Here is a 57,671-nt window from a genome sequence, read left to right as displayed (position 1 = left end):
GTTGTATCATCACCTACACTAATGTCGCTATTCACAACAGTCGCATTAGCGATAAAACCAAAGCCATTTTCAAACATGTGAGTAACACCCACTTCGAAGCCGGTTACAGTTGCAGACTCACCATTTTGAGGACGGCTTACAGTGTAAACTTCTGAGCTACCAATAAGTTCGTCATCTGTTTGGTCTGTACATGTAGTACACGCAAAATCAGGACCTGAACGGTCAGACATTTCGTATGTTTCTGCACCCGTTAACGTAACAATAAAGTCGTCAACTTCTTTACTAAATACTGCAAAGCTAAATAAGTTAGCATCGTTGTAGTACCACTCGTAAGAGATATCCCAGTTTTCTGATTGGAATGGTTTAAGTGCTGGATTGCCACCACTTGCCGTTAAGTTTTGACGACGTGGTTCGTTAAAGTTTGTCGCAGGAGATAACTGAGACATAGTTGGACGAGTAATACTATCGTACGCGGCAAAACGTAAAATCATATTATCTTGTAGCTCAAGCTTAACGTTGAAAGACGGTAGTAAGTTTGAGTAGCTAGTACCTTGTTCAATATTAGTCGCAGGACCAAATACGTTAGCAAACAATGTCGCATCTGACGTTGGAACTACATCGCTAATAAAGCTTTGTATAGCAGCAACTTCAATATCGGTTTCAGAGTAACGAGCACCCATATTAACGGTTACCGGCATATCAGCTAAATCAAAACCAAGCGTAAAGTCCATGTATAAACTAGTGATGTCTTCGTTAATTGTGTAACGGTTATTTTGTAGCGTTGGCTCTACTGGAAAACCTTGATCGGCTAAGTAATCAAGCATTTTATCGCCATCGTAGCTATAAAATGTATCGATCAAACCAGGGAAGTAATTACTCGCTGTGTATGCTTCAAAATCAATTTCATCAAGCGGTGCTTGTGTACCGTAACCACAAAATTGACATTGGCTACCAAAAATTTGGAAGCTAGATTTTTCACGCTCTTGGCGATAAGCACCAAAGTTAATACGCTCTACTGGGCCTTTATCTGGCACGTATTCAAAATCGGCTTTTACTTCAGTGATTTCATCTTCATCAGTAAATTGATTACCAATTTCGTTGTAGTGAAGACGCGCTAGGCTTGGATCTGGCAATGAACCATTTTCAAAGCCATCATGCTGTACGGTAGGAATGCTGCCTGTACCGTCAAAAGTATAGCTGTTAATAATACCCACTACGTTAAAACGATCATTACCTGCACGGTCGTTTTCAGCTGTTGAGCGAGATACATCAAATTTTGCTTTTAGTGACTCGTTTACTTGCCAATCTACATTAATACCAAATGCTTTATTAGTTACGTCACGTGAGTTACGTGTATGTGATACAAAGTCGCTTGCAGGGTCGCCACTTGGTGCGCCTAAGCCAACTTCTTGAGAGAAAGTTAAAAGCGTACCCGTTTCAGCATCAATTGTTGCGCTGCCTACACGGTCTGGTTCGAACCAAGATGCTAAATCACGCACCGACGAATCAACTTCAAATTTTGAAATCATTCCATCAACCGTAATCGTAACATCGTCAGATGGTGCGTATTGAAGTACTAAACTTGCATTTGTACGCTCGCGGTCTTGCTCATCAACTACTTGGTCCCAGTTACGTGGAATGTAGGCATTTTCAAACAATACACCATCAGTTGGGTTAGATATTGTTTGGCCACCGCGCCAACCTGCCGTTAAAATTTGGTTATTTTGAAGTTTACGTTGTTGATTAGTGATGGCAAAAAGCACACCTAGCTTGTCATCGTTAAACGTATTACTTATTAAGAATGATGTTGATGGAGATACTTCTTCAGAAAGGCTTTCGTACATACCTTTAACTGAACCTAAAATATGTAAACCACCAAAATCAAAAGGGCGTGCTGTAGTTACGTTAACCGTACCACCAATGCCGCCTTCTTGAAGCGTTGCAGTATTACTTTTATAAATATCAGCACCGGTGATTTGATCTGCTGCTAATACATCAAAATTAAATTCACGACCTGCACTGTCTGTCGCAATTTGACGACCATTAACAAGTACAGTATTAAATTGTGGACCAAAACCACGAATAGTTACCGCTTGGCCTTCACCACCACTACGGTCAATTGCTACACCTGTAATACGTTGCAGAGACTCTGCTACATTTAAATCAGGAAATTTACCAAGATCTTCTGCTTTAATCCCGTCTGTAACAACATTAGATGCTTTTTTATCTAACATTGATGAACGTAAGCTGCTGCGGATACCCGTTACTGCGATAACTTCAACATCTTCATTTACTACTGTAGGCGTATTGCCTTCAGCGCCTTGAGCTGCAACGCTTCCGCTTGCCAATATACCAGTGATAGCAATACTGAGCGCGGTTTTCTTGTTGAACGATAACTTATTGTTAATTACCATTTTTTAAAAACTCCTGATTGTGTGTAGTCGTTGTGTCGTTGTGGTAGTGCGTATAGTTTCAAATACTATTTATATTATAAATACTTTAAACCGGCAAAAAGTGCAACCTTTTCCTTAATTATGGATAGCATTCAATTACCGTATATTTTCTTTTGGTTTTCTTTTAATTAACATTAAAGAACTGTATTCACTCAGAAAAAGCGTAAATAATAACCTGTTCGTATTTCTCTGCTGGCAATAAATTAGCCTTTGGAAAATTTTCACGATTTGGCGCATCTGGCCAATTTTGCGCTTCAAAACACAAAGCTTGCCGTGCTTTAAAAGGCGAACCAACAAAGTTTGCGGTATAAAGCTGCATGCCTGGCTGCGTACTTTTAAGGGTTAAACTAACGTTCGTGTGTGGCGAAGTTAATGTAGCCATCGTCTTTAAACTGCTGTCATCATTAAAAATATAGCAGTGATCAAAGCCATTTCCAGCTTCTAGCTGAGGATGAACGGCGCTTAAGGCCTCACCAACTTGAGCTGGCTTAGTAAAGTCAAAGCAGGTACCGCAAACTAAAGCGGCTTCATTAAGTGGAATACTAGTTGTATCAATAGGAAGGTAACGATCGGTATTAATTTGAACAAGATGCTCATTAATTGATGAGCTGCCATCAAGATTAAAGTAGCAATGGTTAGTAAAGTTAACGAGCGTTTCTTTATTGGTTAGCGCTTTAAAGTGCAGAGTAAGCTCGCCGTTTTTAGCGCTAATAGTTTGCCAAACCTGCAACTCACCGGGGAAACCTTGTTCGCCGTCGGGCGAGCAATAATAAAGCTCAACTTCACTTTCAGTTTGTTTGGTTACTTGCCAAAGTACTTTATTAAAACCTTTAACACCGCCATGTAGGCTATTAGGACCGTTATTTGCCTCTAATTGATACTGCGTACCAGATAAGCTAAAACGCCCCTTTGCAATACGATTAGCGTATCGACCTACTGTAGCGCCTAAGTAAAATGGGTTTTCAAGATAGTATTGAGGGTCATCGACGCTAAGCGTCATTTCTTGTTTTTTAAATTTAATGCTTTTTATTATTGCGCCAAACGGTAAAATTTCAGCTGTTAAATTCTCACCATCACTGAGCTGAATAACTTGTAAAGGCTGGTTACTGGCAATAGATGTCACACGCATACTCCAATCAAATTACCGAATTAACATTTCCTGTTATAACGGCGCAACAATATATAATATAAATAGTATATAATTGGAGCCTGCAACTCAATCTAAATACGTTAAAATTTCTCGACAAAAATTTATACCTCTTCACTTAATTAAGTGATCTATTTTGAGGAAAAAAAATCGTGTTGATAACAAGGCAAAAATTTCGTTATTTAGTTGTTCTATATCAGAAATTTTTAACGCAGTTATCGTCAGATTTAATCCCTCAAATTGATTAAGTCTTATTGAGGATAGGTATTACAGCTGCCATTATTTATTTACACTAATCCAGCTCAGCATGAGCTTATATAAAATATAAGCTTTGTAAGGTTAACTCCCTTGGTAAATATGCTCGTTAAGCGCCGCTTTTTCGTCAATGCTAAGCGCTTGCTTTGATTTAGCAATAAAATCGTACCTCACCATCACAGCTTTTCCTATTGCGCAGCATTTATCGTGTTGCCATGCTTCTTGCCTAAGTGTAAAAGAGCTAGTGCCTATATGCTCTACAGAGGTTTTTACGGTCACTTCGTGGCCATAAAATAATTCGCCCACAAACGACACTTCAACTTTGGCGATAATCAATTTCCAATCATGTGGATTTAAGTCCGGTGTAAAAAACTTAAAAATAGGTCCACGCGCGACTTCAAACCATACAGGGAGTACGGTATTGTTGATGTGTCCGAGTGCATCTGTTTCGCTAAAGCGCGGCATCACTTTTTCAATAAACATAAAAATCCAATAATAATTATATAAAGGTAAACCATGACGGACTTTATACGCGTTATTAATAACGCATTAAGCGATGAGTTTTGCGATGAATTTATTTCCACATTCGCGCAAAGCCCGCATGTAAGACAAGGGGTAACATCGGGCGGTGTCGACTTAAAGAAAAAAGACAGCCACGACCTACACTTAAATAATCACCCCGAATATGCACAACAATTAAAACATATACAACAAACGACTGCACAGCATGTTTTTAAGTATGTTGAAGAGCATATTTTTATGATGATTGGGGCATTTGGCTTAAAGGTTTATCATCCAAAAACAGGCGAAGTAGTCGATTTAACCCAAGAGAATTTTGAAGAAGTGGGTAAACCGCAATTACCCGTTTTAGTTCAGCAAATTTTTAGACTCGGTAAAATTCAAGCGCAAAAATACGAAGTAAACAAAGGTGGCTACCCTTACTGGCACAGTGAAGTTTATCCGCAGCTACAGCACAATGAAGCTTTGCATCGCGTGTTGTTATTTATGTTTTACTTAAACGATGTAGAAGAAGGTGGTGAAACAGAGTTTTATTATCAAAACCGTAAAATCGCCCCTCAAAAAGGCACTATGGTAATAGCACCTGGCTACTTTACACATACTCATAGAGGCAATAAGCCAGTATCAAACAATAAGTATATTTTAACCTCGTGGGTATTGTTTAACCGTGCAGAACAAATATATGGTGCGCCTAAGAGTTAGCGCACCAAAATCAGTATTATTTAACCGAGCAGTGCATCAAATAAATTAAACAACTGATCTAGCTCTTCAATGGTGTTGTAGTGCATACAACCAATGCGCACTACGCCGCCTTTATCAAGCACATCTAATTGCTTGCACAACCCTTGCGCGTAAAAATTACCATCCCACACACAAATATGCTGCTTACCTAGAAATTCTGAAACGGCGCGTGGCTCAAGCCCTTCAAAAATTAAAGCAAAAGTAGGTGTACGCTCATTAAGGCGATCAAAATCATCAATACCAAATAACTTAATACGTGGATAATTAACTAAGCGCGTTAAAAAGTGTTCGCTAAGCGCCATTTCGTGCTGCTTAGTTTTAGCAAAAGCAACGCTTAACTTTTCGCGGCGTGAATGGCTATCGTCAAGTTCGCTAATCGCCGCAATGTAATCAACAGCTGCGATAAAACCAGCCATTGCTTCAAAGCTTTGCGTGCCGGTTTCCCAGCGACCTGGTGCTACGTCTTTAGCTGGCTCAACCTTGTAAGGCGTAAACCCGTCTAAATGTTCTTTTTTACCGTAAACCATACCTAAATGCGGGCCAAAAAACTTATACGCAGAGCACGCTAAGAAGTCGCAATCAAGTGCTTGCACGTCAACAAGTTCGTGCGGTGCATAATGTACGGCATCAACATAAACAAGTGCACCTACAGCGTGAGCAAGCTCAACAATACGTTTAATATTATTAATTGAACCTGTGGTATTTGAAGCGTAAGTGACCGCTACAAGCTTAGTGTTGCTGTTTAATAAGCTTTCAAATTGCGCCATATCTAAGCTGCAATCAGCTTCGTTAATTAAAGCCGTATTAACTTTAACGTCTTTATCTTCTGCAGCTTGTTGCCACGACGATACATTCGAGAAGTGATCGGCATTGGTTACAATTATTTCATCGCCAGCCTGCCAGTCGCGTGAAATTGCACGGCTAAAACTAAACGTAAGGCTGGTCATGTTTGGACCAAACACAATTTGTTGTGAGCTAGGTGCATTAAGTAAGTCTGCGGCGGCTTGGCGCGCATTCGCCATCAACTCAACCGTTTTATCACTTGAAAAAAACGCGCCACCTAAGTTCGAATTATAATGACCTAAATAAGCTGTCATCGCAGTAAGCACCGATGTTGGTACCTGCGAGCCACCTGGTCCGTCTAAAAATATTGGCGATTTACCATCAACGTTCTGCATTAATGCTGGAAACTGCTCACGTAATTGCGTTATGTTCATGCCTAACTTCCTTAAGACGTTAATACAAAACAATCCAGGTAACCTGGTTTGCTAGCATCAATTTTGTTCATAGGTGTTGCGTTATGCCACACTTGACGGTCGTTTATTAATGCAAACATGCCGTCTTTTATTTCCATTTTAAAACAAGGCTCAGCTTGCTTGTTTTCGTATACAAGCAGTTCGCCACCTTCTAAGTTCTCGTGAGAAACACCGCATATACATACATGGTCAAAACCATCTTGATGCACGCCTTCTGGCGCTGCAGGTGTATCGCTATCAATGGCAAGCATGCGGAACTGATGAATTTCAATATCACGCTGCTCATCAATACCGGTAAGTTGGCGAAACTCATTTACAATGCTTTTCATGCCCTCTGACTCAAGTAAACTTTGCTCTAAATTTTCGTAAGTACGCTCTACATTGCCTTGAAAAGTATTAATTGAATCATCTTGAACAAATGCTTTGGCTTGCTGTAGCTTTATTTCACCATTTTGCATTTTTACTACTGAATAACGACGTTTACGAAAGGCACCATCTGCATAAAGGTTTGCAGGAAGGTTATCAAAAGAAGGTTTAACCAAATCAATATTTGCTTGGTTAACAAAACGTAGTTGCAATAAATTCTGGTTGTTTAATGCTGTCATAAAATCTCGCCTAAAATAATGAGAATATTGATAAGGATTTTAATGCATTTTGATAGGAATTTTTGCGCGATTAATTACTTTAAAAGCAATTTAAGACTAGAGTTAATACAATAATACAAAAAAAGAAGCATGAACTATCTAATATTTGTTTTAGCCAATAAAAAACCCGCCGAAGCGGGTTTTTAAACAAACTCTAAAAGTTATACAGCTTGTTGAATAATCACATTGTCTGCTTTTTTAGTGTAAGCAGGCATACGGTGGAAGTTTAAGTAACGGTAAGTATCTGCAGCCGTTGCATTAATCTTCGCTGCGTATTCTTGGTACTCAGCTGGAGTAGGTAGTTTACCTAAAATAGCCGCTACTGCAGCAAGTTCTGCTGAAGCTAAGAATACGTTCGCGCCATTACCTAAACGGTTAGGGAAGTTACGTGTAGAGGTAGACACAACCGTTGCTTTGTCTGCAACACGTGCTTGGTTACCCATACATAGTGAACAACCTGGAGTTTCGATACGTGCACCTACACGACCAAAGATACCGTAGTAACCTTCGTCTGTAAGCTGATCTTTATCCATCTTAGTTGGCGGGGCAACCCAAAGCTGAGTTGGGATACGACCTTTAAAGCCATCTAGTAACTTACCTGCTGCGCGGAAGTGACCGATGTTAGTCATACAAGAACCGATGAATACTTCGTCGATTTTCTCGCCAGTAACATCAGATAATAAACGTGCATCATCTGGGTCATTTGGAGCACAAAGGATTGGCTCTTTAATATCTGCTAAATCGATTTCAAGTACATGTTTGTACTCTGCATCAGCGTCAGCTTCCATTAGTTCTGGGTTAGCTAACCAATCTTGCATTGCAGTAATACGACGCTCAATAGTACGTACATCGCCGTAACCTTCAGAGATCATCCATTTAAGCATAACAATGTTTGATTCTAGGTATTCTGCGATAGACTCTTTAGAAAGTTTAACCGCACAACCTGCTGCAGAACGCTCTGCAGATGCATCTGATAGTTCGAACGCTTGCTCAACAGTTAGGTGTTCAACGCCTTCAATTTCTAGTACACGACCAGAGAATTCGTTAATTTTACCTTTTTTCTCAACTGTTAATAAACCTTCTTTAATACCGAAGTAAGGGATTGCATGTACAAGGTCACGTAAAGTGATACCTGGTTGCATTTCACCTTTAAAGCGAACCAAAATTGACTCAGGCATATCAAGAGGCATAACACCTGTAGCTGCTGCGAATGCTACTGCACCCGAACCTGCTGGGAATGAAATACCTAATGGGAAACGTGTATGTGAATCACCACCAGTACCTACAGTATCTGGTAATAACATACGGTTTAACCATGAGTGAATTACACCATCACCTGGGCGAAGTGACACACCGCCACGGTTCATGATGAAATCAGGAAGCGTATGGTGAGTGTTTACATCGATTGGTTTAGGGTAAGCCGACGTATGACAGAAAGACTGCATTGTTAAATCTGCAGAAAAACCTAAACATGCTAAGTCTTTAAGTTCGTCACGTGTCATAGGACCTGTTGTATCTTGCGAGCCAACAGTTGTCATTTTAGGTTCACAGTATTGGCCTGGGCGAATACCTGGAACGTTACACGCTTTACCAACCATTTTTTGCGCTAGTGTGAAGCCTTTTTCAGACACTTCTGTCACTGTTGGTACTTTAAATACATCAGTTGGACCTAGGCCAAGTGATGTACGTGCTTTATCAGTTAAACCACGACCAATGATAAGTGGTATACGACCACCAGCACGAACTTCATCTAAAATTACATCAGATTTAAGTTCAAAAGTTGAGATTACTTTGTCAGTACCGTGGCTCTTAACAACACCTTCGTACGGGTAAATATCGATTTGCTCACCCATGTTAAGCTCATCAACATTTAATTCGATTGGTAATGCACCTGAATCTTCCATTGTATTGAAGAAGATTGGAGCAATTTTATTACCTAGACATACACCGCCAACACGCTTATTTGGTACGAATGGGATATCATCGCCCATGAACCAAAGTACAGAGTTAGTTGCAGACTTACGAGAAGAACCAGTACCAACAACATCACCTACATATGCAAGTGGTAAGCCTTTAGTTTTTAATTCTTCAAGCTGAGAGATTGGACCTACTTCGCCTGGCTTGTCTGGTGTAATTCCATCACGTTCAATTTTTAGCATTGCTAAAGCATGAAGTGGGATATCTGGACGAGACCATGCATCTGGTGCTGGTGATAAGTCATCAGTATTTGTCTCGCCAGTTACTTTAAATACAGTAACTGAGATCTTTTCAGCAACAGCTGGCTTATTAGTAAACCATTCTGCATTTGCCCAAGACTCAATAATTTGCTTAGCGAATGTATTACCCGCTTTTGCTTTTTCTTCAACATCGTAGAACGCATCAAACATAAGTAATGTATTTGAAAGGCCTTTAACTACGATTGGTGCAAGTGTTTCGTCATCAAGTAGGTCAATCATTGGCGCGATATTGTAACCGCCCAGCATTGTACCTAATAATTCTGCCGCTTTTTCTTTAGAAACAAGTGGAGAATTAGCTTCACCTTTAGCTACAGCTGCTAAAAATCCCGCTTTAATATAAGCAGCATCATCAACACCAGCTGGTATACGCTGAATGAACAAATCTAAAATGAATTCTTCTTCACCTGCAGGTGGGGTTTTTATTAATTCAATAAGATCAGCAGTTTGCTGAGCATCTAATGGCGCTGGTACGATACCTAACGCGGCACGTTCTTCTACGTGTTTACGATATTCTTGTAGCACAATATTGCCCTCTTGGTGACGTGAAAGTATCCGGTAGCGCTTTGGGCGCAAATAAGTTACCCAATACTTATAGTATTCTAACGCGTAATTATAAAGCTTTTATGGATAGATGAAAATCCATCCAGTTGCGCAACTGATTATACCGATTATAAATACTATGAATAGTGGTTGTAGTAAAAACTATTTTCATGAATACTTATTAAGTAAGAATCATTACCATTAACTAATATTAATTTATTACAGGCATAAAAAAACCCAGCACTTGGCTGGGTTTTTATTACAAACTATTTAATTAACGTAAAACTTTAACGTTTTTGATAGTTTTGATATGCGCTTCTACACGACGGTTTTCTGCGTTTGCAGCTTTAGTGTTTGCATCATTTTTAAGACGCTCTTCACCTAAACCAACTGTAGTAATACGGTCTTCAGCAATACCATCAGCAACAAGTTGCTTAGCTACAGCATCAGCACGTTTTTTAGATAACCATTTGTTGTAAGTTGCTTTACCTACAGCAGAAGTGTGACCTTCTAATAGTACTGTTGTATCTGGGTACTCTTTTAAGAATGCAGATACTTTTTCAATATCATTTAAGTATTGAGTAGATACTGCAGAAGCATTGTTAGGGAAAGTCACTAATAAGCTTACTGTTACTTCTTTATCTTCATATAAAGTACAACCAGTACCATCCACAGCATCAGTCATTGGTGTGTTAGCACACTTATCATCTGCATCAGGAATGTTATCGTTATCGCTGTCTACAGGAGCTACAGCTACTTCAACTACTTTAGGCTCTGGAGCTGGTTTTACTGGCTCTACAGGAGCAGAGTTTTGGCCAAATAAGTAGTTAATACCAATTTTAGCACCAACATCTGTGTAACCACGGTCAAGACCTTGGTATACAGCTGTTTCAGCATTTACAAATAAGCCATCTGTAATGAAATGTTGGTAACCAACACCTGCATTTAAGAATGTGTTGTCATCAACTACGTCAATTTCTTTAATACCGAAAAGACCATAGAAAGGACCGCCGTCTAAATGGTAAAGAGCATCAATACCGTAACGCTCGCCATCAATATTGTTACGGTTGCCAGCAACTTTATCAAAAGCATTAAAATCCATGTCTGCATATTCAAGACGTGCGCTCCAGTAATCACTGAAACGGTAACCAGCTTCAACACCCCAGCCAGTTGATTCGTTTACGTCAAGACCGGCTTGGTCACGCATGTTTTTCCAAGATGCGTCATAGTAGTCGCCAAATGCGCCAATGTAGAAACCTTCTTCTTTATCAGCAGCGAATGTAGATGCGCTAGTTGCAGCCAACGCGATTGCAATTGTAAGTGATTTTAATTTCATTGTTTTCTTCCCATTTGAACAATTTTAAATTGTAGCTAATCGATACTAGCTCAATCAGTTTTATATAGACTAACTGAGCCTTTGTTAATCAATACTTAACGAAAAATAAAGTTTATAACTTTTTTCTATGCCTTGTCGCAACACACATCCACTTACTATAGGCGAAATTAAAACTTTATTGAAAAATAAATATAGTAGTTTATTGTAAATTAGTACTTAGCAAGGAATGTAAGAGCAATTAAATTAAATGCACTTATAAATGCAAAGAAATATTGCTTGGTTTTAATTGTGCGCATAATACCACCAGAATTAGCATTCCCCTAGGTATATGCGCATGTTTGATTAAAAAATGACTCTTTTTAATCATGCGGTTATATTTAAAGTTAAGTATTAAGTACCACAAAAAGTCTGGTAGTCATTATCATTCGTCGGTGGAGAGCAAAATTCTGATAACTCTTCACTGTTAGAATATGGATTGCTGGCTATTTTTATAAAGCGCTGTAGCAACTCGCTGGATCCTGTAGCGTTATATTGTGCAATTATTTCTTCGATCACATGATTACGCGGTATTACACGAGGATTTGCCGCTCTCATTACTTCATAACTATTATCGTCAGTTAAACTTACCCACTTAGCTCTCCATTCAATTAGCGACTCAGGTACGCTTTTTTCTCCTTTTAAGGATTCAGTAAGCGCATCAAAGGCATTGGTGTAGTCGAGCTGATTATCTTTTAATAGCGTTAACAACTCTGCTATTAACTCGCCACTACTATCGCTAGATTCATTTAAACCCAGTTTTTGTGCCCACATAGCCGTAAACTCAGTATTAAACTGCTCAGCAAAACTATTAATAAATGGCGTCATTAATGAAACCGCTTGCTCGTCATCATCGCTAATAAGCGGTATTAAACTCTCAGCTAAGCGTGCGCAGTTCCAGTTAGCTATATTAGGTTGATTACCGAATGCATAGCGGCCTTGTTTGTCTATAGAGCTAAATACGGTATCAAAATCAAAGCTATTCATCATGGCACACGGACCGTAATCAATGGTCTCTCCGCTAACTAGCGTATTATCTGTATTCATTACTCCGTGAATAAAGCCAACACGCATCCAGCTCACAACTAGCTTAACTTGGTTTTTAATCACAGCGCCTAAAAATGCTAAATATCGCTGCGAACCTGTATCGGTTATTTCTGGGTAGTGTCGCTCTATAGCTAAATCGGCTAAATTTTTAAGCCCTTCAACATCGCCTTGCGTCGCTAAATATTGAAACGAGCCAACACGAATATGACTAGTTGCTACACGCGTAACGATAGCCCCTGCTTGTGGCGGATTACGATAAACCGTTTCACCACTACCAACAACCGCTAAGCAGCGTGTGGTTTTAACTCCCAGCGCATGCATTGCCTCGCTCATTACGTATTCACGAATAGCAGGACCAAGTGCGCAACGCCCATCCCCTCCTCTTGAGTAAGGAGTAGCACCAGAGCCTTTTAATTGAATATCCCATAACTGGTTTTTATCATCACTAATAGCGCCCAGTAAGTGCGCTCGTCCATCGCCTAAGCGTGGTGAAAAATGTCCAAATTGGTGCCCAGAGTAACCAAGTGCTACTGCAGGAATCGCCTGTTTTTCGTTACCGCTAAAAGTGCTGGCACGCAAATCAACCGCAACGTTAATATTAAACTCTTTTGCTAAGCTCTCATTCCACAGTAATAACTGAGGAGAGGCGACACTTGCAGGGAAATCTTCTATTGCGAAGTTTTCCGCAATATCTGTGTATCTTGGCACTAATTTCATTGTAATTCCTATTGTTGCTGACTTATACCAACACGGTTGTCACCTACGCCATAAGCAACAATTAAGCTTAATTCTTGCATACTTAAGCCGCTTTGCTTTTGCATTTCGTTAAAAAAAGCTTGGGCTGCATTTAGTGACTTTTTAGTTTGTAAGCCGCCGTCTATAATTTTATGGGCACGCAAATAATTCTCTACATCGCGTGATAGTAAAAATGTATCTTTACCAAGTGCTCGCAGCGCATAAGGCCCTGTATTTCCGCCTAAACGCGAACCATGTTTTTTTAAATACGCCCACAAACCAATAATATCGTCTGTCGGCCAATTAGCGATAAACTGACTAAAACTGCCATGTTCCCCTGCTATTTCGTGGATCATGTAAGCATTTTCGGTAATTGTTTTTACTTTTTTATAGTTACGAACAATTCGCTCATCCGTTGCTTTTTGTTCCAGCATATCAGGTGGCATCATTAATAACTTATCAACGCTAAAATCCCAAAAAACCTCTCTAAAGCCTGCCCACTTATTATTTATGACTGACCAATAAAAGCCGCTTTGAAATACTTTTCGAGTAAATTCTTCAAGCCAATCGTCGTCACTTAACGTGCTTAGTTGTTTTTTAGATAGCGGTTTTGCAAGTAATAACTTAAGCATTTTTTCAGAGCCTTTTCGCTCTACCGCTCGCTTATAAATATCGCTAAATTTTTCCATACTAATTAAATACCTCACTACTTATATTGCTAGTGTACGAGAAAAGCACCTAATACGTAACCACCCCTCTTTTCGATGAATTAATCTGTATTTAGTCGCTTGACACCTAGACGGCTAAAATGCTTTAATCGCCGTAATTACCCTATTTAAATTGCACAGGTTTGTAAGTTTTACTCTACAAACAGGTGCAAAGGGCTAGAAGAGGTGCGTTATTCAGGTAGCGTATGTTAGGAGCGCAAACTCCAGCAAGCATACGTGAGGGGAATTAACGCCGAGAAGTAACCACTTTTGCGAGGTGTTTATTTCGGGCGACTAGGTTGAACCCTAGCGACTGTCACCAATAGCTGCTTATAAAAAGCAGCTTGTTAGTTTGGTGGAGAGCTTCTGGTCTTAAATATTAAGGCCGTGCGCCCTATTATTTTAAGCCCATTCGCTCTTCGAATTATTAGTTCGAACGACGTTAATGCGGCTCCTTCCATAAAGCTTTTTAACTCTTCGAATAATACCAATTGCATTAAATTAGTTATCGCTAAAATGATCACGTTTTTAATAAAATTGGTACAAATTATAAGTTCGTGAGAGATGATCAACAACTTCAATTTAAACGACTACTCACTGTGGACCGCGCTCGTTACGCCATTTGATCAACACGGCGATGTTGACTACAACACGTTAACTAAGCTGGTTAGTGATCAAGAAGCGGCACATAACGGTATTTTGCTACTTGGCAGTACGGGCGAAGGTTTAGCACTAACGCTAAAAGAACAACAAGCCATTGTTGAGCACGTATGCCAGCTAAAACCAACAGTACCACTCATGGTAGCTGTGGGCGGTAGTAACTTAAAGCAACAAATTGAGTGGGTTAACTACTGTAATACACTCCCAATTCATAGCTTTTTACTTGGCTCACCGCTTTATGCAAAGCCTGGCGCTATAGGTCAAACTCATTGGTTTGAAAGCCTACTAAATGCAAGCGCTCATCCATGTATGCTTTATAACGTACCCGGTCGAAGCGCTGTTAGCATCCCAGCGGCAACAATTCAAAACTTACAAAACAATAAAAATTTATGGGCGTTAAAAGAAGCGAGCGGCAGTATTGCTCAGTTTGAAGCTTACCGCCAAGCGGCGCCTAATTTAGCTATTTTTAGTGGCGACGATGCGCTAATGCCTTATTTTGCTCAAGCTGGCGCAAAAGGTTTGGTGTCGGTAGCTGCAAACGCATGGCCTGAACAAACTCACGAGTTTGTTAAGCGCAGTTTAAGTGGTCAACACCCTAATTTATTTGCCCAGTGGTCAAGCGCTATTAATAGCCTATTTGCTGTCGCAAACCCTATTCCCGTAAAGGTACTGATGCATTTGCAAGGCCGCTTAAGCAGCCCGCAACTTCGTCCACCTTTAACACATCTTGAGTTAACTCAAACCGATTGCATTACAACTGCAAACAACACCATTTTATCTTGGCATTAAATACAGGTTTTTATAATGAGCTGGTTAGAACTATTAAATAATTTAGAATCGGGCGCAGTACGCGCTGCATCACAAAACGAAAGCGGCCAATGGCAAGCTAACGTAGAAGTAAAGCAAGGCATTTTAGAAGCCTTTAAAAATGGCACTAATACTGAATTTGCAGGCGGCTTTGTTGATAAACATAACCTAGCTCCGCAAGAATTTAGTACTGATGATGGCGTCCGTATGGTACCAGGTGGCTCAAGTGTTCGCCGTGGTGCTTATGTTGCTAAAGGCACGATTATTATGCCACCAGCGTATGTAAACATTGGCGCATATATCGACGAAGGCACAATGGTAGATAGCCACGCATTGGTGGGTTCTTGTGCACAAGTAGGTAAAAACGTACATTTAAGTGCTGCAGTTCAGCTTGGTGGTGTACTTGAGCCAATTGGTGCAAGCCCAGTAGTGGTTGAAGATGACGCATTTATTGGTGCAGGCTGTATTATTGTTGAAGGCGTAGTCATTAAAAAAGGCGCAGTACTTGCCCCTGGCGTGCGTTTATCAGCAACTATTCCAGTATACGACTGCGTAAACGAGCGCCAACTAGATAAAGGCGAGCCAATCCCAGAGTACGCGATTGTAATACCGGGCTCTCGCCCTGCATCAAACGAATGGGCGCGCGAGCAAGGCCTAAGCATGTCGTGTGCGTTAATAGTTAAATACCGCGACGAGAAAAGCGATGCATCGTTATTGCTTGAAGAGGTTTTACGATAATGAGCTTTTTGAGCACGCCTATCAAAACCGCTGTAAATACTATTACACAACAACTTGATACACCTTTTTTTGTTTACGACCTAGATCAACTAAACACGCATCTTGCGCGTTTAGTTGCGCAAACCGATGTAAAGCTGTGGTACGCGGTAAAAGCAAACCCACTGTCTAAAATTATTCAAAGCTTAGACAGTGCTGGCTTTAATTTTGACGTAGCAAGTAAAGGTGAGCTTGAGCAAGTACTAGCACAAGGTATTAGCTCGCAGCGCGTGCTCAACACAGGGCCTGCAAAAAGCCCTAAACAAATAAAACACTTTATTGAGCGCGGCGTGCGTATATTCGTAGCAGAAAGCCTCAATCAAGTACGTTGGTTAAACCAACAAGCGCAACTACAAAATACGCAGTTACAAGTATTACTGCGTGTACAATTACGCTGGCCTGAAGGTGAAAAAAACCCACTGGGCGGCGACAGCCTTACGCCGTTTGGTTTGGGTTGTAATGAGTGGCAAGCACTCAATGTAGCTGACTACCCTGCGCTTAAATTTGACGGCCTGCATATTTTTCAGTGGGGCAACATGCTTAGCACTCAAAAACTAAGCGACTTGTGGTCACAAATGATTGCACCTCTTAGCCAACTTGCCAGCGATTTAAATATTAGCCTTAAAATTCTCGATTTAGGCGGCGGTTTAGGTATTCCTTATACACAAAACGAAGCAACACTTGATTGGGATGACTTAATTGCTGCGCTAGCTAAAATTAAAAATGATGCGGGTGTAGAAGAATTATGGATGGAACTTGGTCGCTATGCCGTTGGCGAATGCGGTCATTACGCAAACCCAGTAGTAGAGCGCAAACAAAACTACAATCAAGAACAAGTAATTTTAAGCGGCGGTATAAATCACTTATTACGCCCTGCTGTTACCAGCCAGGACTTTCCTGCTGCATTACTGCGTGAATCCAGTGCTAAAACTCAAGCGGTCACTTTATATGGCCCACTTTGTACAGCGCTTGATTGCTTGGGTGAACATAACTTACCAAGCGATTTAAATGAGCACGACTGGCTAGTGTTTAGCCAATGCGGTGCTTACGGCTTTACCGAAAGTATGCCGTATTTTTTATGCCATGAGCTAGCTGCTGAGTACACCTTGCAAAACGGTACACTTACCTGTGTTCGCCAAGCCGAAAATGCCAGCCATTATTTAAGGTAACAAGTATGAGTAATACAACACACATTAGCCAAGAGAACATTGTAGTAGGGGAAGTTGCAAACGGCTTACCACTTACAATTCCTGTGTATCGTTTAAAAGGTGATGGCACAGGGCCAAGTGTTTACATTCAGGCCAATATGCATGGCGCTGAAGTGCAAGGTAACGCAGTTATTTTTCAGCTGCTTGAGCAATTAAAACACCTTAACCTTAGTGGCGATATTACCCTTGTACCTTATGCAAATCCGATTGGCTGTAATCAAAAATCTGGCGAGTTTACCCTTGGCAGGTTCGATCCGATTACGGGCACTAATTGGAATCGCATGTATCACTACAATAAAAATTTAGTGGCACAGTTTGCACAAAATCATACTCAGTATGACGACGCTACATTAAAAAGTAACTTCAAACAGGCACTTATTGACGAAGTAGATAGCAAACTTAACGGCCCTGCTTATTTACTCAATACGGGTAAACGCATTGCGCTTAACTTACAAAAGCTCGCTCATCAGGCTGATATAGTACTCGATTTACACACAGGCCCTATTTCAAGCAAGCATCTGTACTGCCCAACCTATGCAACCGACAGCGCACGTTACTTTAATATTGAACATGTATTGCTTATTCCTAGTGATTTTGACGGCGCTATGGATGAAGCTAACTTTTGCCCATGGTGGCATTTAAGTGATGCGCTTAGCGGACAAGGTCGCGAATTATCAATAGCTGTAGAAGCATTTACTGTAGAGCTAGGCAGCCAAGAAAAAATAGACTTAAAAGAAGCATTAAACGATGCAAACAGCATTTTAAGTTACTTAAATCACAAAGGCGTATTACAAAACGCACCGCATACGCCAGTTAATATGACTCGTTATGCATGTAATTTAGATGACTACTTTGCCTATTACGCCCCTATTGGCGGCATGGTTGAATACTTAGCCCCACTTGGCGGGCACATTAAAGCCGGTGAGCCTATTGCCAATATTTTACGCATGGAGCGCTACTTAAGTGAGCAACCATTGCAAACACTTACTCTTGATTGCGATGCAATTGCTATTTTGCACTTTGCCTCAGCGAGTGTTAATCAAGGTACCGAGCTTTATAAGTTTTTTACTAACATATTTGAGCTTTAGCTCACCCTTCTCATTGCGTGAGAGTAATACCAATTGCATTAAATTAGTGATCTATTATAGCGATAAGGAAATAGCTTAATAACAAGGCTAAAATTATGGTACATAGTTGTTCTATATAAATAATTTTTAACGTAGTTAGTGAGTTATTTAATACGCTAGAATGATCATGTTTTTAACAAAATTGGTATAAATTAACTAAAGTAGTTAATTTGCATTAGAAAAGCGGCTTAGGCCGCTTTTCTTTTGATCTATATTTACTTTGTATACGTATGGACCTTGTTATGAATACAAATTCAGTAAAAGTTCACCGTTACATATGTAAAAAGACGTTATAATTAAATTAACGCATACAACAACCCAAACTCACAAGGAATTACAATGAGCTGGCGCCACTGGATAACTCTTTCTGCTTTAATTAGTACCGCTACCTTCGCACAAGAAGAAGAAGTTGCTACAAACGAGCAAGACAACGACATCGAGCTTGTAAAACAGTGTATTTTAAATGAGGTAATTGGCGGAGATGGTAAACAGACATTAGACGACCTTCGTAAAAAGTGTTCAGCTCTTGAAGAAAATAAACAACTTACCGCGCTTGATAAACGCCAAGCCCGTGAAGAAGTAGGTAAAAAAAATAGAAATGTAATTACGCCACATAAGCGTAACTATATTTTACCGCTTTCGTACGTATCACACCCAAACGATCGCCCTTTTGATGGTTTTGATGCACTAACAGATGATAGCGACGGCGAACCGCTCGACAATCTAGAAGCCAAATATCAGCTATCGATAAAAGTGCCTCTTTACGATGATTTTTCGGATAAAGACCAAGCCATATTTTTTGGCTTTACACTGCAATCATATTGGCAGATTTATAACTCAGAAATTTCGTCTCCATTTCGTGAAACAAACTACGAACCAGAGATATTTTGGATAAATTACCTCGACCCAGAAAACGTATTATGGGGCGACGAAATGGCAATCGCATTAGGTATTTCGCACCAATCAAACGGTCGAAGCCAACCAAACTCGCGTTCGTGGAACCGTATTTACGCAGACTTTATTTGGGAAAATAGGGGCTTTGTTTTTAGCTTTAAACCTTGGTATCGCATAGCTGAGGACGAAAAAGAAGATATTTTAGAAGCCAATGGCGACGACAACCCAGACATATACAAATACATGGGTTACTTTGAATTTAGCGGCGCGTATCGTTTTCATGACCATGAATTTAGCTTTATGACGCGTAACAATTTAAATTCAGATAATCGCGGTGCAATTCAACTCGACTGGTCGTTTCCTTTATGGGGTCGCGTTCGTGGTTATGCACAATACTTTAACGGTTATGGCGAAAGCTTAATTGATTACAATGCGGATGTAGAACGTATTGGTGTCGGTATATTATTAACCGATTTGCTGTAATACTTCCCTAAGTTTTACGCACAAAAAAGCCAAGCATTGCTTGGCTTTTTTGTGTTTTGAACAGCTAAACAGTTATTTTTTTACTACAAACTGCCCTTCAAATTCTGCAACCACGTTATCACCATCGTAAATAGTTACTGGCACTACGTAACTTGCTTTACCGTCGGTTTCTAAATCGCTTAACTTGCCCTTACAGGTTTGTATATCAACACAACCACGTGGGTCGGTAGTAAGCGGTTTTAAGTACTTAATGTTAGCATCGGCTAATACAATATTACCTTCAAGCCCAGCTTCTTTAAGTGCTAAGTACGTAGCGCCCCAACCTGTTAGCGTGGCCAAGCTATAAATAGAACCTGCAAACATTGTGTTATGTAGGTTTAAGTTAGCGTCTAGGTCGGCGCTGGTTGTAAATTGCCAATCGGTATAGCTTTCTACCTTAATACCCATCGCGTCACTAATTGGAATAGACTCACGCCACGTATTTTGTAGTACTTGCGTCCAATTAGGGTGACGAAACCAACCTGGCTCAGACGGTTTTTGCTTTACCATTTTAAAGTGTTGAACATCGCCATACGCTAAGTGCGCTTTTTCTTTTAATTCGTAACCGTGGCGTTTATAAAACTCAAGCGCTCGTTCGCGTGCAAACAATACAAGCTCGCCTGCGTTTTGAACCCATGCAATTTTTTCAAGCTCGTGCAGTAAGCGACTACCAATATGCTGGTTACGATTACCCTCTGCAACCGCCATATAGCGCACTTGTGCTTGCTCATGATTGTTAAAGTGCAAACGTGCTACACCTAGCACTTCGCCTTCTTTATTTTTTATAAAGCGGTGCTCAGAGTCTTGTTCCATATCGTCTTGTTCAGAGCCACGAGGCTCGCCCCAAGGCGCGCGTAATACTTGCCAACGCAATTGATAATACGCTTGCCAATCTTCGCTACTTTGTGGGGTGCTTACCTGAAACATACATACTCCTGTTGTTATATAAGCCGTAAATAAAAGTCAAAAAAGGCTACGGCGCTATACTAATAGTATTGATTATCTACCAAACTAAAAAGCTTAAATAATTAAGTCCGTTGGTATTATTTATGGCAAATACCATACTCCATCTTAAAAAAACTGCAAATACGACTTTGGTGATGGCTGTAAAATAACGTAAAAAATAATGGCAAAGGCCATTGCGCTTTAACGTTGCTAGTTTATGCTGAGAATATGATGGAAAAAATCAATTATATAAATTCACTGACGGGTTTGCTGGGCGATCAATTTATTGAAAATAGCCACAGCATTGGTCAGTTAATCTATTGGCATAAATGCAGTGGCGATCACATTCAAGTACGTGAGCACGAGCCGTTACGCTGGTTACTGATTAACGACACTCTTCAATCTGTTATTGATTTAAATAACCCGGATTTATTACTTTTTCCACATTTATTATGCCTAGGTAAGCATTGGCAGGCTCTTAAGCCGCCACAAAAAGTGTTAGAACTAGGCCTCGGCGGCGGAGCAATTCGTAATTATTTACAATACAAATACCCTAAAGCACAAATAACATCGGTTGAAAAAAACGCTGATATTATTGATTGCTATACCCAATTTTTTTCGTCAAATAAAAATGAGCAACTGCTTTGCGCCGATGCGCAACAGATTTTAAAAAGTGCGCAAAATATTGATTGGATTATTTTAGATTTGTTTAGCCAGATAGATGCACCTCGATTTTTATTTGAAGAGGCATTTTATAAAAAAATTTACTCGGCTTTAAATAACAACGGTGTGCTATTTATTAACTTTTTATCGCAGCATGAGTCGCAATTAAAGCAACTTCAGCAGCTATTACTCGATGTATTTGGTTGTAATGTTAGCCCGCAAAAAATTACGGGCTATGTAAATCATATTGTCGTGGTAACCAAAAACTTAAACAGATAAGTTAAACGTAACGGGCCCATCGTTACACAAGCTTACTTGCATATCGGCACCAAACTCACCGGTGGCTATTGTAAGCCCCAACTCTTTAGCTTGAGCAACAAAGTACTCGTAAAGCTCATTAGCTTGGCTTGGCGTTGCCGCAGATGAAAAGCTAGGGCGCATACCCTTTTTAGTATCAGCCGCTAGCGTAAATTGCGAAACCACCAGTAACTCACCTTTAATATCTTTAAGGCTTAAGTTCATTTTGTCGTTTTCGTCAGTAAAAATACGATAATTACTTACCTTGTGTAAAAGCTTATCGGCCGTTTGCGTATCGTCGTGTTTTTCAACGCCCAGCAACAACAATATACCTTGGCTAATTTCACCTACTACTTGGTTGTTAATTTCTACTTTGGCATGCTTTACGCGTTGTATTAAACCTTGCATTTAAACTGTGTCCTTTACTGCTGGTTCATCATCTTCTAGTTCAAGTTCTGGTGTTTCTGGAATATCATTTGGGCTAATACACGCAGTAAATTCAGCGCCAAGCAAAACAACGACCCACGATAAATACACCCATACAAACAAAATAGGAATGGTTGCTACTGCGCCGTAAATAACTTCGTACGAAGGAAAATGGCTAATATAAAGTGCAAACCCTTTTTTAGTCAGCTCAAATAAAAGTGCCGCAAAAAAAGCGCCAGGTATTGCCGCTCTGAACGATACACGCGTATTAGGCACTAAGGTGTAGAGCATAATAAAGCCCACCATCGAAATCCCATACGGCAATAACTTTAACAAAAACCCGCTAAACCCAGGAATACCCTGATCAGCAAACGATACCAAAGATACAATATAAGAGGTAACACCAATACTCGCTCCGAGTAATACAGGCCCTAAGCTCAAAACCATCCAGTACACAGCAAATGAGATCATCATTGGGCGTTTTTTCTTAATTCGCCAAATTCGATTTAGTGTGGCATCTACATTACGTATTAACAGCAAGGCTATTGCAGCTAAAAAGCCAATACCTACCGCCGTCATTTGATTAGCGTTACCGGCAAAGGAGCTAATGTGCTCTCTAATAACATCGGTAGAGGTAGGGACAAAGTTGGTAAACAAAAAGCTCTCAATTTCCATGCGAGTAGATTCAAAGCCCGGAAAAGCTGAAAATATAGCAACACCCACCGCAATTAAAGGCACTAAAGAAAGAAGGGTTACGTAAGCAAGGTAACCTGCATTAACCGTTATTTGATCGTCTATACACCGATTAAAATACTGCATCCACCAACCAGGCTGCTGGCGTATAAAGGACTTAACTTGCTGTTTGTAATGTGAGAGCTTATCATTCATACAATTGACTTGTGCTTATATAGTTTTGATTATAATAACAATCAGCGCCATAATTTACAGCACTAACGCTCGTAAACAGGAATTCAAATGAAAAAACAAACATTACTCAGTGTTTCAATGCTTGTCGTAGCACTTACTTTAACTGGCTGCCAATCAGCTTATTATTCTGCGATGGAAAAAGTGGGTGTTCACAAACGCGATATTCTTATTGACCGCGTAGAAGAAACCAAAGACTCGCAACAAGAGTCACAAGAAGAATTTAAATCGGCACTAGAGCGCTTAACTACTCTAATCGATTTTAATGGTGGCGAACTACAAGACACTTACAATCAATTAAACGACGATTACGAGTCGAGCTTAAATGCCGCTAACGAAGTATCAACTAACATCAACAAAGTAGAAGACGTGGCAGAAGCTCTGTTTGATGAGTGGAGCGATGAGTTAGAGCAATACAAAAGCGCGTCACTTAAGCGTGAAAGCAGCAAAAAGCTAACCGCGACTAAGCGTCAATTTGATCAGCTATTACGCTCAATGCGCAGCGCAGAGAGTAAAATGGAGCCAGTATTAACCTCGCTTCATGATAACGTTTTATACTTAAAGCATAACTTAAATGCACAAGCGGTATCGGCTATTAAAGGTGAATTCACTAACCTTAAGCGCGATATTCAATTGTTGATGAACGACATGAACAAATCGATTGCCGATTCAAATAAATTTATTGAACAAATGAATAGCGCTGGCTAATCATTTGTTACTTTAACAAGCCTGCTTAATTGCAGGCTTTTTTATGTTAAAGGGAATGCTAAAAGGGATTTACAATGAAACGCTTTTTAATCGCAGCAATACTCTTATGTATATTAACGGCCTGCGGTGCACCTAATAATATTAATCGTATTACCAGCTCTGACTCAGTTGTTGTTATTAATGATAAGAACGGTCGTTATAAAAATTTATACACAGGTGAAAAAACATATCCCACTACCTGTACTGAAAACTGCTACCCAGCTCACCCAGACTTACTATGCAAAACCGGCAGCGAAAACTGCCAGTACCAAGGCCAGCAAACTAAACCACAACTTAGCACTGGCTATACCGTACGCTGGCTTGGTCACGCTAGTTTTGTTATTAACACTCCAAATGGTCAAAGTGTGCTGTTTGATCCGGTAAAAAATCAGTTTGATTCTCCAGTGGCACTTGGCTTTAAACTCGGCGGTGGCATTTATCGTAAAGCAGGCGCTTGGCCTAGTGAGCAAGAACTCGAAAATATTGATGCGGTAATGTATTCGCATATTCATTACGATCATTTTAATAAAGCCGATATACAAAGCATTGGCAATAAACCTCGCTATTTAACACCACTCGGGATGGCCGACAACTTCCCTACCGGCGGTTTTAACATTAGCGAAATGCCGTGGTACTCAACAACCAACATTGACGACTTAGTTATTAACGCCGTGCCAGCTCATCATTTTAGCGCTCGCGTATTAGTGCCCTTTATTTACGAAGATAACAATAAAGACTTATGGAATGGCTGGCTGCTTGAACAAAACGGTAGCACCTTATTTTTTGCAGGCGATACAGGCTACTCAAAACATTTTAAAGACATACAGCAAAAATATGGCGATATAGATGTATGCTTAATCCCAATCGCTTCTTACTACAGTAAAGAAAGTGGTAAATTTTATCGTTACGTTCACACCACACCAGAAGACGCGCTCAACGCAGCACAAGAGCTTAACTGCAAAGTAATGATACCGTGGGGATACGGTAACTCAAGTTGGAAAATGGGCGACCACAGCAGTCATTCAGCCCTGCTGCGCTTATTGCATATGTACAATAAAATGGATTCAAAAGTACCGCTGTATATTTTAAACGAAGGCGAAAGTATTTCACTGTAACTATTTACTTAGCTGTTTTAAGATTGTTATTACATTAAGACGAATCGACAATAAAATTGAGAGATTAATGAAGAAATTAGCACTCGCCTTAAGCTTTTTATTAAGCACGCCAGCAATGGCTATTGATGTTGAACATACATCAACTCCAATTACTATTGATGGCGTATCAGAAAGCGTATGGGATAAAGCCGCTTGGCACGACATGCCTTATCTAATGGATGGCACACTGCCATCAAACGATGCCGACTTTAAAGGGCGTTATCGTTTATTGTGGGATCAAAACTATTTATACCTACAAGCCGATATTGTGGATGATGTTCTAATAGATACACACGCAGATCCAACCTATAAATATTGGGATGACGATGCGCTTGAAGTATTTATTGATAGCGATGCATCGGGTGGTAATCATCAATTTAATCACACCGCATTGGCGTACCATATTGGCCTTGATAACCAAGCTGCCGATTACGGACCTGATAAAAAAGCCCATTTGTATACCGACCACCTAGTTAGTAACTGGAAGCGCAACACCACCGCGCCCTTTAACATCACCTGGGAAGTAGCGATAAAGCTCTACCCAAATGATTATAAAGAAGGTGCTAATAACACCCCAATTACACTTAGCGAAAAGCAAGTAATCGGGTTTATGTTAGCGTATTGCGATAACGATGGCAGTGACGTGCGCGAGCACTTTATGGGCTCACACGAAGTACAACCAGTAAATGGCGACAGAAATCGTGGTTTTATAGATGCCGACGTATTTGGCAAAATAACCCTACTTCCTAAAAAGTAAGTTACTACCAATAAAATAATTGAACATGTATGTTGGGTTGAGCGAAGTGAGACCCAACGACCCCCCCACCAAAAAACACAGATACTTTGCATTATCGGCTGTTTCAGCTCTCTCTCTTTCTTCTCCTTGTGCAAAAGATCTTTAAGTAAATTATTCACAAAGAGGTTAAGAGGCGCTGCGCTTTTAGAGGTAAATATATTATGGAAATTTCATCTCAAAACAGTAGTCATATAATTTTTAACTAAATACTTTCAACTGACGACTATAGCTAACAGCTCTTATTTTCATCCACAAAAAAGCCGCTGTATTTTGCAATACAGCGGCTTTTAAAATCATTATTCTAAATTAATAGATTATGACTTAGGTGCACGACCCGCACGTTTACGTTCGTTTTCTGTAAGGTGTTTCTTACGGATACGAATGTTTAGTGGAGTAACTTCAACTAGCTCGTCATCATCGATGAACTCAAGCGCTTGCTCAAGTGAGTAGTTAAGGTGTGGAGAAAGCGTTTGCGCTTCATCAGTACCAGATGCACGTACGTTAGTTAACTGCTTGCCTTTAAGGGCGTTAACTGTAAGGTCGTTATCACGGTTATGAATACCGATAACCATACCTTCGTATACTTCAACACCGTGACCGATGAATAAACGGCCGCGCTCTTGTAAGTTGAATAATGCGTTAGTAAGTGCTTTACCAGTTGCGTTTGCAATCATTACGCCGTTCTTACGAACGCCGATAGCGCCACCTTTATGAGGACCATAATGATCGAACGTATGGTACATCAGACCAGAACCCGAAGTAAGCGTCATGAAATCAGTTTGGAAACCAATTAAACCACGGCTTGGGATCATGAAGTCTAAACGCATACGGCCTTTGCCATCTGGAGTCATGTTAGTAAGTTCACCTTTACGTAGGCCAACTTGTTCCATAACAGAACCTTGATGCTCTTCTTGACAGTCAATAGTCACTGTTTCAAACGGTTCTTCTAGAACGCCATCTACAGTACGTAAGATAACTTCTGGACGAGAAACTGAAAGCTCGTAACCTTCACGACGCATGTTTTCGATTAAGATACCTAGGTGTAATTCACCACGACCAGAAACACGGAAGCTATCTGGGCTTGCAGTATCTTCAACGCGAAGTGCTACGTTGTGTACTAATTCTTTGTCTAAACGCTCACGGATATTACGTGACGTTACAAACTTACCTTCTTTACCACAGAAAGGTGAGTTATTTACAGAGAATGTCATTGTTACAGTTGGCTCATCAACACTTAGTGGTGGTAATGCTTCAACGTTTCCTGGGAAACAAACTGTGTCAGAAATCTTAAGCTCACCAATACCTGTTACAGTTACGATGTTACCAGCGTAAGCTCTATCAGTTTCGATACGCTCAAGACCTAGGTAGCTTTGTACTGCACCAATTTTACCATTACGTGTAGTGCCATCAGCACTGATAATAGTAACTTGTTGGTTAGGAGCAACAGAACCACGTTTAATACGACCAATACCAACTACACCAACATAAGAGTTGTAATCTAGTTGAGAAATTTGCATTTGGAAGTCACCTTCAGGATCTGCATCCGGTGGTGATACTTCTTCAACGATCATCTTGAACATAGGTTCCATGTTGTCTGATGGTTCGTCTAAATCTAGTGTTGCCCAACCGTTGATTGCTGAAGCGTAGATTACTTTAAAGTCTAACTGTTCGTCAGTCGCGCCAAGGTTGTCGAATAAATCAAAGATTTGATCCATAACCCAATCTGGACGAGCGCCTGGCTTATCAATTTTATTGATAACGACGATTGGCTTTAAGCCTTGCGCGAATGCTTTTTGCGTAACGAAACGCGTTTGCGGCATTGGACCTTCTTGAGCATCAACAAGTAATAATACTGAGTCAGCCATCGAAAGTACGCGTTCAACTTCACCACCGAAATCGGCGTGTCCCGGGGTATCTACGATATTGATATGGTAGTCATTCCAAGAAATGGCTGTGTTTTTAGCCAAAATGGTAATACCACGTTCTTTCTCAATGTCGTTTGAGTCCATCACGCGCTCTTCGTTACCGCCGCGTGTTTCTAATGTACCTGATTGCTCAAGTAGTTTGTCAACCAGTGTTGTTTTACCATGGTCAACGTGCGCGATAATCGCTATATTTCTTAACTGTTCGATGCTCATATATTTACTCAGAGAAATTAAATTCTCATTGATCCTGCAAGATCTACGCACTCATCCACGCTTTCGCGAGATGTCCCAGCATAGGATTTAAAAGGGCGCATATTATCCCTCATTAATGACATGGATGAAAGTTTATCCAATATAAATTTCAAAACTTTCTCAATACTTTTACTAAGTATCTGTTTTATATATGACAATTATATGAATTAAATTTCAAATTTTTTTTGTAAAACAGCCTTTTTGGCTATTTTGCTGATCTTTTTGGTACTCTTTTGCATTTAGGTTATGCTATTTTCGAGCGATTAAATTAGCAGCAAATTGTGCCCTGTAAATTTTGCACCAAAAAGGAAAATTTACGCACCAATATAGTGCGTTTGTACATTCCATTTTGATGCAACGATATTTTTTTAATTTATAAACAGCTAGTTATAAAAATGGCACAAAATCAGCTTAGTAAATCCCAAAGCAATTATGCAGCAATAACAAAACCCAATAGTTGGAGGACACATGTCACAATCGGTTTTAGATTTTATTAAAGAAAATGACGTTAAGTTCATTGATTTACGCTTTACTGACACTAAGGGTAAAGAACAACATGTATCTATTCCTCATCACCAAGTTGATGAAGACTTTTTTGAAGACGGTAAAATGTTTGACGGTTCTTCAATTGCAGGCTGGAAAGGCATAAACGAATCAGACATGGTATTAATGCCAGTTGCTGAATCAATCAAACTAGACCCTTTCACTGAAGAATCAACATTAATCGTACGTTGTGACGTAGTAGAGCCTTCTACGCTTCAAGGTTATGAGCGCGACCCGCGTTCTGTTGCTAAGCGTGCTGAAGATTACATGCGCTCTACAGGTATTGCAGATACAGTTTTATTTGGCCCTGAGCCAGAGTTTTTCGTATTTGACGACGTTAAATACAAATCAGATATGTCTGGTTCTATGTACAAAATTGACTCTAAGCAAGCTGCTTGGAACTCAGATAAAGAATATGCAGATGGCAACACAGGTCACCGTCCAGGTATTAAAGGCGGTTACTTCCCAGTTGCTCCTGTTGATGACTTCCAAGATTGGCGTTCAGCTACGTGTCTAGTTCTAGAAGAAATGGGCCAAGTAGTAGAAGCACATCACCACGAAGTTGCAACAGCAGGTCAAAACGAGATTGCTACTCGCTTTAATACAATGGTATTAAAAGCGGATGAAATTCAAGAAATGAAATATGTTATCCATAACATGGCTCACTTATACGGTAAAACAGCAACGTTTATGCCTAAGCCAGTTGTTGGTGATAACGGTTCTGGTATGCATTGTCACCAGTCACTTGCTAAAGATGGTGTAAACCTTTTTGCTGGTGATAAGTACGGCGGCCTTTCTGAAGATGCGCTTTACTACATTGGTGGTATCATCAAGCATGCTAAAGCAATTAACGCTTTTGCAAATGCCTCTACTAACTCGTACAAACGTTTAGTACCAGGTTTTGAAGCACCAGTTATGCTTGCATACTCTGCACGTAACCGTTCTGCATCAATCCGTATCCCAGTGGTTCCATCTGAAAAAGGTCGTCGTATTGAAGTACGCTTCCCTGATCCAACTGCTAACCCATACCTTGCTTTCTCAGCAATGCTTATGGCTGGCCTTGATGGTATCAAAAACAAGATCCACCCTGGCGATGCTATGGATAAAGATTTATATGACCTACCAGCTGAAGAAGCAGCAGAAATCCCAACTGTTGCAGCATCACTTGACGAAGCACTATCTGCACTTAGCGCAGACCGTGAATTCTTAACTCAAGGTGGCGTATTCACTGACGACTTAATCGATGCTTACATCGAACTTAAATCTAAAGAAGTTGAAAAGCTTAACATGACAACTCACCCAGTTGAGTTTGAAATGTACTACAGCTGTTAATTTAGCTGTATAAAATATGTGTGTTCTCAAGCCCGCTTTGCGGGCTTTTTTAATGGTAAAATTAATCAATCTCCACTAAAGTTAAGTTACCGACAAAAATGCAGGGCTGCAGAGTGAACAACAAGATTTTATTACTATTAATTGCTTTAGGATTAAGCAATTATGGTTACGCTGGTGAAACAAAGATATACGCTTGGAAAGATAAAAATGGCGTATTAGTGTTCTCTGACACCCCTCATAAAGGTGCTAAAGAGGTAAAGCTTACCAGCCAAGATCTTAATATGCCTGCAACAAATACTGACATTTTTGACGAGCAACCCCAGCCCCAACAAGCGGCCTTTAGTATTGCCATTTCCTCACCTGATCATAACCAGACTATTCGTGAAAATACCGGCACTGTTTATGTTACTAGCCGAATAAAACCACGCTTTGAAACTGGTTTTACTATACAACTTTTTATTGATGGCAAAGCACATGGCCCAGCCAGTGACAGTTCAACCTTTGCAATAAGAGATGTAGAACGTGGTGAGCACACACTACAATTAAAGCTTTTTAATAGTAAAAACCAAGTTATTGCTATAAGTGAGCCCTGCATATTTTTTATGCACCGAAAAGGGCTAAACCTAAGTAACTAAATTGGGGCATTACTAAACGTGCAGCAGTGTATTTTACTATATAACTTGCTTGTAAATATTTACGCACTAAAATGGTGCAACTATGATTAATAATAAAAACTTTAGCCCTGAGCTACTCGATGCTATTTGGCAAAATCAAACAACCGCTATCATGTTGCTTGATAAAAACTTCACCGTTGTCTATGCCAATACCAGTACTAGCGAACTGCTTGGCCTTGGTAACAAGCGCCTATTAGATCAGCCTTTCGATAGTCTTTTTAATTACCATTCAATCGATTTGCAGCGTATAGAACAATACTCATTAGTTGAAGGTGTAGATTGCCAGCAGCACAGAGCTGACGTGGTTTTTAGCGATTCTCGCCATGCAAAAGTAGCCGTAAGTACACGACAAATTAAGTTTGATGGCTCACTTTATATTTTATTTGAGTGGCGCCAAACCGATGACGAAATTAAGCACGACCAAGCGTCTAATCAAATGCATCAATACCAAGCAGCCCGAAATCTAATAAGAGGCTTAGCTCACGAAATTAAAAATCCTTTAGGTGGAATTCGCGGAGCGGCGCAGTTATTGCAGTATGAGGTTGATCAACAAGAAAGAGACCAATGTGCTGAACTTATCATTGAGCAAGCTGACCGATTACGCGAATTAGTAGATAGGCTTTTAGGGCCAAATCAGCTTCCGCAAAAATCGTATGGCAATATACATCAATCACTTGAATCAGTTGCACGACTAAGTACGTTAGATAATTGTTCTAACATTAGCTTGGTTAAGGATTACGACCCAAGCATTCCTGATGTATACATTGATCAAGGTAAAATTCAGCAAGTAGTATTAAACATTGTTCGAAATGCTCAGCAGGCGCTTGTAGATGGCGGTGAAATAACAATAAAAACCCGCATTAATCATCAGCATCGTCGCCCAGGTAAAGCACCTAAAAAAGCCTTGTTGATCCAAATATCTGATAACGGACCAGGTATTGATCCCAGTGTACGTGAAACACTGTTCTACCCTATGATCACCAATAAAGAAGATGGCTCAGGGTTAGGACTCTCAATAGCGCAAACGCTGATAGATCAACATGATGGCTATATAGAATGTGATAGCTGGCCTGGACATACTGAATTTAATATCTATCTGCCCTTTGCAGATTAATGTTTGGAGTTTGCATGAAAACAGTTTGGCTTGTAGATGATGATGCTTCTATTCGATTTGTACTTGAAAAAGCACTAACCCGTGCAGGGTTTAACGCAGAAAGCTTTGCTAATGCGCAAGATGTATTAAGCGCATTAAAGTTTAGTCAACCTACTGTTTTAGTTTCGGACGTACGAATGCCTGGTATGGATGGCATGGCGTTGCTTGAGCTTATAGCAGAGCAAAACCCTGGGCTGCCAGTTATTATAATGACTGCCCACTCAGATTTGGACTCTGCAGTTAATGCATTCCAAAAAGGTGCTTTTGAATACCTAGCTAAGCCGTTTGATTTAAACGAAGCAGTGGCGCTAGTCGAAAGCGCATGCAGAGCAAACTCCACTAAAAAAACTAAGCGAAAGCAAGCTCCACCAAAAAGTGCCCACATTATTGGTGAAGCACCCGCTATGCAAGAAGTGTTTAGAGCGATAGGTAAACTATCGGCCTCTAGCATGAGCGTATTAATAAATGGTGAATCTGGCACAGGTAAAGAACTTGTCGCCAGCGCCCTGCATAACCATAGCCCACGTAAAGAAAATCAATTTATTGCACTTAACATGGCGGCCATTCCAAAAGAGCTTGTTGAGTCAGAGTTATTTGGCCACGAAAAAGGCGCGTTTACGGGCGCCGATAGCGTACGTAAAGGCCGCTTTGAGCAAGCCAATGGCGGTACACTATTTTTAGATGAAATTGGTGATATGCCACTTGATGTGCAAACACGTTTATTACGCGTTCTTGCCGATGGTGAGTTTTATCGCGTTGGTGGCCATCAAAGTATAAAAGTGGACGTACGCATTATTGCAGCTACGCACCAAAACCTTGAAGATTTAGTTAAACAAGGCAAGTTTAGGGATGATTTATTTCATCGTCTTAATGTTGTGCGCCTACGTTTACCTGCTCTTCGAGAGCGTACTGAAGATATAGAAAGCTTATCGCAACACTTTTTACATAAAAGCGCTAAAGAGCTACAAGTAGAAAGTAAAGTACTGAGCCCTAAAGCGACTGAGCAATTACGTTTATTTAATTGGCCAGGTAATGTACGCCAATTAGAAAATACGTGTCGCTGGCTGACAGTTATGGCACCGGGTGAGCTTGTAAGCGAGCAAGATTTACCGCCGGAAATTCTGGATGCTTCACCGACCCAAGAAGAAGGTGATTGGCTAGATGCGTTTCAGCAATGGCTTAATCAAGAGCTTAAACAAGGCAAAGAAAATATTTGGCCTGACATTCAAGCCCAGCTAGAAACTCGTTTAATTAAAACCGCCCTGGCTAATTGTTCTGGTCATAAGCAAGATGCTGCTATAAAAATTGGTTGGGGACGCAACACGTTGACCCGAAAATTAAAAGAGCGCAATATTAGCTGATTAAACGCTTTTAACATATTTGGTTATTGATGAAGCTAATCGAACATATTCCTTTGTTTAAACAAATGGAAATTATAAACAGGCTGCACTTTTTTAAGGAATTTACGCTCAGCGAGCGCCAAGTCTTATTGGAGTCGTTCGGCCTGTTATATTTAGTAAGTCAGCATCAGTTTTTATTTAAACAATACGATAACGACAAGCGCTTATATATTGTACTTAGCGGCGCGCTATTAGTATTTAAACATAATCATTTGCTAGAACTTGGTACTATAGAGCCCGGTGAATTTATAGGTGAAGGCGCTTTTATAAATAACCGAGAACGCAGCACTAGCGCACGCGCTAAAACCGACAGCATAGTTCTTGCTATTACCCCTGAAGCACTTACCCGCTTGCCTAATGTAATACGTGAAAAAATTAAAGACCGAATTATAGAAGGTATGAGCTTGCGTATTGCAAAGCTCAGCGAGCATATAGAAACTCACGGTTAATTTTATCACTCAATCCATATAAACAATTTGTAATGAGCAGTTAAGCCAAGCTGGTTTATTTAAATGTGCATTGTAAATAAAAGTATCTGACGGTTTTTGACCAAAGGGTGTGCTTATTTTAGGCGTAGTATGCGTGTACGATTGCGATGTATTTTGATAATAAATAACTAAGTACGGTTCAATAAGCTCCCAATCCAACATCACTTTAGCACCACTTGGTAATGTAAATTGCGCCTTTTTTCCGTCAAATGAAACGCGCATATTGTTATATTTATCGTTTAAGCAACCCGTTGTAAGCATAATATTTGGCATACTTAGCTCGGTGCTTTGTAAAGCTGAACGTAAATAAAAACCTATATTTCCATTAGTGTAGTGATGATTCTCTGCTTTGCTGTAAATAATGTCAGGTTCAAATCCCATGCTTTGCATTATTAGTGTTAAGTGCTCTAACTGCCCGCTATCAAAGTCGTTATAAGAGACAATTAACGTCGCATTTTTATATGCTTTTGGTACTGCAATATTTTGGTATTTATAAGGTAGAGTTTGAGCAGCCAGTTTAGCTTCTAGCTGCTGCTTTTGATTTGCGCTCAATGCTTGTGTATAAACATACACAGTGGGTTGCTGACATGCACCTAATAAAAAGGCCAAGCACACTAAGAGTATATTTTTCATCATCAACCCCAATTAGATTACAAGTGTAGTCTAATTGAAATTCGATAAATAGCAAATCAGCTAATTTGGCTATTTAACCACGCATCAACACTTTTACGGGTGTATAAAACTTCTTTAAATAAACGATGGCGTTGAAATTCAAGTACCGATTTTTTTTTCATATCGCCACTCACTAAGCGACTATGGTGATCGTTAAATTTTGAAATCACAGAAAAACCACGTTCAGCATTTTCCTTTTGCTCTTTTACTTGATTAGTAAGGTGTGACCTAACATCATCTGCGGTCAACATATCTGAATTATCTAAGCCCATTAGCTCTTTTTTCATTGCTAATCTTACGCCCATTTTCTACTCCGTTTTATATGTATTCATTACACATTGATTAATCCGCCAGAGTTTTAGCAATTAGCGAGCCATACGTAAAAAAGATTGCAACGAAGCTTAACTTTTAATTGCTTCAGTTTTTTTAAAGACAGATAAAATACCTAAAAACTTTCATAACTAATTGTGTATTACAGCTATCTAAAGTTACTTGCTTTGGTGCAAAAGTCGCTGTAAGCCTTTATACTAAAGCCTGTGCGTTACCCCACCGAGAGCAAATATGAACGAAGAATATATAGAAATAGAGTTAGAAGAAGAGCCGATTGAGCTTTGTAAATTATTAAAAGTATTAAACTTAGTTGAAGGTGGCGGCCAAGCTAAAAACCTAATCACTGAAGGCTATGTGGGTGTTAACCATGAAATTTGTACAATAAAGCGGAAAAAATTATACAGTGGCGATGTACTAGAATTCGATGGTGAGTTTTTTCAACTTGCGTTAAGTGAAGATGCAGTTCCTGCAGAAAAACCTGCGGCACAACCTCAAGCAGAATCAAAGCAAGCTGCACCACAACCAACAAATCAGCCAGCTAAAGCTAAGCGCAAGCGCACTAAAAAGCCTAAAGTTGACGATAAAACAGGTCGTCGTCCTATTTCATTTGGTTAAGTATTTAAAAAACCCTCTTTTTATATAAAAAGGCCACCTTGTATAGTTGGCCTTTTTGCTCTTTAATTACCTAGCTAATAATAATAAAAACAAGGTAATAATATGTCACAAAACACACCAGCCACCTGGTTTAAACCCGCGGTATGGGCGGCACTCGTATGGAACTTACTTGGCGTTATTGCATTTGCTATGCACATGATGATGACACCCGAAATGATAGGTAAACTTCCGTTAGATCAACAAGCTGCCTACTCTGACATCCCTCTTTGGTCAACCATTGCATTTGCTGTAGCTGTATTTGGAAGTACTTTGGGTTGTCTGTTTTTACTTGCTAAAAACGCGCTGGCAACACCTACTTTTGCGCTATCGCTCGGCGCTATTTTAATTCAGCAATATTATAATTTTGTGGTCATAAATAGTATTGAGCTACTTGGCGCAAGTGCGGTATTTATGCCTATTTTTGTAATCATTATTGCCATCGCTTTACTTTGCTTGAGTATTAAAGGTAAGCAACAAGGTTGGTTACAGTAATTAATAAGGGTCGAAATAACTTTTGACCCTATCTCTTCTTTTAAATCATCTCTTGAAATTAAATTTTTCAGCATCATCTCTACTATAATAACTGTATAAAATTCGTTCTCTAAACGCGATTTTTTACACTGGTATGTACTTTGCAACTCGAACACTACAGAGGTCACTCTTCAAAACATTTTTATAATTCATAAAGGGGCAAATAATGAATAATAGTTTCGATACCCAACATCAGCTCACAATAAATGGTGAGCAATATCATATTCATTCTCTAAAAGGACTTGGCGACAAAGCGAAACGATTGCCCTTTTCCTTAAAAGTACTACTTGAAAACCTTCTTCGTAACGAAGATGGCGTAAATATAAAAGAACAAGACATTCAAGCCCTTCTTAATTGGGATCCTCAAGCAAAGCCTGCATCTGAAGTTGCCTTTACTCCCGCCCGTGTTGTTATGCAAGATTTTACCGGCGTACCCGCTATTGTAGATTTAGCCGCGATGCGTGATGCAATGGAAAAGCTAGGTGGAGATCCTGCAAAAATAAACCCGTTATCGCCTGCTGAACTTGTGATTGATCATTCGGTACAAGTAGATGGCTACGGAAATGATGGTGCATTTGATTTAAATGCAAAACTTGAGTACGACCGAAATAAAGAACGTTACGAATTTTTACGTTGGGGACAAACCGCTTTTGATAATTTAAAAGTAGTGCCTCCAGCAACCGGCATTGTTCACCAAGTAAACCTAGAATACTTAGCGCGCGTTGTTTTTAATGAAGAGCGCGACGGCAAAAAATTCGCTTACCCAGATACGCTTGTAGGGACTGACTCTCACACCACCATGATTAATGGCTTAGGTGTGCTTGGTTGGGGTGTAGGCGGCATTGAAGCTGAAGCAGCCATGCTTGGTCAGCCAATTAGCTTACTCATTCCACAAGTAGTAGGTATGAAGCTAAGCGGACGTTTACCTGAAGGTACTACCGCAACCGATTTAGTGTTAACAGTAACCGAAATACTGCGTAATCATGGCGTAGTGGGTAAATTTGTAGAATTTTATGGTGACGGCCTTGCCGACCTACCACTTGCCGATAGAGCAACCATAGCCAATATGGCACCAGAATACGGCGCTACGTGTGGTATTTTCCCAATTGATGATGAGACCATTAACTACCTTCGCTTAACAAACCGCGACGAAAAACACTTAAAAGTAATTGAAGATTACGCTAAGCATCAAGGCTTATGGCGTAACGATGGCGACGAAGCTAATTATACCGATACACTTGAGCTTAAATTAGATGACGTTGTACCAAGCCTTGCAGGCCCTAAACGCCCACAAGATAGAATTGCCTTAAACGAAGCTGGCAAAGTTATTGGCGATCATTTAAAAGGCTTCCAAGACGAACGTATGGCTCGTCGCGATAAAAGCGATGAAGAACAAGCTCGTATTGAGAGTGAAGGGCCGACAACAAATCCAGATGAGCCAGTTAACGAAGCGCAGTTTATGGGTGCCGCTAAAGTTAAATTTAAAGGCCAAGAGTTTGAGCTAAACGATGGCGCTTGTGTTATTGCCGCAATTACCAGCTGTACCAACACCTCTAATCCAAGTGTTATTTTAGCTGCTGGTTTGGTTGCTAAAAAAGCGAAACAGTTAGGCATTAATGTAAAACCTTGGGTTAAAACATCACTTGCTCCAGGCTCAAAAGTAGTTACCGACTACCTAGAAAAAGCAGGCCTGATGGATGACCTAGAAAGCCTAGGCTTTAACTTAGTTGGCTACGGCTGTACTACGTGTATTGGTAATTCAGGGCCACTTGCAAGTGAAATATCAGACGCGATTCAAAAACATAAATTAGTAGTGAGCTCTATTTTATCGGGTAACCGTAACTTTGAAGGGCGTATTCACCAAGATGTTAAAATGAACTTTTTAGCCTCTCCTCCGCTTGTCGTAGCTTATGCCATTGCAGGTAGAACCGATATTGACGTATACAACGAACCCCTTGCTCAAGATGCTAACGGTAACGATATTTACCTTAAAAACATTTGGCCAAGCGTTAAAGAAGTAAGTGACTTAGTTAAAGAAACCGTAACTAAAGAAATGTTTGAAAAAAGCTACGCTAACGTTTACGAAGGCGATAGCCGTTGGCAGCAAATTAAAATACCGGATGGCAAACTTTACGATTGGGATGATGCATCTACCTACATTAAAAAAGCACCCTTTTTTGATGGTATGAAAGTAGAACCACCGGGCATTCCTTCTATCGAAGGTGCACGTTGTTTAGCTAAACTTGGAGATTCAGTAACCACTGACCATATTTCTCCAGCGGGTGCTATTAAAGCAGAAGCGCCAGCAGGTTTATACTTGCAAGAGAAAGGTGTAGATAAAGCGCAATTTAACTCGTACGGCTCACGCCGTGGTAATCACGAAGTAATGATGCGTGGAACGTTCGCTAATGTGCGTCTTAAAAACTTACTAGCTCCTGGTACTGAAGGTGGCGTAACACGTACTCAGCCTGGCGATACGCTAGAGAGTATTTATGATGCAGCAATGGAGTATCAAAAAAATAATACTCCACTCATTATTTTAGCGGGCAAAGAATATGGCACGGGTTCATCTCGTGACTGGGCTGCTAAAGGCTCACTTTTATTAGGCGTTAAAGCCGTTGTAGCACAAAGCTATGAACGTATTCATCGCTCTAACTTAATTGGTATGGGTGTATTACCGCTGCAATTTAAAGAGGGTGAAAGCTACGAGACACATGGGTTAACAGGGCAAGAACAATTTGATATTGATGGCCTGTACGATAAAACCGATGAAGTTACCGTTATTGCTACAAATGCCGAAGGTAAAAAAGTAACCTTGAGTGCAGACGTACGTATTGATACCCCTAAAGAGTGGGATTACTACAAACACGGCGGCATTTTACAATATGTACTGCGTAATATGCTCGACTAACAAAGACAGTAGTTAATACATCTAAAAGCCCAGCTTAGTAATAAGCTGGGCTTTTTTATATGTGTTGTTTGTTGTCTTAAATCAATGCTAAGCATTTAAAGCGTGCCTACTGAGGTAACTATGTCGCAAACAATGATAATTAGGCTGCTTAAAACATCAATAATGCTTGGGTTGTGCCTTATTGTTACTGGCCATACGTTACTTGTATCGAACTACTTTACTGTCAAGCATGGTATTAAAGGAATAATTATAGCGGCGGCATGCATTGCTGTAGGCGTGCTGCTGTCGCTTCCCACTAAAATATATTTAACAGTATTATTGATGGAAGCCGAAAAACGTTATTTAAAAAACCATAAAAGCACTCACTCTAAATAATTAAAGTGCACTTAAATTATTAATTTCTTTATTACGTTTTTCTAGGTTGTCTTTTACATTTTCGGCGTCATTAAATAGCTTTTTAACCGAATCTGGGTTCAAAATACTGATCCCCTCTGGTGCAGCCGACATTGTGTTTGGAGTTGAAGAGGTATTTAAAATAGACGTGTCTTCTGCAGCAATAACAGTAATATCTTTAGGATCGAGTTTTACTTCAATACTTTTTGCATGTGGGTTAGGTGTATCAGAAAAGTGCCATTGGCCTGTTACGTCTTGCCACTTAAAAATTTTACCACTTGAGGTAGTATTTGCAGCAATTGGTTCATCAGAAATACTGCTCGCAATTTTATCGCCAGCTTGCTGAACGCCCTGCACTGCTTGGTCCAAAGTACTGCTAGATAGCGCGACCATTCTTTCTTTAATTTGCCCAGATTCACTGCTAATTGATGATGCAGAAAGCCATGTTTGACCATCGGGCTTTTTTAGATAAAACAAAGAGATGACTGCAATAGCCATAATTGATATAGCTAAGTAGGTAAAGTATTTCATAGCGTTCCTGCTTTAATTAATCCTTTAATGCCTTGAGTCTAATAAAAAATACTTAATTAGGCAATTTTTTGTACCCGAATAAAAGAAAATAAAAACGCAGCCGAAGCTGCGTTTTTATTTGCGATTTAACTACATCGTAGTGACGTTAAATACCGTCACCATCCATGTGCAGTCCACATTCTCGGTTTAAGCCAAAAAAGCGAGTTTCTTCCTCTGTCATTCCTGGTTCTAACTTACGTGTTGTATGTACGTCACCCATCGATACATAACCTTGTTCCCATAATGGGTGGTAAGGTAAATCGTGCTTAGTCAGGTACTGATACACGTCGCGGTTAGACCATTCAATAATCGGGTACACTTTAACGGTACCACGGCTTATTTCTACAAACTGTTTATCAGCACGTGTAGATGATTGATCGCGACGCAAACCACTAAACCACGTGCCCGCTTCTATCTCTTTAAGTGCGCGGGTCATCGGCTCAACTTTATTAAGCTGGTTATATTGCTTAATGCCGTCCTCGCCTTGCTCCCACAACTTACCAAACTTAGCTTCTTGCCATGCAGGGCTTAGCTGCGCTCTATACACCTTTAAGTTAAGTGATAAACGCTCACTCATTTGTTCAATAAACTGATACGTTTCAGGAAATAAATAGCCTGTATCGGTTAATACAACGGGAATATCTGGACGTTGTGAGGTCATTAAATGCAGCATTACTGCCGCTTGAATACCAAAGCTAGATGATAAAAAAGCCGTATTAGGCAAGTTATCAAGCGCCCATGCAACACGCTGTTCTGCGCTCATATTCGCTAGCAAACCATTAGCATCAGCTAACATAGCCGCTTGGCTTTGTTTATCTAGCTGTAAAATGTTTTTAAATTCACTCATGGTAAATTCCAAACCTCACCAGCGCTTTGGCGCTGGTATTTAATTAAGCGTGAAAATCGGTTACTGATACTTTTACTTCAGCAACTATGCCTTTGCGTATAACAAAGTCACCAAAACACTCACCATCGTTACGCTCTTTTGCCCATTGCCCAATGAGCTTATCGAATGCTTCTAGGTAAACGTCTTCGCCTACGTTCTCAAGGTACAATTTAGGAATACGTGTACCTTCTAAATTACCACCTAGGTAAACGTTGTACTTACCTGGGCCTTTACCCACTAAACCAGCTTCTGCAAGCATTGCGCGGCCACAACCGTTAGGGCAACCTACAACGCGCATAATAATGCTGTCATCTGGTATACCGTGTTTAGCAAGTAATGCTTCAGTTTTTTCTACTAGGCTTGGTAAGTAACGCTCTGCTTCGGCCATTGCAAGTGGGCACGTTGGCAGTGAAACACACGCCATAGAATTTTTACGCTGCTGCGAATCTTTGTCATCAATTAGGCCATGGCTACGTGCAATTTCTTCAATCACGGCTTTTTGATCTGCAGGTACGCCAGCAATAATTAAGTTTTGGTTTGCCGTCATACGCATGTCACCTTGGTGAACTTCTGCGATTTTACGACAACCTGTTTTAAGCGGCTTGCCTGGGTAGTCTAAAATACGACCACTTTGAATAAATAGCGTTAAGTGGTGCTTACCATCAATGCCTTCAACCCAACCAATACGATCGCCACGATGAGTAAACTCAAACGGACGGCTTGGTGCAAACGTAACGCCTGAGCGCTTTTCAACTTCTGCTTTAAATACATCAACGCCAACACGGTCTAATGTGTATTTAGTTTTTGCATTTTTACGGTTTGAACGATTACCCCAATCGCGCTGCACAGATACAACATGCTCTGCAATTTTTAAGGTATCTTCGAGCGTAATAAAGCCAAAGTCATCAGCCTTACGCGGATAAGTTGCTGTATCGCCGTGCGTCATGGCAAGGCCACCACCAACAAGTACGTTAAAGCCAACAAGCTTTCCGTTATCAGCAATTGCCACAAAGTTTAAGTCATTCGCATGCACATCAACTTCGTTATTAGGCGGAATGGTTACCGTTGTTTTAAATTTACGCGGTAAGTAGTTAGATCCTAAAATTGGCTCTTCTGTGGTTTCTGCCTTTTCGCCATTTAGCCAAATTTCAGCATACGCTTTCGTTTTTGGTAATAAATGTTCAGAAATTTTTGCAGCCCAGTCGTAAGCTTCTTGGTGTAACTCAGACTCAACAGGGTTAGTAGTACAAAGCACGTTACGGTTAACATCGCCCGCAGTTGCAATAGAGTCTATACCTACGCTGTTAAGCATTTGGTGCATGCCTTTAATATTCGGCTTTAATACACCATGAAACTGAAACGTTTGACGCGTAGTTAGACGAATGCTGCCGTAGCTTGTTTTTTCATCAGCAAACTTATCAATTGCTAACCACTGCTCTGGCTTAATAATACCGCCAGGCATACGTGCACGTAACATTACATTATGTAGCGGCTCTAGCCTTTGCTTGGCACGCTCACCACGTATATCGCGGTCATCTTGTTGGTACATGCCATGAAAACGTATTAACTGAAAGTTATCTGCAGTAAAACCACCGGTAATTTCGTCTTTTAAATCTTGCTCTATGGTGCCACGTAAAAAGTTACTTTCTCTTTTCAAACGTTCGTTATCAGAAAGTTTTACGTTTTTATCTTGTTCGCTCATTTTAAATCCTAAATTTGTTACAGTGACGGCTGCTAGCTGTTAAATAAAATAAGAAACGTGATTAATACACGTCTTTCTGATAGCGGTTTGCGCTACGCAAATCTTTTAAATATTGCTCTGCGTCTTCATTGCTCTTGCCTGTGTTTTCTTTAACGATATCAACCAAGGCGTTGTGTACATCTTTTGCCATGCGATTTGCATCGCCACAAATATAAAAGTGAGCGCCGGCTTCTAACCACTCAAACACGTCTTTACTGTTACTGCGTAATTTGTCTTGTACGTATACTTTTTCTGCTTGGTCACGGCTAAATGCAACATCTACTTTGTTAAGTAAACCCGATTTTAAATAACCCTGTATTTCTACTTGGTATAAAAAGTCTTGAGTGAAATGTGGGTTACCAAAGAACAACCAGTTTTTGCCTTGCGCTTCACGCGAATCACGCTCTTGTAAAAATGCACGGAACGGCGCAATACCCGTACCAGGACCAACCATAATCACCGGTGTATCATCGTTAGTTGGTAGGCGGAAATTGTCGTTGTGTTCGCTAAATACTTTAACTTTACAACCTTCTTCTGCACGACGAGTTAAGTAACCAGTACAGCCACCTAAATGCTCGCTATCAAATGCATCAAACTGCACTAGACCTAGTGTTAAGTGTACTTCGTCTTCAACTTCGCTTTGGCTAGATGCAATTGAGTACAAACGAGCTTGTAGTTTACGTAGGCAATCTACTAATGTTTGCGCATCAATTTTTGCTGGATTTTGGCGAATCACATCAAATATTTGGCGAGGTTCAATATACGCACGCATTGCAGCTTTATCTTCTACAAGCTTTAATAATTCAGGCGTACCTGTTGCTGTTGCGTATTTTTCTACAAAACCTGGGTACGACTGAGTCAGCTCTAGTTTTTCAATAAGTGCATCGCGTACGCTTAGCTCTTCATCACCTACTTTTACAATGCTTGTTGCATCAATTTGAGTAAGTGTAAGTACTTCATCAACTAATACATCGTCATTTAAAAAGTACACACCTAATGAATCACCAGGCGTGTAAGTAATGTCAGAACCTTCAAGCGAAATTTCAACATGGCGTACATCTTTAGTTGAGTCGCGACCGGTAATTTTTTGAACAGTTAATAGCTCTGCTTCAAATGGATTTTGTTTTGTATATTGGCTTGCTGCAGAGGTTGGAGCGCCAAATGGCATTGATACAACTTGACCACCAGCGGCCTCTTGTTGCGCTTTTAAATCAGGTTCGAATGCGTCAATTGCGCCCGCAATCCATGTTGCAGCTTCTTCTTCATAATCTACATCTAAATCAGCACGTTGATATATGGTCTGTGCACCTAGTTTATTTAAACGCTCTTCAAAGTCTTTTGCTGTTTGGCAGAAAAACTCATAGCTAGAATCACCTAAACCAATAACGGCTATTTTTACATCGTCTAGTTTTGGTGCTTTTTTAGTTGCTAAAAATTCATAGAGTGTTTCTGCGTCTTCTGGTGGCTCACCTTCACCGTAAGTAGATACAACGATGGTTAAAAACTTTTCTTTTTTCAGGGCTGTTGGTTTGTAATCTGACATGCTAACCAATTTAACCGCTAAGCCGCGCGACTCAGCCTGCTCTTTCATTTTGCTTGCTACGCCTTTTGCGTTACCCGTTTGCGAACCATATAAAATAGTTAGCGCTGCAGCATCTCCTGCAGCCGGTACGCCAGCAGTAGGAGCACCTAATGCAGCTGAGTTAGCATTTGCGGCTAAGTAACCACTTACCCATGCTTGTTGAATTGGATTAAGCTCAGCCACTAAACCTTGCAGCTTTTGTACTTGATCTTGCGATAGCGGGCTTGCCGCAGCATTTAGTTGACCTAACAACATGAATCGATTCCCCATAACCCTGAAAATTAAACACAACACACTTTGTGTATTGTTAAAAATGAGTTTTACCTCATCCAGAGTGTATCTGTTGAGGTTTTCTAAGTATGCAGGATAACGGGCTAAGCATAGATAAAAAAAGAATAGAATCTGCTTTGATATTCCATTTAGTTATTAATTTATAAAAATACCTTCAAAAACAGATTAAAGACTTATTATTGCTTTTTACTGCACTTTAAATTAACAATTTTGTAACCTAACTAATGTAGGGTATATTCTTCATTCAAAATAAAAATAGGAACAACTATGTTACACGGGAAATATAAAAATAAACTACTTAGTACCGCTTTGTTACTTGGCTCATTACCTGTAATGGCCAATGTAGCTAATGGCGGATTTGAACAATGGTCAGGTAATACACCTAGCTCTTGGAGCACTATTGATAGCGGAATCAGCTTAACGCGCTCAACTAGTACAGTTAAAAGCGGTAGTAGCTCTGCTGCTGTCAATGTAACAACAGGATCGCAAAGTAACACTGATTTACTACAACAGGTTGCTGTAGAAGCGGGTAAAACCTATAACTTTTCGGCTGATGTTTACCACACCGAAGGTAAAATTAAAGCGCGCTTATATGTAGATGGCTATCAAGGCTATTCAAATCAAGCACAAACTAACCAATGGCAAACAATTAGCCATAGCTATACAGCAAGCAGTGATAAAACAATTAGTGTTGGGCTTAGGTTTTACGATGTAAGTGGATTTGATGGCAGCGAAACCGTATACGTAGATAACTTTTTACCAAATACTGATGGCAACGCATCAACAAGTTGCACCGACAATAGCCTTACTTTAACGCTTAACACCGATAATTACGGTAGCGAAACTAGCTGGGCCGTTAATAATAATCAAGGTAGCGCTGTTGCTAACGGCAGTGGTTACGCATCAAACACTCAGTATGATGAGCAAATATGCCTAACTGATGGTACTTACACACTTGTTATTAGCGACAGTTACGGCGATGGTATGTGTTGTTCAACAGGTAGTGGCAGTTATGCGCTTAAGCAAGGCTCTACCACACTTGCTAGCGGTGCAAGTTTTAATAATACAGACAGCACGGCATTTACTTTAGGTAGTGGCTCTGGTGATGGCGGCGGGACTAACCCAACACCCACTGGCTACTATGTTACTGCTCAAGGGTTATCAGGTTATGCACTAAAAACTGAGCTTTATAATATTATTAAAGATCATAATGCACAGGGTTACTCGGCTATTTGGAATTTTTACGACTCATCTGCACGTGATAAATACTTTGAAAACGATAACAGCATTTTAGATATGTATAGCGAGAAACCAAACGGCTCAGATAGCTACAATTATACTGCGGTGAGTGACCAATGTGGTAACTATAGTGGAGAAGGCGGCTGTTACAACCGTGAGCATTCATTTCCTAAAAGCTGGTTTGGCGGCACTATTGAGCCAATGAACTCAGATGTGCATCATATTTACGCAACCGACGGTTATGTAAACTCAAAACGTAGTAACTTCCCATTTGGTGAAGTAGCAAGCGCTTCATTTACATCAACCAACGGAAGTAAATTAGGCTCTGCCGCAAGTTCATTAAATTACTCAGGTACTGTATTTGAGCCAATTGACGAATTTAAAGGTGACTTTGCTCGCGCTTATTTTTACATGGCAACGCGCTACGAAAATGTAATAGGCACTTGGCAAACCAAAACGACCTCAAGTAATGCAGTGCTTAATGGTTCAAGCAACCAAGTGTTTGAAAGCTGGGTTGTAGCCATGCTGCTTGACTGGCATAACAGCGATCCTGTAAGCCAAATGGAACTTGACCGTAACCAAGCAGCCTTTGAATTTCAAGGTAATCGTAACCCGTATATCGACCATCCTGAATTTGTAGAAATGGTTTGGTAAAAGTTAGCAGTTAAAACATAAGCCTTTGCAATTGCAGAGGCTTTTAACCTTTAGTGTGTAATATTTTTGAAGGGATTACCTCACCACTTAACGTATTTTCAATAAAAACACTCTTTTAACAACCACTAAGACTAAAGGATAATAACCTGCCATTAACACTATTCCCCGCTATAAAAAGTGATCAAACTCCTTAAAATAAAAAACAAGCCATTGATTTATAGTAATTTTAAATCATTTTGTGTAGTTTTATAATTTTTAACGTAAAGCTGATTGTCAGATTAACTGTATTAAAAACAACCATGCACGACCTTTTGCCTATACATAGCAGCCTAAAAGCTGATCTACCCTGCATATTCAATATTCATTTGCTTTAACAAAAGCCGTATTTATTTGATTAAGCAACAATGTTGCAGGAGAACGCATGCAAACTACACCACCCGGTGATGCACCATCAAACACGCACAAGAATGCTCAAAGCTACGAGCAGCTTCACAAACCGAGTTCAGAGTTTAATACTCGCGACGAGTATCTCGAACATGAATTACAGATTATGCAGCCTAAACGCTGGCGTCCTAATTTACCGTTTAGAGATTACCGATTTGAATTTGAAGACACCATTCCAGCAATGGCGGGCACTATTGGTAAAGTCGTTATGGTGGGTGCTATTGCGGCAACATTTGCAGCGCCTCTTGGATTAAGCGATGCCTTTGTTTTAGAAAATGTACGTTATGAATTACTCATTGTTTCTATTTTTATCATTTTATTTTCAGGCTTTATTTTACCCACGGCCAACTTAGCCGGTACTCATGGCCCGCTTATTCCGTTAATTCCTATTGTAGTTGCTGCTGGCGGTCACCCTATGGCGTTTGGCTTACTCATTGGTGCCTTTGGTTTTATTTTGGCCATAACCAAGGGAGGAAGTATGCTCGCGCGCCTAACCAGTAAAGGTGTATGTGGCGGGCTACTCATTTATTTAGGTTTTATTGGTACTATTTCGCAGGTTAAAAAGCTGTTTGCCTGGGCTGAGGCCATTGATATGGCGCATATTGCGTTTATTGTTATTTTAGCCACCATTTTATTGTATGCACTGTTAGAGCACTTTAAAAAGCGTTGGTTAGCCGTGCCGTTAAGCTGCCTTATTGGTGGTGTGGTTGCCTTTGCTCTAGGTGCACCGTTTGAGTTTCATACAGCTCCCGGTTTACCAAATATGAACCCCGCTTACTGGTGGGGCGAAAACACGGGTTGGATGCTTGGCCTGCCAACGCTTGAAAGCTTTGTGGTTGTACTCCCATTTGCAGTGCTCGCCGTTGCTATGTGGTCACCTGATTTTTTAGGTCATCAAGTATTTCAAAAAATAAGCTATCCGCAACGTACTGAAAAAGTACAAATGAATATCGACGACACCATGCTGAGCGCATCGGTTAGACAAACATTTGGCTCACTTGCTGGTGGTGCTAACTTTACCTCATCGTGGGGAACCTACATTGTACCTGCTGCTATTGCTAAACGCCCTATTCCGGCTGGCGCCATTTTAACAGCCGTATTTTGTATTATTGCTGGTTTATGGGGTTACCCAATGGATTTAGCCATTTGGCAACCTGTGCTTTGTGTAGCGCTTATTGTAGGTGTGTTTATTCCGCTACTTGAAGCTGGCATGGAAATGACGCGCGAAGGCAAAACAACGCAATCAGCCGCTATTGTGGTATTTGCCTCAACCTTAGTTAATCCGGCTTTTGGTTGGTCGCTTACTATGCTACTTGATAACCTAGGGCTTATTGGCTGTAAAGAACGTAGCGCAGAGCTAACTAAAATGAGCCGCTGGGTGATTCCACTTATTATGTTTTTGCTACTTACTACTGTAATGGCAATTGTAGGCATGTTACCTGGTATACCTGCGTTAATGGCTGACTTTAGACATTAAGCCTTAGGTACTGAACCTAATATTTACCCACAAAAAAGCACGGCAATTGCCGTGCTTTTCAATACGTGATTTTACTATATACAAGTTAAACAATTACTGCCAAGGGCGCTCAGCTGCTAGTTGTTTTTCAAACGCATCAATCTGTGGGTTTAGTGTTTCGGTTACACCAATAAAATCTAAGCCACTTAATAGACGCTCTTTTACGTCTTTACGAATATCAAAACTAATTGGTGCAAACTTACTGCTTGTTAGTGTTTGATTTTCAAGGTCGATTTCAATGTTAATATCGTCGTGCTGCTCGCTAAGTACAAACAATTGCTCAAGCGTGTCGGCAGGTAACGCAATGGCTAACATTTGGTTGTTACCACAGTTATTAAAAAAAATATCAGCAAAGCTTTCAGCTAAAATAACTTCAAAACCATATTGCTTAAGTGCCCATGGCGCGTGCTCACGAGATGAGCCACAACCAAAGTTGTCGCGCGTTAATAATATTTGCGCGCCTTGGTAGCATGGGCGATTTAAAATAAAGTCAGGGTTTGGCTCACCGTTATCTAGGTAACGCCAATCATAAAACAAGGCAGCATCAAAACCTTCGCGGCTAGTTGATGTTAAAAACTGCTTAGGAATAATTTGGTCAGTATCTACATTGTTTTTATCAAGTGGAGCCATTAAGCCACTAAAAAATACGCTCATTATGCTTCTCCTCTAATATCAACAAAGTGACCATGTATTGCAGCGGCTGCAGCCATTGCAGGGCTAACTAAATGGGTACGCCCGCCACGACCTTGACGACCTTCAAAGTTACGATTAGAAGTAGATGCACAACGCTTGCCTGCTTCTAGGCGGTCATCGTTCATCGCTAAACACATAGAACAACCTGGTTCGCGCCATTCAAAGCCTGCGGCTTTAAAAATATCGGCTAAGCCTTCGTCTTCAGCTTGTTTTTTAACTAAGCCAGAGCCCGGTACAATTAACGCCTCTATGCCGGCTACAACTTGCTTGCCTTCAACAATTTTTGCAGCTGCGCGTAAGTCTTCAATACGGCTATTAGTACATGAGCCAATAAATACCGTGTCTACTTTTGCGCTTGATAATTTATCGCCCGCTTTTAAGCCCATGTATTTAAGTGCGCTGCGAATGGCATCGGCTTTAATTAAATCTGGTTCTTTATCTGGATCAGGTATGCACTCATCAACACCAATTACTTGCTCTGGGCTTGTGCCCCAGGTAATTTGTGGCTGAATGTCGTCAGCATTTAGCTCAACAACTAAATCAAAGTGTGCGCCTTCGTCTGTTTTTAAGGTTTCCCAATATTCAACGGCTGCATCAAAATCTGCGCCTTTAGGTGCAAACGGACGACCTTTTAAATAATCATAAGTAATTTGGTCAGATGCAATTAAACCCGCTTTTGCACCCATTTCTATGCTCATATTACATAGCGTCATACGGGCTTCCATTGAAAGCGCTTCAATGCCTGCACCACAAAACTCTGCTACATAGCCTGTGCCACCAGCAGTACCTAACTTGCCAATTACCGCCATAATTAAATCTTTAGCCGTAACTGTTGGACGCAATACACCGTTAATTTGAATTTTTAACGATTTCGCCTTTTTTTGCTGTAGCGTTTGCGTTGCTAATACGTGCTCAACCTCAGACGTACCAATACCATGCGCTAATGCGCCAAACGCACCATGCGTAGAAGTATGGCTATCGCCACATACAATGGTTGTACCTGGCAAAGTAATACCTTGCTCTGGGCCCATTACGTGGACAATGCCTTGGTTAATTGAGTTTAAATCGTAAAGTACAATACCAAACTCTTTACAGTTTTTATCAAGCGCCATTAATTGGTTTTTAGATACTTCGCTTGCCGCATCAAGTGATCGGCTTTTAGTCGATACGTTATGATCCATCGTTGCGAAGGTTTTTTCTGGGCAACGTACAGTACGGTTTTTTTCACGTAGACCTGCAAAAGCCTGCGGAGAAGTAACTTCATGCACTAAATGGCGGTCAATATAAAGTAAGTCGGTTTGCTCATTTATGCTGGCAACGGTATGTGCTTGCCAAATTTTGTCGTATAACGTTTGGGCCACTTGCTAATTCCCTAATCTGTTTGAGTTGCAGCATAACGGTGCTGCAACTTTAATATGTTATTAAATGCGTGAAACGATAGCGGCTGCCACATCGCTTGTGCTGTAACCGGCATTTGGATATATATCTGGCGTGCCTACACCTGCTTCAACGGCTTCTGCTACTGCTTTTTCAATGGTGCGCGCAGCTTCGTCTTGCCCTAGCGAGTAACGTAACATTAATGCGGCACTTAATATTTGTGCTATTGGGTTTGCAACGCCTTTACCTGCAATATCTGGTGCTGAACCGCCTGCTGGCTCATACAACCCAAAACCCGATTGATTCAAGCTTGCCGAAGGTAATAAGCCCATTGAGCCTGTGATCATCGCGCACTCATCTGACAAAATATCGCCAAATAAGTTATCGCAAAGTAGTACGTCAAATTGGCTAGGCTGTTTAACTAACTGCATAGCGGCGTTATCTACGTAAATGTAATCTAGGCTTACTTCTGGGTAGTCTTTGCTTACTTCGGTGACTACTTCGCGCCATAATACGCTTGATGCAAGTACGTTTGCTTTATCAACAGAGGTAACATGGTTACTACGTAGTTTTGCAGCTTCAAAAGCAAAACGAGCAATACGTTCAATTTCTTTACGCGAGTATGTTTGCGTATCAAAAGCAGCTTCTTCAGCGCCTTCGCCGCTACGGCCTTTTTCGCCAAAATAAATGCCGCCGGTTAGCTCGCGCACACATAAAATATCAAAACCTTTTTCGCTAATATCAGCGCGAAGTGGTGACGCTGCACTTAATGCAGGTAATAACTGTGCAGGGCGCAGGTTACAAAACAAACCAAAGTGCTTACGAAGCGGCAATAACGATGCGCGCTCAGGCTGCTCGTTTGGTGGTAGGTTTTCCCATTTAGGACCGCCTACCGAACCAAATAAAATAGCGTCAGCGTTTTCACACGCTGCAAGTGTGCTCTCTGGTAATGCTTTACCAAATTCATCAATTGCTGCGCCACCAATTGCATAATGCTCACGGTTCAGGGTAAAACCAAACTTATTGCTCACAGCATCAAGTACTTGTTCTGCTGCTGCCATCACTTCTGGACCAATACCGTCGCCAGCTAATACGGCAACGCTGTAGTTTGTTTTACTCATCCTGCTTTCCTTTGTTGTTTTAAATCAGACACTTTTTGTGCACGATAAATTAAGTTATAAACACGGATCATGGCGCGTACCGACGCTTCAACCACATCCGCTGCAATGCCCGCACCGTGGTAAGGTCGGCCATCGTATTTAGCTATAATATTTACTTGGCCTAATGAGCTTGCACCTTGACCTGTCGCTTCTAAATTATATTCAATCATTTCAACGCTCATACCGGTTAAGCGCTCAATAGCTGCAAACGAAGCTTCTACTGGGCCATTACCTGTCGCGGCTTCTTGTTTAGCTTCGCCATCAATTCGCATTCCAATGGTAGAGCTTGCTACCGATTGTGAGTTAGAGGCTGAGTTAACAAATTCTAATTGGTATTTTTCGTCTTTGTCGTTAATTTGATTAAAGTAAATCATCGCCTCAAGGTCGTAATCGTATACGGTGCCTTTTTGGTCAGCCAACTCAATAAAGCTTTTATATAAGCCATCCATATCGTAATCAGATTTTTGATAGCCTAACTCTTCTAGGCGATGCTCAATAACATGACGACCCGAACGCGAAGTCATATTTAATTGGTTACTTGGCACACCCACGCTTTCTGGCGACATAATCTCATAAGTATTTTGCGCTTTTAATACACCGTCTTGGTGAATGCCAGAACTATGCGCAAAGGCGTTTTCGCCAACAATCGCTTTATTTGGTTGTACTGGCATATTACAAATTTTAGCCACTTGACGAGATGCGCGGTAAATTTCTTCACTTTTAATATCTGTGTATACTTTTAAATGGTCTTTGCGCATTTTCATGATCATTGCCACTTCTTCAAGCGAGCAGTTACCAGCCCGCTCACCAATGCCATTGATAGTACACTCAATTTGGCGTGCACCCGCTTGTACAGCGGCCACAGAGTTTGCTACTGCTAAACCTAAATCGTTGTGGCAATGCACACTTAAACGCGCTTTATCAATATTTGGCACGTTATTCATTAAATGGCGGATCATTGCGGCGTACTCATCTGGCGTTACAAAACCAACGGTATCTGGCAAGTTAATAGTAGAGGCACCGGCGTTAATTGCCTGTTCAACAATTTTACATAAATCCCAATGCGGCGTACGACCGGCATCTTCACACGAAAATTCAACATCATCAGTATAGTTACGCGCCAATTTAATTGATTTAACAGCCATAGCCGTTGCATCATCTAGGCTCATACGTAATTTATGTTCAAGGTGCAAAGGGCTTGTAGCAATAAAAGTATGAATACGGCTTTGCTGAGCTGTGCGAAGTGCTTCGCCACAGGCTTCAATGTCTTTAGCAACAGAGCGTGCCAAACCACAAATAATCGGGCCTTTTACTTCGGTTGCAATACGTTGCACCGAGCGAAAATCAGCAGGGCTCGAAACTGGAAAACCCACTTCCATCACATCCACATTCAAGCGGCTAATTGTATGCGCTAATTGAATTTTATCATCTTCAGTAAGGCTTGCTTTAAGCGCCTGTTCGCCATCACGTAAGGTGGTATCAAAAATCCATACTTTATCTTGCTCTTGCATAACTGCCCCTCATTCCTATGTTACCCAAATTTCAATTAATCCCAGCCGCGAGATAAAAAAAACCCCGCAATTGCGGGGTTTTTAGTGTTCAACTCGATGCAAACACACTAATCCCCGCTCACTGACCATAGCAGTAAGAGGTTAAGTTTTAGTGTAATTAAACGAATAATATGCATCTTGTTTTCTTGTGTGTGTGTTCAGTGAAGCCTATTTTTAACATTACAAAGCGACGGAAGCAAGCATAAAAATTCCACAAAACAGATTTAAAAACGATTCAATTGGGTTTTTTAATTCAACCAAGGCACCTATTAAGAATTAAAATAACAAATACATGACTAGTGACGCTTAAATTAATAAGCACTGCAATATACCGTGCTTATATTAACTTTTTACAATTTTTTTAAGCTATGCTTCTTTACTCGTTTCTCTTACGTAATGCCCGGCTCCACGAGTAATATAACGCAGCTGCCAAATAACGCGCTCAATCAATTCGTCGCGTTGCAATCCTTCTATATCGAGCGCCTCTGCACCCGCATTAAATACGAGCGTTACCATAGATTCCGCCTGAATATAGGCATGCATAGCATTACATTTAGTTTCGCTTTCTAGATAGTGAGCCAACTCTAAAATAAAATGCTTTACCTCGCGCGCTACTGCGGCTCTAAATGCTTTAGAAGTCCCAGAGCGTTCTCGCAGCAACAACCTAAATTGGTTACTTGAGTTATCAATAAACTCCATAAAAGTAACCACTGAGGTATTTATAACACTGCCGCCATCGTTTGCTATTCGTCTGCGAGCTTGACGCATTAGTTGGCGAAGGGTTAAACCGGCTTCGTCTACCATGGTTAAACCTAGCTCATCCATGTCTTTAAAATGACGATAAAAAGAAGTTGGGGCAATACCAGCTTCTCGTGCTACTTCGCGTAAACTTAAATTCGAAAAACTATGATCAGCACTCAGCTGATTAAATGCCGCTTGAATTAACGCCTGTCGTGTTTTTTGTTTCTGTTGTGCTCTAACACCCGACATCAACAGCTCCCTGAATTATTTTATATGAATATTTAGTGATATTAGCTCAATTGTCCAGTCTAATACTTGACGACAAGAGTTTGAAATACTATTTTAGCTTACAGTTGTACGCTGAGATTGAGAATTATGAATAAACCACCGATTATTTGGACAAACGTCCTATTTTTTAGCCTAACCTTTTTGGCGGCTGCCACACTTGTACCTTGGTACGCCATTAGCTACGGATTTACCAGCGCGCATTGGATTGCTTTTGTAGGCTGCATGTTTTATGCAGGCTTATCAATTACTGCCGGCTACCATCGATTATGGGCACATAAAACCTATAACGCACACCCTGCAGTTGAATTTATTTTTGCGCTTGGCGGTGCTTTTGCGCTGCAAAACAGTGCATTGCATTGGAGTAGCGATCACCGTATACATCACGGTCAAGTTGACGACCCAATAAAAGACCCTTACGCGGCGACCAATGGTTTTTGGTATAGCCATATCGGATGGATGTTACGTGACTACCAAGGCGATAGCTACGGTGATTATAGTAATTGTCGTGATTTACAGCGCAATAAAATAGTTATGTGGCAACACAAACATTACTTAAAGCTTGTGATTGCTATGAACGTAGGCTTGCCTCTAGCACTTGGTTTATTGGTTGGTGATGTGTGGGGGATGTTAATTCTTGCAGGTTTACTACGCTTAGTACTGAGTCAACACTTTACCTTTTTTATAAACTCAGTTGCACATATTTGGGGCTCTCGCCCATACACCGAAAAAAATACGGCACGTGATAACGGCTTTTTAGCGTTATTTACATACGGTGAGGGGTATCACAACTTCCACCATATTTTTGCAAGCGACTACCGTAACGGTATTAAGTGGTTTCATTACGATCCAACAAAATGGATGATTCGCTCTTTAGCAGCTGTTGGTTTAGCCAATAAGTTAAAGCGTACTCCTGTTGAACGTATAGAAAAAGCGAAGGCCGAAACGCTCATGAGCAAAACGCAAACGCGCCTTGCAAAATTGCCTTTAGCACAAGATAAGATTACATTATTACAACAAGAGTACGATTTACTGCTGAAAAAACTGCAAAATTATTGTTCACTACAAAAACAAGTGTTAGAAGTTAAAAAAAATAACATGGCAAAGCAGTGTGAACGCTCAGCATTAATGGCACAATACCATGAGTTGGAAGCCGCCTGGGAAAATCAAAAACAGGCATGGCTAGCACTTAATGCGAGGTTATTAAAAGCCTCTTTTAATTAATTTAGGAGTGGCTGTGGCCAAACAACCAGAACAAAAAAAAGTACCCGTGACATACCAATATGATGCAATAATTATTGGCACGGGTCCTGGCGGTGAAGGTACCGCCATGAACCTTTCAAAAAACGATAAAAAAGTAGCGGTTATTGAACGCCAAGAATCAGTTGGTGGCGGTTGTGTACATTGGGGAACAATTCCTTCAAAAGCGCTTCGCCACTCTGTTAGCCGCTATATTGAATACAAAGCAAATCCGTTATTTAATGTTGGTGAGCGCCCTAGCCGCTTAACATTTCCTGATATTTTACGTCACGCAAGTTCTGTTATTTCTAAGCAATCTAATTTACGTAGTAGCTTTTACGATCGTAACCGCATTCATATGTTTCAAGGTGATGCGAGCTTTGTAGATAAGCACACAATTGAAGTAAAACGAAATGATGGTTCAACTGAGCGACTGACTGCTAAAACGATTGTTATTGCAACGGGTTCACGCCCTTATCGCCCACCAGAGGTAGATTTTACGCATTCTCGCATTTACGAAAGTGACACAATACTTGGCCTTGAGCATGACCCTCATCGTGTACTGATTTATGGTGCAGGTGTAATTGGTTGTGAGTACGCGTCAATATTTAAAGGTTTAGGCGCTAAAGTTGATTTGGTTAATACACGCGATCGACTACTTGCTTTTATGGATGCAGAAATATCTGACGCACTTAGCTATCACTTTTGGAATAGCGGTATTGTTATTCGCCATAACGAAGAGTTTGACCGAATTGAGACGCGTGACGACTGCGTTATAATGCATTTAAAATCAGGTAAACGCGTAAAAGCTGACTGTATTTTATTTGCTAATGGTCGTACTGGTAACACTGACACACTAAATCTTGAAGCCATTGGCTTAAAAGCCGATAGCCGTGGTCAATTAAAAGTTAACGAAACATACCAAACAGAAATTGATAACGTTTACGCTGTAGGTGATGTAATTGGCTATCCAAGCCTTGCAAGTGCTGCGTTTGACCAAGGTCGTATAGCTGCTGATGCAATTGCATGTGGTAACTGCGATGACAGGCTGATTGTTGATATTCCGGCTGGTATTTATACCATTCCAGAAATGAGCTCAGTAGGTAAAACCGAGCAAGAGCTTACAGCCGCTAAAGTACCGTATGAAGTTGGCCGTGCTCAGTTTAAGCATTTGGCTCGCGCGCAAATTGCTGGTACTGAAGTAGGTAGTTTAAAAATATTATTCCACACCGAAACCAAAGAAGTACTTGGCGTACATTGTTTTGGCGAACGTGCCTCTGAAATTGTTCACATTGGCCAAGCTATTATGGAACAAAAAAATGGTGGCAATAATATCGACTACTTTGTAAATACCACATTTAACTACCCGACCATGGCTGAAGCCTACCGTGTTGCGGCATTAAATGGCTTAAATCGCTTATTTAAATAAGTAGTTTTAAAAGCCTTTATAAATAGGTAACAAAAAACCCGCAACTTAGCGGGTTTTTTACTTTTAAACAGTTTTAAAGCTCGTTTAAGTGACTATTACTTATGGTACTTAGCACTTAGCTCATGTACTGCATTAATAAATACGCCAGCATTTTCAGGGTCTACATCTGGTGTAATGCCGTGGCCTAAGTTAAACACGTGGCCATTGCCTGTACCAAAGTCTTCTAAAATAGTGCCGACTTCTTGGCGAATACGCTCTGGTGTACCGTGTAACATAGATGGGTCCATATTACCTTGTAGAGCAACTTTATCACCCACGCGGCGCTTAGCGTCGCTGATATTAATAGTCCAATCAAGACCGATTGCATCACAGCCTGTTGCTGCAATAGCTTCAATCCATTGACCACCATTTTTAGTGAACAAAGTAACCGGTACTTTACGACCGTCGTACTCACGAATTAAGCCATCTACAATTTTATGCATGTATTGTAATGAAAACTCATTGTAATCGCGCGGGCTTAATACACCACCCCATGAGTCAAATACCATTAGCGATTGCGCGCCTGCTTTAATTTGAGCATTTAAGTAATCAATAACTGAATCAGCTAGCTTATCTAGTAATAAATGAAGTGTTTGGGGCTCTGCAAACGCCATTTTTTTGATTTTACCAAATACTTTGCTGCTACCGCCTTCAACCATATACGTTGCTAGTGTCCAAGGTGAACCAGAAAAACCAATAAGTGGTACTTCACCTTTAAGTTCACGACGAATAGTGCTTACTGCGTTCATTACGTAGCCAAGCTCGTCTGTAGGGTCTAACTTTGGAATTTTTTTAACATCAGCAAGAGATGAAATAGGACGTTCGAACTTAGGGCCTTCGCCAGTTTCAAAGTAAAGACCTAAACCCATCGCATCTGGAATCGTTAAAATATCACTAAATAATATAGCGGCATCTAACGGGTAGCGACGTAGTGGCTGCAGTGTTACTTCACATGCAAGCTCAGCATTACGGCACAGGCTCATAAAATCGCCCGCTTGTGCACGTGTAGCGCGATACTCTGGTAAATAGCGTCCTGCTTGGCGCATCATCCATACCGGAGTTACATCAACAGGTTGTTTTGCAAGTGCACGTAAATAACGGTCGTTTTTTAATTCGCTCATGGCGTAAATGATCCTAAGACTTGTATAAATTGTGCAAGATTGTACCACCATATTCTCCGACCCTCTATTGCTTAGGGACGAAAACAGCTTTACCTAGAGGTAGATCAATAGAATAGAGTTTTTTAATCCATTTTGACTATAAAATAAACAAAAATAAATAACATTTAAAACTTTTTATTAATATGTTTGCAACATTACAAAAACCTTGTTATTGTTTGTCCCGCGTTAACAAAAACAACAATAAAAATCTTAAAACAAT

Annotated in this window: 48 protein-coding genes and 1 riboswitch (1 of these 49 running past the window's edge); of the genes, 23 read left to right on the top strand and 25 right to left on the bottom strand. The window is 40.5% G+C overall.

The genetic code is table 11. The annotated features are described in order from the left end of the window. The 3 genes from H5159_RS16855 to H5159_RS16845 form a co-directional block, all read right to left on the bottom strand. Positions 1-2,414 carry the 5' portion of a TonB-dependent receptor gene (locus H5159_RS16855; protein WP_182692448.1) on the bottom strand. The gene continues 334 nt to the left of window position 1, outside the view, so only the first 2,414 of its 2,748 coding nucleotides appear in the window; it begins with the start codon at positions 2,412-2,414; its stop codon lies off the left edge, out of view. 187 nt (positions 2,415-2,601) lie between these two features. Further along, a complete protein-coding gene (locus tag H5159_RS16850) occupies positions 2,602-3,576 on the bottom strand; it encodes an aldose epimerase family protein (protein ID WP_182695897.1) in 975 nt (324 codons plus the stop codon). A 363-nt stretch (positions 3,577-3,939) separates the two neighbouring features. Next, a complete protein-coding gene (locus H5159_RS16845) occupies positions 3,940-4,338 on the bottom strand; it encodes a thioesterase family protein (RefSeq protein ID WP_002958811.1) in 399 nt (132 codons plus the stop codon). 33 nt (positions 4,339-4,371) lie between these two features. Between H5159_RS16845 and H5159_RS16840 the strand changes: the two genes are divergently transcribed. Further along, positions 4,372-5,076: a 2OG-Fe(II) oxygenase gene (locus tag H5159_RS16840; RefSeq protein ID WP_182780697.1), complete on the top strand. Its 705-nt coding sequence runs from the start codon at positions 4,372-4,374 to the stop codon at positions 5,074-5,076. Positions 5,077-5,096: 20 nt separating this feature from the next. Here H5159_RS16840 and H5159_RS16835 read toward each other — a convergent pair whose 3' ends face one another. The 6 genes from H5159_RS16835 to H5159_RS16810 all read right to left on the bottom strand — a co-directional run bounded on the left by H5159_RS16835 (position 5,097) and on the right by H5159_RS16810 (position 13,635). Next, on the bottom strand, positions 5,097-6,332 hold the full coding sequence (locus H5159_RS16835; RefSeq protein WP_182780696.1) for a cysteine desulfurase-like protein: 1,236 nt from the start codon (positions 6,330-6,332) through the stop codon (positions 5,097-5,099). A gap of 11 nt (positions 6,333-6,343) precedes the next feature. Then, a complete protein-coding gene (locus tag H5159_RS16830; RefSeq protein WP_002958808.1) occupies positions 6,344-6,976 on the bottom strand; it encodes a 2OG-Fe dioxygenase family protein in 633 nt (210 codons plus the stop codon). Positions 6,977-7,176: 200 nt separating this feature from the next. After that, positions 7,177-9,774, bottom strand: coding sequence for a bifunctional aconitate hydratase 2/2-methylisocitrate dehydratase (gene acnB, locus H5159_RS16825; protein WP_024606517.1), 2,598 nt, complete (start codon positions 9,772-9,774; stop codon positions 7,177-7,179). Between the two features lie 292 nt (positions 9,775-10,066). Next, entirely contained in the window at positions 10,067-11,128 is a 1,062-nt protein-coding gene (locus H5159_RS16820) for an OmpA family protein (RefSeq protein WP_154903746.1), read from the bottom strand. A 390-nt stretch (positions 11,129-11,518) separates the two neighbouring features. Further along, entirely contained in the window at positions 11,519-12,928 is a 1,410-nt protein-coding gene (locus tag H5159_RS16815) for a YdiU family protein (protein WP_182780695.1), read from the bottom strand. 8 nt (positions 12,929-12,936) lie between these two features. Continuing rightward, entirely contained in the window at positions 12,937-13,635 is a 699-nt protein-coding gene (locus H5159_RS16810) for a DNA-3-methyladenine glycosylase I (RefSeq protein WP_138489945.1), read from the bottom strand. A 191-nt stretch (positions 13,636-13,826) separates the two neighbouring features. After that, a riboswitch (Lysine riboswitch) is annotated at positions 13,827-14,027 on the top strand. Positions 14,028-14,217: 190 nt separating this feature from the next. Here H5159_RS16810 and dapA point away from each other — a divergent pair. From dapA to H5159_RS16785, 5 genes are all read left to right on the top strand, one after another. Further along, positions 14,218-15,102 carry a 4-hydroxy-tetrahydrodipicolinate synthase gene (dapA, locus tag H5159_RS16805; protein WP_002958800.1) on the top strand — a complete coding sequence of 295 codons (885 nt, stop codon included), beginning with the start codon at positions 14,218-14,220 and terminating at the stop codon, positions 15,100-15,102. 15 nt (positions 15,103-15,117) lie between these two features. Continuing rightward, the gene (locus tag H5159_RS16800; RefSeq protein ID WP_002958799.1) at positions 15,118-15,858 is read left to right on the top strand and encodes a 2,3,4,5-tetrahydropyridine-2,6-dicarboxylate N-succinyltransferase; all 741 of its coding nucleotides are present in this window, start codon (positions 15,118-15,120) and stop codon (positions 15,856-15,858) included. Beyond that, entirely contained in the window at positions 15,858-17,063 is a 1,206-nt protein-coding gene (locus H5159_RS16795; protein WP_024597213.1) for a PLP-dependent decarboxylase, read from the top strand. The genes H5159_RS16800 and H5159_RS16795 overlap by 1 nt, the downstream gene beginning before the upstream one ends. Before the next feature lie 5 nt (positions 17,064-17,068). Beyond that, positions 17,069-18,190, top strand: a complete 1,122-nt coding sequence (locus H5159_RS16790) for a succinylglutamate desuccinylase/aspartoacylase family protein (RefSeq protein ID WP_182712465.1) — start codon at positions 17,069-17,071, stop codon at positions 18,188-18,190. A gap of 378 nt (positions 18,191-18,568) precedes the next feature. Next, positions 18,569-19,606 (top strand): phospholipase A, encoded by a 1,038-nt coding sequence (locus H5159_RS16785; protein WP_024597211.1) that lies wholly within the window; start codon positions 18,569-18,571, stop codon positions 19,604-19,606. A gap of 72 nt (positions 19,607-19,678) precedes the next feature. Here the strand turns inward: H5159_RS16785 and H5159_RS16780 are convergent, their stop codons facing one another. After that, a complete protein-coding gene (locus H5159_RS16780) occupies positions 19,679-20,572 on the bottom strand; it encodes a bifunctional GNAT family N-acetyltransferase/hotdog fold thioesterase (RefSeq protein WP_002961136.1) in 894 nt (297 codons plus the stop codon). A 246-nt stretch (positions 20,573-20,818) separates the two neighbouring features. On the opposite strand from H5159_RS16780, the gene H5159_RS16775 reads away from it, so the two are divergent. Further along, the gene (locus tag H5159_RS16775) at positions 20,819-21,532 is read left to right on the top strand and encodes a spermidine synthase (protein ID WP_024597210.1); all 714 of its coding nucleotides are present in this window, start codon (positions 20,819-20,821) and stop codon (positions 21,530-21,532) included. Here the strand turns inward: H5159_RS16775 and dtd are convergent. Both dtd and H5159_RS16765 read right to left on the bottom strand, forming a co-directional pair. Then, entirely contained in the window at positions 21,521-21,958 is a 438-nt protein-coding gene (gene dtd / locus H5159_RS16770) for a D-aminoacyl-tRNA deacylase (RefSeq protein WP_024597209.1), read from the bottom strand. The two genes, H5159_RS16775 and dtd, sit on opposite strands and share 12 nt — an antisense overlap. Then, positions 21,959-22,864, bottom strand: coding sequence for a virulence factor BrkB family protein (locus tag H5159_RS16765; RefSeq protein ID WP_002961130.1), 906 nt, complete (start codon positions 22,862-22,864; stop codon positions 21,959-21,961). It lies immediately after the preceding gene. A gap of 87 nt (positions 22,865-22,951) precedes the next feature. Here H5159_RS16765 and H5159_RS16760 point away from each other — a divergent pair, with 87 nt between their 5' ends. The 3 genes from H5159_RS16760 (at position 22,952) to H5159_RS16750 (ending at position 25,558) form a co-directional block, all read left to right on the top strand. Further along, entirely contained in the window at positions 22,952-23,608 is a 657-nt protein-coding gene (locus H5159_RS16760; protein WP_182716053.1) for a DUF2959 domain-containing protein, read from the top strand. A gap of 74 nt (positions 23,609-23,682) precedes the next feature. Then, positions 23,683-24,762: an MBL fold metallo-hydrolase gene (locus H5159_RS16755; protein WP_182716054.1), complete on the top strand. Its 1,080-nt coding sequence runs from the start codon at positions 23,683-23,685 to the stop codon at positions 24,760-24,762. 67 nt (positions 24,763-24,829) lie between these two features. Further along, positions 24,830-25,558, top strand: a complete 729-nt coding sequence (locus H5159_RS16750) for a CBM9 family sugar-binding protein (RefSeq protein WP_182780694.1) — start codon at positions 24,830-24,832, stop codon at positions 25,556-25,558. A gap of 353 nt (positions 25,559-25,911) precedes the next feature. Here H5159_RS16750 and typA read toward each other — a convergent pair whose 3' ends face one another. Beyond that, a complete protein-coding gene (gene typA / locus H5159_RS16745; RefSeq protein ID WP_002961123.1) occupies positions 25,912-27,735 on the bottom strand; it encodes a translational GTPase TypA in 1,824 nt (607 codons plus the stop codon). 507 nt (positions 27,736-28,242) lie between these two features. Between typA and glnA the strand changes: the two genes are divergently transcribed. The 5 genes from glnA to H5159_RS16720 all read left to right on the top strand — a co-directional run bounded on the left by glnA (position 28,243) and on the right by H5159_RS16720 (position 33,325). Beyond that, positions 28,243-29,649, top strand: coding sequence for a glutamate--ammonia ligase (gene glnA / locus H5159_RS16740; RefSeq protein WP_002961121.1), 1,407 nt, complete (start codon positions 28,243-28,245; stop codon positions 29,647-29,649). Between the two features lie 113 nt (positions 29,650-29,762). Then, entirely contained in the window at positions 29,763-30,284 is a 522-nt protein-coding gene (locus tag H5159_RS16735; protein ID WP_182671859.1) for a DUF4124 domain-containing protein, read from the top strand. 82 nt (positions 30,285-30,366) lie between these two features. Continuing rightward, positions 30,367-31,437, top strand: a complete 1,071-nt coding sequence (gene glnL / locus H5159_RS16730) for a nitrogen regulation protein NR(II) (RefSeq protein WP_002961118.1) — start codon at positions 30,367-30,369, stop codon at positions 31,435-31,437. A 14-nt stretch (positions 31,438-31,451) separates the two neighbouring features. Further along, entirely contained in the window at positions 31,452-32,837 is a 1,386-nt protein-coding gene (gene ntrC / locus H5159_RS16725) for a nitrogen regulation protein NR(I) (protein WP_182696281.1), read from the top strand. Positions 32,838-32,866: 29 nt separating this feature from the next. Further along, positions 32,867-33,325, top strand: a complete 459-nt coding sequence (locus H5159_RS16720) for a cyclic nucleotide-binding domain-containing protein (RefSeq protein ID WP_010554789.1) — start codon at positions 32,867-32,869, stop codon at positions 33,323-33,325. A 9-nt stretch (positions 33,326-33,334) separates the two neighbouring features. Here the strand turns inward: H5159_RS16720 and H5159_RS16715 are convergent, their stop codons facing one another. Further along, on the bottom strand, positions 33,335-33,997 hold the full coding sequence (locus H5159_RS16715; protein ID WP_182733754.1) for a hypothetical protein: 663 nt from the start codon (positions 33,995-33,997) through the stop codon (positions 33,335-33,337). Positions 33,998-34,053: 56 nt separating this feature from the next. Next, a complete protein-coding gene (locus H5159_RS16710) occupies positions 34,054-34,341 on the bottom strand; it encodes a hypothetical protein (RefSeq protein ID WP_165728334.1) in 288 nt (95 codons plus the stop codon). 256 nt (positions 34,342-34,597) lie between these two features. Between H5159_RS16710 and H5159_RS16705 the strand changes: the two genes are divergently transcribed. From H5159_RS16705 to H5159_RS16690, 4 genes are all read left to right on the top strand, one after another. Then, positions 34,598-34,981 (top strand): RNA-binding S4 domain-containing protein, encoded by a 384-nt coding sequence (locus H5159_RS16705; RefSeq protein ID WP_182724786.1) that lies wholly within the window; start codon positions 34,598-34,600, stop codon positions 34,979-34,981. A 102-nt stretch (positions 34,982-35,083) separates the two neighbouring features. Further along, the gene (locus H5159_RS16700; RefSeq protein ID WP_182733752.1) at positions 35,084-35,512 is read left to right on the top strand and encodes a hypothetical protein; all 429 of its coding nucleotides are present in this window, start codon (positions 35,084-35,086) and stop codon (positions 35,510-35,512) included. Positions 35,513-35,717: 205 nt separating this feature from the next. Beyond that, complete coding sequence (gene acnA / locus H5159_RS16695) at positions 35,718-38,462, top strand: aconitate hydratase AcnA (RefSeq protein ID WP_182780693.1); 2,745 nt, start codon at positions 35,718-35,720, stop codon at positions 38,460-38,462. Positions 38,463-38,582: 120 nt separating this feature from the next. Further along, positions 38,583-38,837, top strand: a complete 255-nt coding sequence (locus H5159_RS16690) for a hypothetical protein (protein WP_182780692.1) — start codon at positions 38,583-38,585, stop codon at positions 38,835-38,837. Here the strand turns inward: H5159_RS16690 and H5159_RS16685 are convergent, their stop codons facing one another. The 4 genes from H5159_RS16685 to H5159_RS16670 form a co-directional block, all read right to left on the bottom strand. Further along, complete coding sequence (locus H5159_RS16685; RefSeq protein ID WP_182780691.1) at positions 38,838-39,386, bottom strand: DUF4124 domain-containing protein; 549 nt, start codon at positions 39,384-39,386, stop codon at positions 38,838-38,840. Between the two features lie 145 nt (positions 39,387-39,531). Beyond that, positions 39,532-40,272 carry a phosphoadenylyl-sulfate reductase gene (locus tag H5159_RS16680; RefSeq protein ID WP_002961106.1) on the bottom strand — a complete coding sequence of 247 codons (741 nt, stop codon included), beginning with the start codon at positions 40,270-40,272 and terminating at the stop codon, positions 39,532-39,534. A gap of 43 nt (positions 40,273-40,315) precedes the next feature. Then, positions 40,316-42,013 carry an assimilatory sulfite reductase (NADPH) hemoprotein subunit gene (gene cysI / locus H5159_RS16675; RefSeq protein WP_182780690.1) on the bottom strand — a complete coding sequence of 566 codons (1,698 nt, stop codon included), beginning with the start codon at positions 42,011-42,013 and terminating at the stop codon, positions 40,316-40,318. Between the two features lie 61 nt (positions 42,014-42,074). Continuing rightward, positions 42,075-43,889: an assimilatory sulfite reductase (NADPH) flavoprotein subunit gene (locus H5159_RS16670; protein WP_182780689.1), complete on the bottom strand. Its 1,815-nt coding sequence runs from the start codon at positions 43,887-43,889 to the stop codon at positions 42,075-42,077. A 303-nt stretch (positions 43,890-44,192) separates the two neighbouring features. Here H5159_RS16670 and H5159_RS16665 point away from each other — a divergent pair, with 303 nt between their 5' ends. Both H5159_RS16665 and H5159_RS16660 read left to right on the top strand, forming a co-directional pair. Next, a complete protein-coding gene (locus H5159_RS16665; protein WP_182780688.1) occupies positions 44,193-45,818 on the top strand; it encodes an endonuclease in 1,626 nt (541 codons plus the stop codon). A 421-nt stretch (positions 45,819-46,239) separates the two neighbouring features. Continuing rightward, a complete protein-coding gene (locus H5159_RS16660) occupies positions 46,240-47,739 on the top strand; it encodes a DUF3360 family protein (protein WP_182693233.1) in 1,500 nt (499 codons plus the stop codon). Between the two features lie 93 nt (positions 47,740-47,832). Here H5159_RS16660 and leuD read toward each other — a convergent pair whose 3' ends face one another. The 5 genes from leuD to fabR all read right to left on the bottom strand — a co-directional run bounded on the left by leuD (position 47,833) and on the right by fabR (position 53,548). Next, entirely contained in the window at positions 47,833-48,432 is a 600-nt protein-coding gene (gene leuD / locus H5159_RS16655) for a 3-isopropylmalate dehydratase small subunit (protein ID WP_002961095.1), read from the bottom strand. Beyond that, positions 48,432-49,832: a 3-isopropylmalate dehydratase large subunit gene (gene leuC / locus H5159_RS16650; protein WP_182682468.1), complete on the bottom strand. Its 1,401-nt coding sequence runs from the start codon at positions 49,830-49,832 to the stop codon at positions 48,432-48,434. Before leuC ends, leuD begins: the two co-directional genes overlap by 1 nt. Before the next feature lie 60 nt (positions 49,833-49,892). Further along, positions 49,893-50,969: a 3-isopropylmalate dehydrogenase gene (gene leuB, locus H5159_RS16645; RefSeq protein WP_002961092.1), complete on the bottom strand. Its 1,077-nt coding sequence runs from the start codon at positions 50,967-50,969 to the stop codon at positions 49,893-49,895. Further along, positions 50,966-52,519 carry a 2-isopropylmalate synthase gene (leuA, locus tag H5159_RS16640; RefSeq protein ID WP_002961090.1) on the bottom strand — a complete coding sequence of 518 codons (1,554 nt, stop codon included), beginning with the start codon at positions 52,517-52,519 and terminating at the stop codon, positions 50,966-50,968. Before leuA ends, leuB begins: the two co-directional genes overlap by 4 nt. Before the next feature lie 405 nt (positions 52,520-52,924). After that, the gene (fabR, locus tag H5159_RS16635; protein WP_002961087.1) at positions 52,925-53,548 is read right to left on the bottom strand and encodes an HTH-type transcriptional repressor FabR; all 624 of its coding nucleotides are present in this window, start codon (positions 53,546-53,548) and stop codon (positions 52,925-52,927) included. A gap of 126 nt (positions 53,549-53,674) precedes the next feature. On the opposite strand from fabR, the gene H5159_RS16630 reads away from it, so the two are divergent. After that, a complete protein-coding gene (locus H5159_RS16630) occupies positions 53,675-54,808 on the top strand; it encodes a fatty acid desaturase (protein WP_008138662.1) in 1,134 nt (377 codons plus the stop codon). A gap of 13 nt (positions 54,809-54,821) precedes the next feature. Continuing rightward, positions 54,822-56,252 carry a Si-specific NAD(P)(+) transhydrogenase gene (gene sthA / locus H5159_RS16625; protein ID WP_007378904.1) on the top strand — a complete coding sequence of 477 codons (1,431 nt, stop codon included), beginning with the start codon at positions 54,822-54,824 and terminating at the stop codon, positions 56,250-56,252. A gap of 95 nt (positions 56,253-56,347) precedes the next feature. Here the strand turns inward: sthA and hemE are convergent, their stop codons facing one another. Then, positions 56,348-57,412 carry a uroporphyrinogen decarboxylase gene (gene hemE, locus H5159_RS16620; protein WP_002961084.1) on the bottom strand — a complete coding sequence of 355 codons (1,065 nt, stop codon included), beginning with the start codon at positions 57,410-57,412 and terminating at the stop codon, positions 56,348-56,350. Between the last annotated feature and the right edge of the window lie 259 nt (positions 57,413-57,671).

Source organism: Pseudoalteromonas sp. SG43-1, from assembly GCF_014164415.1.
Classification (GTDB): Bacteria; Pseudomonadota; Gammaproteobacteria; order Enterobacterales; family Alteromonadaceae; genus Pseudoalteromonas; species Pseudoalteromonas distincta.
This window is presented reverse-complemented; position numbering and strand designations above follow the sequence as displayed.

Excerpts from the sequence above, each read along its gene's own strand:
- H5159_RS16845 (WP_002958811.1), bottom strand. The coding sequence starts at position 4,338 with ATGTTTATTGAAAAAGTGATGCCGCGCTTTAGCGAAACAGATGCACTC.
- H5159_RS16840 (WP_182780697.1), top strand. The coding sequence starts at position 4,372 with ATGACGGACTTTATACGCGTTATTAATAACGCATTAAGCGATGAGTTT.
- H5159_RS16835 (WP_182780696.1), bottom strand. The coding sequence starts at position 6,332 with ATGAACATAACGCAATTACGTGAGCAGTTTCCAGCATTAATGCAGAAC.
- H5159_RS16830 (WP_002958808.1), bottom strand. The coding sequence starts at position 6,976 with ATGACAGCATTAAACAACCAGAATTTATTGCAACTACGTTTTGTTAAC.
- H5159_RS16820 (WP_154903746.1), bottom strand. The coding sequence starts at position 11,128 with ATGAAATTAAAATCACTTACAATTGCAATCGCGTTGGCTGCAACTAGC.
- H5159_RS16815 (WP_182780695.1), bottom strand. The coding sequence starts at position 12,928 with ATGAAATTAGTGCCAAGATACACAGATATTGCGGAAAACTTCGCAATA.
- H5159_RS16810 (WP_138489945.1), bottom strand. The coding sequence starts at position 13,635 with ATGGAAAAATTTAGCGATATTTATAAGCGAGCGGTAGAGCGAAAAGGC.
- dapA (WP_002958800.1), top strand. The coding sequence starts at position 14,218 with ATGATCAACAACTTCAATTTAAACGACTACTCACTGTGGACCGCGCTC.
- H5159_RS16800 (WP_002958799.1), top strand. The coding sequence starts at position 15,118 with ATGAGCTGGTTAGAACTATTAAATAATTTAGAATCGGGCGCAGTACGC.
- H5159_RS16795 (WP_024597213.1), top strand. The coding sequence starts at position 15,858 with ATGAGCTTTTTGAGCACGCCTATCAAAACCGCTGTAAATACTATTACA.
- H5159_RS16790 (WP_182712465.1), top strand. The coding sequence starts at position 17,069 with ATGAGTAATACAACACACATTAGCCAAGAGAACATTGTAGTAGGGGAA.
- H5159_RS16785 (WP_024597211.1), top strand. The coding sequence starts at position 18,569 with ATGAGCTGGCGCCACTGGATAACTCTTTCTGCTTTAATTAGTACCGCT.
- H5159_RS16780 (WP_002961136.1), bottom strand. The coding sequence starts at position 20,572 with ATGTTTCAGGTAAGCACCCCACAAAGTAGCGAAGATTGGCAAGCGTAT.
- H5159_RS16775 (WP_024597210.1), top strand. The coding sequence starts at position 20,819 with ATGATGGAAAAAATCAATTATATAAATTCACTGACGGGTTTGCTGGGC.
- dtd (WP_024597209.1), bottom strand. The coding sequence starts at position 21,958 with ATGCAAGGTTTAATACAACGCGTAAAGCATGCCAAAGTAGAAATTAAC.
- H5159_RS16765 (WP_002961130.1), bottom strand. The coding sequence starts at position 22,864 with ATGAATGATAAGCTCTCACATTACAAACAGCAAGTTAAGTCCTTTATA.
- H5159_RS16760 (WP_182716053.1), top strand. The coding sequence starts at position 22,952 with ATGAAAAAACAAACATTACTCAGTGTTTCAATGCTTGTCGTAGCACTT.
- H5159_RS16755 (WP_182716054.1), top strand. The coding sequence starts at position 23,683 with ATGAAACGCTTTTTAATCGCAGCAATACTCTTATGTATATTAACGGCC.
- H5159_RS16750 (WP_182780694.1), top strand. The coding sequence starts at position 24,830 with ATGAAGAAATTAGCACTCGCCTTAAGCTTTTTATTAAGCACGCCAGCA.
- typA (WP_002961123.1), bottom strand. The coding sequence starts at position 27,735 with ATGAGCATCGAACAGTTAAGAAATATAGCGATTATCGCGCACGTTGAC.
- glnA (WP_002961121.1), top strand. The coding sequence starts at position 28,243 with ATGTCACAATCGGTTTTAGATTTTATTAAAGAAAATGACGTTAAGTTC.
- glnL (WP_002961118.1), top strand. The coding sequence starts at position 30,367 with ATGATTAATAATAAAAACTTTAGCCCTGAGCTACTCGATGCTATTTGG.
- ntrC (WP_182696281.1), top strand. The coding sequence starts at position 31,452 with ATGAAAACAGTTTGGCTTGTAGATGATGATGCTTCTATTCGATTTGTA.
- H5159_RS16720 (WP_010554789.1), top strand. The coding sequence starts at position 32,867 with ATGAAGCTAATCGAACATATTCCTTTGTTTAAACAAATGGAAATTATA.
- H5159_RS16715 (WP_182733754.1), bottom strand. The coding sequence starts at position 33,997 with ATGAAAAATATACTCTTAGTGTGCTTGGCCTTTTTATTAGGTGCATGT.
- H5159_RS16710 (WP_165728334.1), bottom strand. The coding sequence starts at position 34,341 with ATGGGCGTAAGATTAGCAATGAAAAAAGAGCTAATGGGCTTAGATAAT.
- H5159_RS16705 (WP_182724786.1), top strand. The coding sequence starts at position 34,598 with ATGAACGAAGAATATATAGAAATAGAGTTAGAAGAAGAGCCGATTGAG.
- H5159_RS16700 (WP_182733752.1), top strand. The coding sequence starts at position 35,084 with ATGTCACAAAACACACCAGCCACCTGGTTTAAACCCGCGGTATGGGCG.
- acnA (WP_182780693.1), top strand. The coding sequence starts at position 35,718 with ATGAATAATAGTTTCGATACCCAACATCAGCTCACAATAAATGGTGAG.
- H5159_RS16690 (WP_182780692.1), top strand. The coding sequence starts at position 38,583 with ATGTCGCAAACAATGATAATTAGGCTGCTTAAAACATCAATAATGCTT.
- H5159_RS16685 (WP_182780691.1), bottom strand. The coding sequence starts at position 39,386 with ATGAAATACTTTACCTACTTAGCTATATCAATTATGGCTATTGCAGTC.
- H5159_RS16680 (WP_002961106.1), bottom strand. The coding sequence starts at position 40,272 with ATGAGTGAATTTAAAAACATTTTACAGCTAGATAAACAAAGCCAAGCG.
- cysI (WP_182780690.1), bottom strand. The coding sequence starts at position 42,013 with ATGAGCGAACAAGATAAAAACGTAAAACTTTCTGATAACGAACGTTTG.
- H5159_RS16670 (WP_182780689.1), bottom strand. The coding sequence starts at position 43,889 with ATGTTGTTAGGTCAACTAAATGCTGCGGCAAGCCCGCTATCGCAAGAT.
- H5159_RS16665 (WP_182780688.1), top strand. The coding sequence starts at position 44,193 with ATGTTACACGGGAAATATAAAAATAAACTACTTAGTACCGCTTTGTTA.
- H5159_RS16660 (WP_182693233.1), top strand. The coding sequence starts at position 46,240 with ATGCAAACTACACCACCCGGTGATGCACCATCAAACACGCACAAGAAT.
- leuD (WP_002961095.1), bottom strand. The coding sequence starts at position 48,432 with ATGAGCGTATTTTTTAGTGGCTTAATGGCTCCACTTGATAAAAACAAT.
- leuB (WP_002961092.1), bottom strand. The coding sequence starts at position 50,969 with ATGAGTAAAACAAACTACAGCGTTGCCGTATTAGCTGGCGACGGTATT.
- leuA (WP_002961090.1), bottom strand. The coding sequence starts at position 52,519 with ATGCAAGAGCAAGATAAAGTATGGATTTTTGATACCACCTTACGTGAT.
- fabR (WP_002961087.1), bottom strand. The coding sequence starts at position 53,548 with ATGTCGGGTGTTAGAGCACAACAGAAACAAAAAACACGACAGGCGTTA.
- H5159_RS16630 (WP_008138662.1), top strand. The coding sequence starts at position 53,675 with ATGAATAAACCACCGATTATTTGGACAAACGTCCTATTTTTTAGCCTA.
- hemE (WP_002961084.1), bottom strand. The coding sequence starts at position 57,412 with ATGAGCGAATTAAAAAACGACCGTTATTTACGTGCACTTGCAAAACAA.